The organism is Shewanella algidipiscicola (assembly GCF_003605125.1).
GTDB lineage: Bacteria > Pseudomonadota > Gammaproteobacteria > Enterobacterales > Shewanellaceae > Shewanella > Shewanella algidipiscicola.
In genome coordinates this window covers 57,672-115,342 of sequence record NZ_QPQT01000001.1, presented here as the reverse complement: position 1 = coordinate 115,342, position 57,671 = coordinate 57,672, and the positions used below count along the sequence as shown (strand labels likewise).

General features: G+C 46.8%; 47 protein-coding genes and 2 tRNA genes (2 of these 49 cut by a window edge). 23 read left to right on the top strand and 26 right to left on the bottom strand.

The window, feature by feature from the left end:
• On the bottom strand, positions 1-234 hold the 5' end (the start) of the coding sequence (locus tag DVO77_RS00500) for a DUF938 domain-containing protein (protein ID WP_110458002.1). It extends 381 nt beyond the left edge of the window; 234 of the gene's 615 nt are visible here — the first part of the coding sequence; its start codon is at positions 232-234; its stop codon lies beyond the left edge, outside the window.
• 110 nt (positions 235-344) lie between these two features.
• Positions 345-2,075 (bottom strand): gamma-glutamyltransferase, encoded by a 1,731-nt coding sequence (gene ggt / locus DVO77_RS00495; protein WP_110458001.1) that lies wholly within the window; start codon positions 2,073-2,075, stop codon positions 345-347.
• A gap of 221 nt (positions 2,076-2,296) precedes the next feature.
• Here ggt and DVO77_RS00490 point away from each other — a divergent pair, with 221 nt between their 5' ends.
• Positions 2,297-3,508, top strand: coding sequence for a GNAT family N-acetyltransferase (locus DVO77_RS00490; protein WP_373317394.1), 1,212 nt, complete (start codon positions 2,297-2,299; stop codon positions 3,506-3,508).
• Positions 3,509-3,533: 25 nt separating this feature from the next.
• Here the strand turns inward: DVO77_RS00490 and DVO77_RS00485 are convergent, their stop codons facing one another.
• The 3 genes from DVO77_RS00485 to DVO77_RS00475 all read right to left on the bottom strand — a co-directional run bounded on the left by DVO77_RS00485 (position 3,534) and on the right by DVO77_RS00475 (position 6,565).
• Complete coding sequence (locus tag DVO77_RS00485; RefSeq protein WP_119976895.1) at positions 3,534-4,148, bottom strand: LysE family translocator; 615 nt, start codon at positions 4,146-4,148, stop codon at positions 3,534-3,536.
• A 121-nt stretch (positions 4,149-4,269) separates the two neighbouring features.
• Entirely contained in the window at positions 4,270-5,310 is a 1,041-nt protein-coding gene (hppD, locus tag DVO77_RS00480; RefSeq protein ID WP_110457999.1) for a 4-hydroxyphenylpyruvate dioxygenase, read from the bottom strand.
• Positions 5,311-5,398: 88 nt separating this feature from the next.
• Positions 5,399-6,565 (bottom strand): homogentisate 1,2-dioxygenase, encoded by a 1,167-nt coding sequence (locus DVO77_RS00475; RefSeq protein ID WP_119976894.1) that lies wholly within the window; start codon positions 6,563-6,565, stop codon positions 5,399-5,401.
• A gap of 173 nt (positions 6,566-6,738) precedes the next feature.
• Between DVO77_RS00475 and DVO77_RS00470 the strand changes: the two genes are divergently transcribed.
• Together DVO77_RS00470 and DVO77_RS00465 are read left to right on the top strand one after the other, a co-directional pair.
• Complete coding sequence (locus DVO77_RS00470) at positions 6,739-7,650, top strand: LysR family transcriptional regulator (RefSeq protein WP_119976893.1); 912 nt, start codon at positions 6,739-6,741, stop codon at positions 7,648-7,650.
• Between the two features lie 260 nt (positions 7,651-7,910).
• Positions 7,911-8,258, top strand: coding sequence for a DUF6508 domain-containing protein (locus DVO77_RS00465; RefSeq protein ID WP_119976892.1), 348 nt, complete (start codon positions 7,911-7,913; stop codon positions 8,256-8,258).
• A 145-nt stretch (positions 8,259-8,403) separates the two neighbouring features.
• Here DVO77_RS00465 and DVO77_RS00460 read toward each other — a convergent pair whose 3' ends face one another.
• Together DVO77_RS00460 and DVO77_RS00455 are read right to left on the bottom strand one after the other, a co-directional pair.
• A complete protein-coding gene (locus tag DVO77_RS00460) occupies positions 8,404-8,634 on the bottom strand; it encodes a PGPGW domain-containing protein (protein ID WP_110457995.1) in 231 nt (76 codons plus the stop codon).
• Between the two features lie 37 nt (positions 8,635-8,671).
• Positions 8,672-9,082, bottom strand: coding sequence for a YccF domain-containing protein (locus DVO77_RS00455; RefSeq protein WP_110457994.1), 411 nt, complete (start codon positions 9,080-9,082; stop codon positions 8,672-8,674).
• A gap of 330 nt (positions 9,083-9,412) precedes the next feature.
• Between DVO77_RS00455 and DVO77_RS00450 the strand changes: the two genes are divergently transcribed.
• Positions 9,413-10,333 carry a pyridoxal-phosphate dependent enzyme gene (locus DVO77_RS00450; RefSeq protein WP_119977076.1) on the top strand — a complete coding sequence of 307 codons (921 nt, stop codon included), beginning with the start codon at positions 9,413-9,415 and terminating at the stop codon, positions 10,331-10,333.
• A 147-nt stretch (positions 10,334-10,480) separates the two neighbouring features.
• On the opposite strand, the gene DVO77_RS00445 is transcribed toward DVO77_RS00450, so the two are convergent.
• Positions 10,481-10,654, bottom strand: coding sequence for a hypothetical protein (locus DVO77_RS00445; protein WP_110457992.1), 174 nt, complete (start codon positions 10,652-10,654; stop codon positions 10,481-10,483).
• Positions 10,655-11,688: 1,034 nt separating this feature from the next.
• On the opposite strand from DVO77_RS00445, the gene DVO77_RS00440 reads away from it, so the two are divergent.
• Entirely contained in the window at positions 11,689-12,633 is a 945-nt protein-coding gene (locus DVO77_RS00440; RefSeq protein WP_110457991.1) for a chemotaxis protein CheV, read from the top strand.
• Here DVO77_RS00440 and DVO77_RS00435 read toward each other — a convergent pair.
• A complete protein-coding gene (locus DVO77_RS00435) occupies positions 12,630-13,277 on the bottom strand; it encodes a hypothetical protein (protein ID WP_119976891.1) in 648 nt (215 codons plus the stop codon). The genes DVO77_RS00440 and DVO77_RS00435 overlap by 4 nt on opposite strands.
• Positions 13,278-13,327: 50 nt before the next feature.
• Complete coding sequence (locus DVO77_RS00430) at positions 13,328-13,687, bottom strand: DUF2750 domain-containing protein (RefSeq protein ID WP_119976890.1); 360 nt, start codon at positions 13,685-13,687, stop codon at positions 13,328-13,330.
• 285 nt (positions 13,688-13,972) lie between these two features.
• On the opposite strand from DVO77_RS00430, the gene DVO77_RS00425 reads away from it, so the two are divergent.
• From DVO77_RS00425 to DVO77_RS00415, 3 genes are all read left to right on the top strand, one after another.
• A complete protein-coding gene (locus tag DVO77_RS00425) occupies positions 13,973-15,151 on the top strand; it encodes a lytic murein transglycosylase (protein ID WP_373317395.1) in 1,179 nt (392 codons plus the stop codon).
• 152 nt (positions 15,152-15,303) lie between these two features.
• The gene (locus DVO77_RS00420; RefSeq protein WP_119976888.1) at positions 15,304-15,786 is read left to right on the top strand and encodes an FKBP-type peptidyl-prolyl cis-trans isomerase; all 483 of its coding nucleotides are present in this window, start codon (positions 15,304-15,306) and stop codon (positions 15,784-15,786) included.
• Positions 15,787-15,918: 132 nt separating this feature from the next.
• Positions 15,919-16,143 carry a DUF3389 family protein gene (locus tag DVO77_RS00415; protein WP_110457986.1) on the top strand — a complete coding sequence of 75 codons (225 nt, stop codon included), beginning with the start codon at positions 15,919-15,921 and terminating at the stop codon, positions 16,141-16,143.
• Positions 16,144-16,228: 85 nt separating this feature from the next.
• Here DVO77_RS00415 and DVO77_RS00410 read toward each other — a convergent pair whose 3' ends face one another.
• A complete protein-coding gene (locus DVO77_RS00410) occupies positions 16,229-17,221 on the bottom strand; it encodes a glutathione S-transferase family protein (protein WP_119976887.1) in 993 nt (330 codons plus the stop codon).
• Positions 17,222-17,581: 360 nt separating this feature from the next.
• Here DVO77_RS00410 and DVO77_RS00405 point away from each other — a divergent pair, with 360 nt between their 5' ends.
• From DVO77_RS00405 to DVO77_RS00395, 3 genes are all read left to right on the top strand, one after another.
• Entirely contained in the window at positions 17,582-18,253 is a 672-nt protein-coding gene (locus DVO77_RS00405; RefSeq protein WP_110457984.1) for an alpha/beta hydrolase, read from the top strand.
• 585 nt (positions 18,254-18,838) lie between these two features.
• Entirely contained in the window at positions 18,839-20,554 is a 1,716-nt protein-coding gene (gene ushA / locus DVO77_RS00400) for a bifunctional UDP-sugar hydrolase/5'-nucleotidase UshA (protein ID WP_211328746.1), read from the top strand.
• A gap of 373 nt (positions 20,555-20,927) precedes the next feature.
• Positions 20,928-21,371: an Hsp20 family protein gene (locus tag DVO77_RS00395; RefSeq protein WP_119976885.1), complete on the top strand. Its 444-nt coding sequence runs from the start codon at positions 20,928-20,930 to the stop codon at positions 21,369-21,371.
• Positions 21,372-21,512: 141 nt separating this feature from the next.
• On the opposite strand, the gene DVO77_RS00390 is transcribed toward DVO77_RS00395, so the two are convergent.
• The 9 genes from DVO77_RS00390 to rmuC all read right to left on the bottom strand — a co-directional run bounded on the left by DVO77_RS00390 (position 21,513) and on the right by rmuC (position 39,656).
• A complete protein-coding gene (locus DVO77_RS00390; protein ID WP_119976884.1) occupies positions 21,513-22,523 on the bottom strand; it encodes a D-alanine--D-alanine ligase in 1,011 nt (336 codons plus the stop codon).
• Positions 22,524-22,654: 131 nt separating this feature from the next.
• Positions 22,655-24,571, bottom strand: coding sequence for an exodeoxyribonuclease V subunit alpha (gene recD / locus DVO77_RS00385; protein ID WP_119976883.1), 1,917 nt, complete (start codon positions 24,569-24,571; stop codon positions 22,655-22,657).
• Complete coding sequence (gene recB, locus DVO77_RS00380; protein WP_119976882.1) at positions 24,568-28,161, bottom strand: exodeoxyribonuclease V subunit beta; 3,594 nt, start codon at positions 28,159-28,161, stop codon at positions 24,568-24,570. Before recB ends, recD begins: the two co-directional genes overlap by 4 nt.
• A 1-nt stretch (position 28,162) precedes the next feature.
• Positions 28,163-31,639: an exodeoxyribonuclease V subunit gamma gene (gene recC / locus DVO77_RS00375; protein ID WP_119976881.1), complete on the bottom strand. Its 3,477-nt coding sequence runs from the start codon at positions 31,637-31,639 to the stop codon at positions 28,163-28,165.
• Between the two features lie 147 nt (positions 31,640-31,786).
• Complete coding sequence (locus DVO77_RS00370) at positions 31,787-33,820, bottom strand: transglutaminase TgpA family protein (protein WP_119976880.1); 2,034 nt, start codon at positions 33,818-33,820, stop codon at positions 31,787-31,789.
• Positions 33,813-34,904: a DUF58 domain-containing protein gene (locus DVO77_RS00365; protein WP_119976879.1), complete on the bottom strand. Its 1,092-nt coding sequence runs from the start codon at positions 34,902-34,904 to the stop codon at positions 33,813-33,815. The genes DVO77_RS00370 and DVO77_RS00365 overlap by 8 nt, the downstream gene beginning before the upstream one ends.
• A 4-nt stretch (positions 34,905-34,908) precedes the next feature.
• The gene (locus DVO77_RS00360) at positions 34,909-35,820 is read right to left on the bottom strand and encodes an AAA family ATPase (RefSeq protein ID WP_110457975.1); all 912 of its coding nucleotides are present in this window, start codon (positions 35,818-35,820) and stop codon (positions 34,909-34,911) included.
• 217 nt (positions 35,821-36,037) lie between these two features.
• The gene (locus DVO77_RS00350; RefSeq protein WP_119977075.1) at positions 36,038-37,969 is read right to left on the bottom strand and encodes a transglycosylase SLT domain-containing protein; all 1,932 of its coding nucleotides are present in this window, start codon (positions 37,967-37,969) and stop codon (positions 36,038-36,040) included.
• Between the two features lie 181 nt (positions 37,970-38,150).
• Positions 38,151-39,656 (bottom strand): DNA recombination protein RmuC, encoded by a 1,506-nt coding sequence (gene rmuC / locus DVO77_RS00345; protein WP_119976878.1) that lies wholly within the window; start codon positions 39,654-39,656, stop codon positions 38,151-38,153.
• Between the two features lie 169 nt (positions 39,657-39,825).
• Between rmuC and msrP the strand changes: the two genes are divergently transcribed.
• Positions 39,826-40,857, top strand: coding sequence for a protein-methionine-sulfoxide reductase catalytic subunit MsrP (gene msrP, locus DVO77_RS00340; RefSeq protein ID WP_373317407.1), 1,032 nt, complete (start codon positions 39,826-39,828; stop codon positions 40,855-40,857).
• Between the two features lie 139 nt (positions 40,858-40,996).
• The gene (msrQ, locus tag DVO77_RS00335) at positions 40,997-41,614 is read left to right on the top strand and encodes a protein-methionine-sulfoxide reductase heme-binding subunit MsrQ (RefSeq protein WP_110457971.1); all 618 of its coding nucleotides are present in this window, start codon (positions 40,997-40,999) and stop codon (positions 41,612-41,614) included.
• Between the two features lie 39 nt (positions 41,615-41,653).
• Here msrQ and DVO77_RS00330 read toward each other — a convergent pair whose 3' ends face one another.
• From DVO77_RS00330 to DVO77_RS00320, 3 genes are all read right to left on the bottom strand, one after another.
• The gene (locus DVO77_RS00330) at positions 41,654-43,003 is read right to left on the bottom strand and encodes a sensor domain-containing diguanylate cyclase (RefSeq protein ID WP_119976876.1); all 1,350 of its coding nucleotides are present in this window, start codon (positions 43,001-43,003) and stop codon (positions 41,654-41,656) included.
• Between the two features lie 16 nt (positions 43,004-43,019).
• A complete protein-coding gene (locus DVO77_RS00325) occupies positions 43,020-43,997 on the bottom strand; it encodes an ABC transporter substrate-binding protein (protein ID WP_119976875.1) in 978 nt (325 codons plus the stop codon).
• 908 nt (positions 43,998-44,905) lie between these two features.
• Entirely contained in the window at positions 44,906-45,220 is a 315-nt protein-coding gene (locus DVO77_RS00320; protein ID WP_110457968.1) for a hypothetical protein, read from the bottom strand.
• Positions 45,221-45,433: 213 nt separating this feature from the next.
• Between DVO77_RS00320 and DVO77_RS00315 the strand changes: the two genes are divergently transcribed.
• The 3 genes from DVO77_RS00315 to DVO77_RS00305 are packed head-to-tail and all read left to right on the top strand — an operon-like array spanning position 45,434 to position 48,393.
• Positions 45,434-45,928, top strand: coding sequence for a putative 4-hydroxy-4-methyl-2-oxoglutarate aldolase (locus DVO77_RS00315; protein WP_110457967.1), 495 nt, complete (start codon positions 45,434-45,436; stop codon positions 45,926-45,928).
• Positions 45,929-45,967: 39 nt separating this feature from the next.
• The gene (locus DVO77_RS00310) at positions 45,968-47,794 is read left to right on the top strand and encodes an AsmA family protein (protein ID WP_119976874.1); all 1,827 of its coding nucleotides are present in this window, start codon (positions 45,968-45,970) and stop codon (positions 47,792-47,794) included.
• Complete coding sequence (locus DVO77_RS00305) at positions 47,794-48,393, top strand: BsuPI-related putative proteinase inhibitor (RefSeq protein ID WP_119976873.1); 600 nt, start codon at positions 47,794-47,796, stop codon at positions 48,391-48,393. Before DVO77_RS00310 ends, DVO77_RS00305 begins: the two co-directional genes overlap by 1 nt.
• Positions 48,394-48,586: 193 nt before the next feature.
• Here the strand turns inward: DVO77_RS00305 and DVO77_RS00300 are convergent, their stop codons facing one another.
• Positions 48,587-50,122, bottom strand: coding sequence for a LysM peptidoglycan-binding domain-containing protein (locus DVO77_RS00300; RefSeq protein WP_119976872.1), 1,536 nt, complete (start codon positions 50,120-50,122; stop codon positions 48,587-48,589).
• A gap of 86 nt (positions 50,123-50,208) precedes the next feature.
• Entirely contained in the window at positions 50,209-50,988 is a 780-nt protein-coding gene (gene gloB, locus DVO77_RS00295) for a hydroxyacylglutathione hydrolase (protein ID WP_119976871.1), read from the bottom strand.
• Positions 50,989-51,160: 172 nt separating this feature from the next.
• Here gloB and DVO77_RS00290 point away from each other — a divergent pair, with 172 nt between their 5' ends.
• Together DVO77_RS00290 and DVO77_RS00285 are read left to right on the top strand one after the other, a co-directional pair.
• Positions 51,161-51,898 carry a methyltransferase domain-containing protein gene (locus tag DVO77_RS00290; RefSeq protein ID WP_119976870.1) on the top strand — a complete coding sequence of 246 codons (738 nt, stop codon included), beginning with the start codon at positions 51,161-51,163 and terminating at the stop codon, positions 51,896-51,898.
• A 4-nt stretch (positions 51,899-51,902) separates the two neighbouring features.
• Positions 51,903-52,799 (top strand): LysR substrate-binding domain-containing protein, encoded by an 897-nt coding sequence (locus DVO77_RS00285; protein ID WP_119976869.1) that lies wholly within the window; start codon positions 51,903-51,905, stop codon positions 52,797-52,799.
• Between the two features lie 13 nt (positions 52,800-52,812).
• On the opposite strand, the gene rnhA is transcribed toward DVO77_RS00285, so the two are convergent.
• The gene (gene rnhA, locus DVO77_RS00280) at positions 52,813-53,292 is read right to left on the bottom strand and encodes a ribonuclease HI (protein ID WP_110457960.1); all 480 of its coding nucleotides are present in this window, start codon (positions 53,290-53,292) and stop codon (positions 52,813-52,815) included.
• Positions 53,293-53,360: 68 nt separating this feature from the next.
• Between rnhA and dnaQ the strand changes: the two genes are divergently transcribed.
• The 5 genes from dnaQ to DVO77_RS00255 all read left to right on the top strand — a co-directional run.
• The gene (gene dnaQ, locus DVO77_RS00275; RefSeq protein ID WP_119976868.1) at positions 53,361-54,089 is read left to right on the top strand and encodes a DNA polymerase III subunit epsilon; all 729 of its coding nucleotides are present in this window, start codon (positions 53,361-53,363) and stop codon (positions 54,087-54,089) included.
• A gap of 46 nt (positions 54,090-54,135) precedes the next feature.
• Entirely contained in the window at positions 54,136-55,407 is a 1,272-nt protein-coding gene (locus DVO77_RS00270; protein WP_373317417.1) for a TIGR03503 family protein, read from the top strand.
• 110 nt (positions 55,408-55,517) lie between these two features.
• A tRNA-Asp gene (locus DVO77_RS00265) sits at positions 55,518-55,594 on the top strand.
• Positions 55,595-55,651: 57 nt separating this feature from the next.
• Positions 55,652-55,728: transfer RNA gene (locus tag DVO77_RS00260), tRNA-Asp, on the top strand.
• A gap of 287 nt (positions 55,729-56,015) precedes the next feature.
• A protein-coding gene (locus DVO77_RS00255; protein WP_119976866.1) for a cation:proton antiporter crosses the window boundary here: on the top strand, positions 56,016-57,671 show its 5' portion. Its footprint extends 174 nt past the window's final position; 1,656 of the gene's 1,830 nt are visible here — the first part of the coding sequence; its start codon is at positions 56,016-56,018; its stop codon lies off the right edge, out of view.

Sequence of the window (57,671 nt, the reverse complement as noted above, 5' to 3'; positions counted from 1 at the left end):
GTGGGTCGCTAGGCTCACTCTAAGGCACAGCGGCGCAAGATAGGCGCCTTGATCGCTTGGTTGCCAAGTGAGATGAGGCAACTGCTCGGCAAAATAGAGTGCATGTTGTCCCGTGCCACTGCCGATTTCCAATACCTGAGTGGCCTGAGCAAAGCCGTGGCGTAACACAGATAAAATGGCCTGTTTATTGTTTTCGCAGGCTTGGGAGTAGGGCAGTCCATCAGCTTGATTCATTGCGGCTCTTTTGTGGTGGTGTTGATGGCTCACTTTACCTTAATGGCTTTGGCTGACTCAATAAAAAAGCGCCTCGACGGCGCTTTTTTGACTCATACACAGTGGCTATGTTAATAACCCGCTGTTTCACTGCCAGCTCGGCGTGGATCCGATGCGCCATAGATCCCCTCGGGAGTGACCATAATCGATTGGGTCGAGCCAATGGCATTGCCTATCGTCACTTTGTGGCCTTTGGCCTCTAGTAGCTTAATAGTGTCGCGATTGAGGCTTTTCTCAACCCTCAGCTCATCTGGCAACCATTGATGATGGACTCGGCTGGCATAGCTTGCTTCGGCAATGTTGAGCTTATGGTCAATCACATTCATGATCACCTGTAAGGTGGTGTTGATGATCCGCGAGCCCCCGGGGCTGCCGGTGACAATAAAAGGTTTGCCGTTTTGCATCACTATGGTTGGGCTCATTGAGCTTAACGGGCGTTTATGCCCCTCGACCGCATTAGCATCACCGCCAACTAGCCCATACCCGTTAGGCACGCCGGGTTTTGCCGAGAAATCATCCATCTCATTATTGAGTAAAATCCCTGTGCCTTGAGCCACTAAACCAGAGCCGTAACTAAAGTTAAGGGTGTAAGTGTTCGCGACTGCGTTACCCCATTTATCGACCACAGAATAGTGGGTCGTTTGTGGACTTTCATAGCCTGAAACTTTACCTGGGTTGATAAGATGACTTGGGGTCAATGTTTCTAAGGTGATGGTTTTAGAACGCTGTTTGGCATAGGGCTTACTGATAAGCTCGGCCACCGGCACAGTAACAAAGTCGGGATCGCCTAAGTATTTGCTGCGATCGCTATAGGCGCGCTTCATCACCTCAGCCATCACATGCAGGGTATCGGCGGTGTTATGGCCCATTTTATCGATGGGGAAGGGCTCGAGCATGTTGAGCATCTCTATGATGTGCACGCCGCCCGATGATGGCGGTGGCATAGACACTACCCGATAACCGCGATATTCGCCACTCACAGGTTCGCGCTCAACCACATGATAGTCGGCCAGATCGGCCAGAGTCATGATACCGCCAGCGTCGGTTACCGCAGTCACGATTTTTTCAGCCGTACTGCCTTGATAGAAGCCTTTACTGCCTTGCTCGGCGATCAGTGTTAGCGAGTGAGCCAGATCCTGTTGTACTAAGGTGTCGCCAATCTCAAAGTTACTGCCATCGGGTCGATAAAAAATCGCTTTCGAACTGGGCCATTGGCTAATGCGACGCTTAAGCCCTGCAAGGGAGGTGGCTAAATCTGGGGTAACGACAATGCCTTGTTTGGCTAAAGAGATGGCCGGGGCAATGACTTGTGCTAGGGTCATGGTGCCATATTGCGTTAAGGCTAATTCCATGCCCATTACGGTGCCGGGCACGCCTACGGCGAGGCCATGTTCACGGCTGAGCTTAGCGACGGCGTCGCCTTGCGCGTTTAAAAACATATCCTTATCGGCTTTTTCGGGCGCGACCTCGCGATAATCGATGGCAATAGTTTTATTGTCTTTGGCGATATGGACCAGCATAAAACCTCCGCCGCCGAGGTTACCCGCGCGCGGTAGGGTAACTGCTAAGGCAAAGCCAACGGCCACGGCAGCATCGACGGCATTGCCTCCTTGCTGCAAAATATCCACCCCAATTCGGGTGGCGAGCGCTTCTTGGCTGGCGACCATGCCATGCTTTGCCCATACCGGTTGGACGGTAGCGCTATTACTGTATATTGATGATTCAGCCGCGTGGCTATACTGGCTTAAGGTGAAAGGCAGTGAAAGCGATAGGGCGATAATGAGGGTGTTCAGTGGGCGCACAATTGATCCTTTGTGTCTAAATTTGTCCCTCAATGTGCCGACTATTGCTGTTAAAATCAAGCCGCTGGCATTATTAATAGTAAGTCATTGCTGTCAAAAGAGTGCCGTTAAAGCTTTTTTGCTAAAGCGTACTGTCAACATGCGGTTATCAAATGAAACATAGCAAGTGATGCTTGCCACAGCGTGTTGCTGCACTTAAACCATCATCCTAAAGGAGTCTTGTGCCCTTGTTTACCTTCACGTGCGTCAGTCAGATAAGTCAAATAGGCCAGCGGCAGTGGGCGCAGTTAATGGGCAGTGATAACCCCTTCAGCCGCTATGAATTTTTACACGCATTAGAAAACAGTGGCTGCGTGAGTATCGAAACAGGATGGCAGCCGATGCATGTCATCGTCAAGGTGCTTGAGGGGGATGAGACTGTCAATAGCACTACTGGTGCTGAAACTAACCTAGTCGCTGTCATGCCCATGTATCTTAAGACCCACTCCTATGGCGAATATGTGTTTGATTGGGCATGGGCGCAGGCCTATGAGAGGCATCAACTCAACTACTATCCCAAACTCGTTAGTGCCGTGCCTTTCACGCCAGTGACCGGGCCGCGGCTGGCAATATCGACGCAGTTAAATGCCGCACAGGTGCAGGCGTTGTTAACGCAGCTCAGTCGTTACCTTGAACAGCAGGTTGCACGTGTTGCAGGCTCTGGCTGGCATCAACTGTTTCATCCTCACGCCGAGCATCAGCGTTTGGCCAGTACCGGGTGTTTAACCCGCTTGGGCACTCAGTTTCATTGGCATAATCGTGGTTATCATGATTTTAATGCATTTTTAGCGCAAATGAGCAGCCGCAAGCGTAAAAACATCCTCAAAGAGCGACGGCAGTTACAGGATAAATCACTGTATTTTCGGTTTGTTGAGGGGCCGCAGATCACCTGTGATGCATTGCAACATTTTGTGGCGTGTTATCAAGCGACCTATTTTAAACGCTCAGGTCATAGCGGTTATCTTAACTTGGCTTTTTTTACTCAGCTGGTGGCCACCATGGGCGATGCGATACGCCTGTTATTGGTGAGCCAGCAAGAGGAAGGTGATGAGTCTATGATTGCGGCGGCGCTCTATTTTGTCTCTGACAGCACCCTCTATGGGCGTTATTGGGGCACCTTAGTTGAGCTCGATGGGTTGCACTTTGAGGCCTGTTACTATCAGGGGATCGAGTATGCTATTGCTCATGGGTTTAAGGTGTTTGATGCGGGGGCTCAAGGCGAACATAAGGTGTTACGGGGTTTTGAACCGGTGGAAACCTATTCGGCCCATGAGATAGCCCATGGGCAATTTCGCGCCGCCATCGCCGACTTTACCCAGCAAGAGCGGGTACAGGTACAGCATTACATGACACAGCTTAAACAGGCTCTGCCGTACAAAAAAGGGCAAGAGTGAAGCAGTTTACGTTAGAGGCTAGCGTCTAGCCCAGCGCCAGCCAGCAACCCACACCCACCATTAAGCTTCCGGCGATGCGGTTGAGCCATTTAATATTGTCACCACGGCTTAAAAACAGTTTGAGGGATTTACCGCCGCTGGCATAAGCCAACATACTAACAAATTCGGTCAACATGATGACGGATAACAGCATGATCATTTGCGGCGCAATGGCGTTATCGACATTGATAAAAGGCGGTAGTAAGGAGATCATAAAGGCCCAGCCTTTAGGGTTGGCGATGGCGGTGACAAAACCTTGAGTAATAAGGGCGCGATTACTGATAGAGGTTGAGGTTTCTAAACGGGCGAGTTTGCCTTTGGCGCGCCACATCTGTACCCCGATAAAGCCGAGGTAGAGGCCACCGACCCATTTTAAGATCTCAAATATCTGGGGGTAATTGAGCATCATGCTGGCCACGCCCATCACGGCGGCAATGGCAACTAGTGCCACCCCCACCAATTCACCTATCATCATCCACAGGGTGCGGCGTACGCCAATGCTCATGCCTAAGGTCATGGCTAAGGTCATGCACATACCTGGGGTTATCGAGACAAAGAAAAAGGTCGGTAAAAATACCGCAATAAGAATGTGTTCAGACATGGCGATAAGGACTAATCAGTGAATATAAACAGGCCGCTAGTGTAGTGATTTATCGCTTGGGTGCCAATAAAAAAACCAGCCCTTGAGCTGGTTTTTAGTATCCTATGAGAGCCGGTGGACTTTAGAGCACACCGCGGCGCACTTGGTCGCGCTCAATGGACTCAAATAACGCCTTGAAGTTACCTTCACCGAAACCTAAGTTATTTTTGCGTTGAATAATCTCGATAAAAATGGGCCCAAATAGGTTTTTGGTGAAAATCTGCAATAGATAACCCTCTTCATCCCCATCGACCAGAATTTGGTGATGCTTAATACGTTCTCTGTCTTCGGTGACTTGTGGCAGCTTGTCAAAGATGGTGTCGTAGTACTCGGGAATGATGTCTAATGTTTCAATCGAGCTGCCTTCCATCGCATCGAGCGAGGCCACTATGTCGCGGCTGCGAAAAGCCAGGTGCTGTACACCCGGGCCATCATACTCTTTTAAATATTCATCTATTTGGTTTCTATCATCGCCTTTCCCCTCATTGATTGGGATACAGAAACTGCCATCGGGTGAGCGCAGTGCATAGGAGATCAATGCCGTTTGCGAGCCTTTGATATCGAAATAACGCACCTCGGTAAAGCCAAATATCTCTTTATAGAAATTAGACCAATGCTCCATGGTGCCTTTGTAGACATTATTGGTCAGGTGGTCGACTTCGATAAAACCTTTCTCTTGGGTGATAACAGGCTCATCTAAGTCAATAAAGTCATTGGCATAAATGTTGTTTTGCTCACCAAAGGTGTCGATAAAATAGATAAGACTGTCGCCAATACCGTAAATTGCAGGATAGGGCAGATCTTTCGCCGCTGCTGTAGCAGGTTTTGCGCCGCGTGCCACGGCACCGTCAAAGGCAAATTGAGCGTCTTCCACCCGCCAGCCCATAGAACTAATCGCAGGGCCATGCTTTTTGGCAAAGGCGCAGGAGAAGCCTTTTTTGTCATTATTCAACAGAAAGTTGATGTCATTTTGTTTGTAGTAAAAAATCTCTTTCTGCTGATGTTTTTTTAATTTAGAGAAACCAAAGTCGATAAATACCTGATGCATAAACTCGCTGTCAGGCGTGCAAAATTCAGTAAATTCGATACCTAAGAGTCCTAGGGGATTTTGTTCGCTTGCCATGTCAATGTCCTCGTTCAATATGTTATCTCGCCGCTGTGTGTTGAACCATCGGCTTGAGCTGTGTCGGCAGCTTGGCTACCATGAGTGATTATTGTTTTTCTTCTATCCACGAGCGGTTGTAATCTGGGCTCATACAAGTTTGTACGTGCAGGGTGAGTTGTAGTGGGGCGAACGTATCGACCATAACGGCATATTCATATGTTTCGGTTTTGCCAATGGAAGCTTCGGTTCGTCCCGGTTGGGGCCCATGTGGTACCCCTTTTTGATGCAAGGTGAGGTAACCGGCTTCAATGCCTGTTCGGCTCATGAAGTCGCCGTCGACGTAATAGAGCACCTCGTCACTGTCAATATTGTTGTGGTAGTAAGGTGCCGGGATCGACTGGGGATGAAAGTCATAAGGGCGCGGCACAAAGTTACAGATGACAAAGTTATGGCCACTAAAGACCAAATGCTCAGAGGGAGGCAGGTGAATTTGCCCCACTTTAGGTGCGTAATCTTGGATGTTAAATGCCCATGGGTAAACACAGCCGTCCCAGCCGACTAAGTCAAATGGGTGCCATTCCAGTTGGGTGAGCTGGTAGCGCTCGCCAAATTTAGACACCAAGGGAAATGTCCCTTGCTCTACTGTGGCGTCTTGTAAGGTTGGCACCCGAATATCGCGCTCGCAATAGGGCGCCGATTCAGTCAGTTGACCATATTCGTTACGAAAATGTTTGGGCACTTCCACCATGGAAAAGGACTCAATCACCAATAGGCGGACATGATCAACATCGGTAAATTTAAGTTGATAGGTGGTGCCTCGTGGGATCACCAGATAATCCCATTTTTTGACACTAATGGTGCCATATTCGCTGTAAAGCATGCCTTGCCCTTCATGAATAAATACCACTTCGTCGGCATAGGCGTTACGATAAAACTCGTCGGTATCTTGAGTGACTTTGGCGGTATAGATTGCCACATCATTATTGAAAAAAATCTTATTACGGGCGGAGAAAAAGTGGCCTTGGCGATCCACTTGCTTTGAGTCAAGTTTGTAGTTTTGGATCAGTGGATCTTGCCAAGTTTCGCCGTGGTTTAATTCATAAGGCGCCACAGTTAATGCTTTGGTGGGCATATTGTGATGATATTTATTAGAGTAAATATTGGCAAAGCCGTGGGTAGAAAACAGCTCTTCACGATAAAGTTCACCGTTGTCTTTCTGAAAGGTGATGTGACGCTTGTGTGGGATCTGCCCCTGCTTGACATAAAACGGCATACTGTTCTTCCTCGGTGCTTTAACAGCACACAGATCTTGTTATTGTGGTGAACGCATTTTTTGTGACCGAGTTATCAATTTAGTTGCTAGCAATAACAAAAAAAAGAATAATAAATAGCTTAACTTAATCTGATAATTAGATGGTTGTATTTGCTTTACGCTTTGGAGGGCTGATGAAAATTGATATTGAAGCATTTAAGGTACTCGAAGTACTGGTAGAAGAGGGCAGCTTTGCCAAGGCGGCAGAACGTTTACACAAGGCGCAATCGGCTGTGAGTTATCAGGTTAAAAAACTAGAGCAACACTTAGGTGTAAAGCTTTTTTGTCGGGATAAGTATCGGGCCGAATTAACTGCAGAAGGTAAGGTTATGTTGGCCGAGGGGCAAAGGCTGCTGCAGTATCTGGGGAATATTGAACATTTAGCCAGCCGATTTAGCCAAGGCTGGGAGCCTAAATTGGAATTGGTGGTCGACGGTTCTTTACCTATGGAGCCGATAATGCGGGCGCTTAAGCAAGTGGCCGAGCAGAATATCCCCACCAAGATCCAGCTTAATGTAGAATTTTTAGGGGGGGTACAACACAGGTTTGAGCGTGACGCCGCCGATCTTATGCTGGTGAAGGACTATCGTTCTGGTCCTAACTATTGTCCTCAACCTTTGCCCATCATTAACAGTGTGCTGGTGGTCAGTCGCGAACACCCACTTGCCGCGATGCAACAGGTGGCCTTATTTGAGTTATTGCAACATGTCGAGCTCACCATTCAAGATTCATCCCCCAGTGTGCACCACAGTGACCAACTACAGTTTGGCGGCGACAAGGTGTTTTATTTATCTGGTTTTATTATGAAGAAAAATGCGCTGCAGATGGGCTTGGGTTTTGGATGGATGCCTGAATTTTTGATTCAAACCGAACTGGCCTCGGGGGAATTAGTGGAAGTGGACTTTATCGGCGCCAGTCGTTACAGCTTTACTCCGCAACTTGTCTCCACCATGGAGCGGCCTTTAGGCCGGGCTGGTCGTCTATTTACCGATCTGATTTTACAGGAGTTTGCACTGTATCAACACTCGCAGTGTAAGGTGGTTTAATTCCTATTACCCTACCAGCGTACCTGTTTAGTCTGGCTTCATTTCTGATACTACAGCAGCTCTTGCACGCCGCAGCCCTCTCGAATTATGATCCGCCGCAGGCTTATGCTCAGCCGTTAAGCTATGGTTCAGCTGCATTGACTTAGCCTAATACCCCGTTAGTTGGTTAAGGTGACGTGCTTATCTCTTTTGTCGTTAGTTTAGTGCTACGCGCCACATTGTTGGTTGCGAGTCCTGATATTTCGCTTTAGGAGGTCGGTATGAGTGATATTATGTCATTACAAATCTCTGCATTATATGCGCAATATGCTCAGCATTTTACCCAAGGTGAACACCTTGTATGTAGCAGTAAACTGCATGCTTTTACTGAACAGTTGCACGAGAGTGGCCTGTTACTAGAGTGCTTGGACTGGAATGATTGGTATCAAAATAGCCATCTTATCGATAGGCCTGAATATATTGGTGATGCTAGCTTGCAAGAGTGTCAGTTATTATTGACCGCTATGACGCGTCTTGAGCGCTTTAGTGTAGGTTTGCTCGATAATATGCGTCGCCAAGGCGTGTTATTAGCCATTTTAGAGCGACTCAACCAAATGACCCATAACTAATCAAACGCTAACATAACAATTAATTGAATTATTATTTTACAAGGCATTTCTTAAATGCTTGTCGGAGTGATGCTCGCTTGGCAATGTGACTGTGCTAACAATGAATAACGCGCAGTAACGAATTACTGCGCGTTATTTACCTTACTTAGCCTTTCCTATTGGCCCAACGCTTATCTAACCAAAGTGCCGATTGTTTCATCTGGCGTTGACTGAGTTTGAGCCAACGCCTTGCCCATGGGTATTCAATACTCAATACTGCGAGCCCTACAGGCAGTAGTAACCATGCAGGGCCTGGCAGTATTATTAGCACAGCACCAAGCAATACTAAGCTGCCTCCTATCATGGCGATAACCATCTTACGCAATGGGTTACCCATTAATTAATACTCCATAAATAGTGAACAGCAGGTTGAGTTAAGCGGCTTTGGTTTTGATGGTTTGTCCTATTGGCGTTAGGCTGAGTAGGGCCAGTTTTAAATGCTGGAGCCCAAACGGAATGCCGATAATGCTGACAAATAAAGCCAGTGCATGGACAAGATGACCTATCGCTAACCAGAAACCAAATAATAGAAACCAGATGACATTGCCTATCATACCCAGTGGACCGGTGCCTAGATCCTCAACGCCAGTTAAAGCTTTACGGTTGTGGCTTTCTTGACCAAAGGGCCAAAAAGCCATTTCACCAATCACAAAACAGGCGCGGCCAAAGGGAATGCCAATAATACTGATAAAACAGAGTATGCCGGCTAACCACCAGGCTAACCCCATCACTAACCCACCTAAAATAAACCATGCAATATTGAGTAGTAAACGAATGACGGTCATTGAGCGCTCCAGTTATTGTTTTCACTTATGCTATCGATGTCGCCAGTAAGGGCGAATGTGTCTCACGCTATTTCAGTATTGTTAATCACCTATAAATGCAATCAAGCGATAATCATGCCAACATTTAACCTACTGTTTATTATTGCTTTTTAATTTTCATTACACGCATAGATGGGATTTTTCACTACTGCTTAGCATATCAGACTAACAAATAAGCGGGAGTATGCTATCAACAGTGCACCGCCATAGCGTCGCTAAGGTACTTTATACTGAAGTTAGCCAAGGCGTAACAGCCCGTGTAAAATGGAGTTCTTTATCTATGATCGGCTTATGATACAACTGACTGATACACCAGTACATGTGCTACATGTTGATGGGCATGATGTTTTTGTCAAACGAGATGACTTACTCCATCCGGCTTTTTCTGGCAATAAGGCGCGCAAGTTTGCCTATTTTCTCGAGCAGGACTTCCCCAGTATTGACACTTTGGTGGGATATGGCTCACCCCAAGCGAACTCACTCTATTCTATGTCCGCACTGGCTAAACTCAAGGGCTGGCAATTACAGTTTTATGTCGATCATATCGCCAGCCACCTCCTTAACAATCCGCTGGGTAATTACCGTGCAGCGTTGCAAAATGGCGCTAAGATTATTGACTTAAGTCAGTGCCTAGATAGGGGACAGCATGATTGCGCGGATTATATTGAGCAATGTGTATTACCGGGCCGTGACGAGCTGTTATTTATCCCAGAAGGTGGACGTTGTCATTATGCAGAACCTGGGGTGCGGCAATTAGCACGTGAGATCATAGCGTGGAAACAGGCCGAGCAGTTAAGTCAGCTTACGGTTTTTTTACCTTCGGGGACGGGAACCACAGCGCTATTTTTACAAAAGAGTTTTACCGAACTCGATGATAGCATTCAAGTAATGACATGCTCAGCCGTTGGCGGGGATGATTACCTTAAGCTGCAATGGCGAATGTTGGCTAGCGATGAGTCTATGTTTCCTCAAATTTTGAGCCCGAATAAACGTTACCATTTTGGTAAGCTTTATCCCGAATTTTTCCAAGTATGGCAAAAGCTTAAGCAAGCTGGAATGGAGTTTGAATTACTGTACGATCCACTCGGCTGGCTAGTATTACTGCACTTTCTTGCAAATAAGCCAATGGCTAAGGTGCTTTATGTACATCAAGGTGGAATACTGGGGAATGAGTCTATGTTGCCGAGATACAGGAGAAAATATGGGGGGTAATATCACTTGGCTAGGTCAGTATCTGTGAAAGTGATACAACCTAGGCCAAATGAAGTGTGCTGAGTCGTTGACGAATGATGTCAATCCTACTTGTTGCGTTAGCAACCTTCGATACGAAGAGAGGAGGTGTATCGAATAGCCTGAGATTTATTTATTGCTTGAAAGTAACCATTTCATAAACTGTAACGCTTCGGTACGTTTTGAAAAGGTTTGTCTATTTTTACCAACACTGTCAGTAAATGCGATAGACGTTTTGTTTGATGATATCGAGGCCACTGGAAAATTAACCGTGATCTCTTGACCGTTCATATTGTACGACATAGGCCATACTCCTTTAATAATGACTGCTTGGTTAGCAGTTGAAATTTAATAATAAAAATATCCTTAGCTTTAGCGAAAGATGAATTCTAAGTTACTGAGACTATCCATTTCTTTAGCGCTAATCAAGTCGACGTTGTGGCTTAATCTGATAATCGTTGTTAGACAGATCACAACATTGAATTGTTAGCCTATAGAGTTAACCATCGTTTGATGACAAATCTATGACAAAAGAGATGCTGCTGATTTTTGTTGGATGCGATGACTGAAGGGTCGAGCTATACAAGCAAATGGGGCAGGAAGTTCAATTGAGCGAGTATATCGACAAGTTAACCTTTGTCAACATATTGCTGTCATTATTGTTGTTTTATTTCATTCGTTAGCCTTATCGCTATCATTATGTGCATTTTACGCAACATACGTGAGTGGCTAAGTGAATGATTGAACCGTGCCTTTTTAGCGGTGTGCTGTTTAGGTATTGTTTTATTAAGGCTTGTTTGCTCAATGAGTGCTTTGAATATTATCTATTATGCTTGCCTAGGGCCTGTTGATCTTTCAAGCTTGTTGTTACAGCGAATTGTTGGGTATTTATACAAGGCAGAAGCTTTGTGGTGGAGTTATTCCACATAAAAAGCTAAGAACGCAGTAGAAATACTCAACAAACACTGCCCGAAAGGGTTGGCTAAAAACATTTGACTCTTTGTTAAGTGAATTTTGCTTAGATGGCTAGGCTGTAATCCACTCGCCTCGATTAACACGTTTTTGTTTCGAACAACATTCAACCAGCAAAGATCAATAGGCCCTAGGTTTTATGCTGGAGTTGGTTGAATAACCTTATGACAACTGGTCACTGGCAATATGATGGTGATGGCAGAGGTTAGCTTAATACTTTTGATTAGGTAAAGTAGCGGAAATGTCATTAAAAATATAGATAACATGTGATCTTCAATGGCTTAAGGTGATTCTAAATCCCGCTATACGAGTTATAATCAACGCAAAATAAGTACACACATTTAAAAGCAGTAACGGGATGATGTATGGCTAAGGTGTTAGATTCAGTTGATCAAAGAACAAAATTGGTGGGTGAAAATCGTTTAGAGCTCTTATTGTTCCGTATTAATGCCACCCAATTGTTCGCCATTAATGTCTTCAAAGTGAAAGAGGTCGTTAAACTGCCGGCGTTAAGTCATCTTCCTGGTAGCCATGACAGTATTAAAGGGGTGGCCAATATCCGCGGCGTATCGATTCCAGTGATCGATTTACGTCGTGCCATTGGCTATCAGCCGATGGCAGAGAACCTTGAGGCTAATTTAATCATCACTGAATATAACCGCAGCGTGCAAGGTTTTATGGTGGGTAAGGTTGAGCACATCATTAACATGACCTGGGGCGACATTATGCCGCCTCCGAAAACCGCTGGTAGTAACAGTTATTTAACCGCTATTACTAAAATTGAGGTCGATGGTGGAACACAATTAGTGTCAATTATCGATGTAGAAAAGGTGCTGGCTGAGATCATCCATTACGATATCACGCTATCTGATGGCGTGTTAGATGAGTCATTGGTTGAGAATATGGTGGGGCGCAAGATTTTAATTGCCGATGACTCCTCAACAGCTAGGCGGCAAATTAAAGAGACCTTAATGCCCTTGGGTATCGAAGTGATAGAGGTATCTGACGGTTTGCAAGCGCTGAAGTTGTTGCAAAGCTGGTGTGATGAAGGGATTAACGTTTACGATGAGATTTTGATGTTGATAACCGATGCAGAAATGCCTGAAATGGACGGTTACCGGCTCACCCATGAGATACGTAATGACAAACGTATGCAGGCATTATTCATCACCCTCAATACCTCACTCAGTGGTAGTTTTAATCATGCTATGGTCGAAAAGGTGGGCTGTAATAAATTTATCTCAAAGTTCCAGCCGGATTTATTGGTCGGTGTGGTGCAAGATCGTCTCAGGCAGTTAGTCGAGGCTTAAATGTGAGTTTCTTGGCTGGCGATGTCAGCCAAGATTTGCCGTTTGACGGCTTGAGTACTAACGATATTAAGGCGGCAGACTCTGACCGCGTAGGCAAAACGCTCTCGCCCGACGAGCGTTACAATATCATGTAAAAAGTGGCGGTCTAACCCCAGCATCTGGCTGTAATGCTCTACAGCATTAGCAATACTGCGATATTGAACCCCATCAAATTCAAACGCCAGTTGATAATCTTGATTGTCAATCAGCACTCCATCGATGCTCAGTGGCCAAGGCGCAACACTTACGCGGGTTTTAGCCACTTGATACATAAACCAAGCACTCTTTTTAAACCCCTCAAACACCTTACACGAAAACTCAGACTCGGCGAGTTCTTGCTCTGTCCAGTTTTCACCAATGGCTAAATGTTTAGCATAAATGCGCATTAATTCATCTTTAACTGCCATATGGCAATCCCAAATAGAGGTTAATGGCGAGCGTTTGGCAATGTTGAGGCACTCTTTACAGCAGGGGACGGCTAATGAGGGATGGGGAGTGTAAGGCTGTGCTTCATAATGCAGCACGCAATCGCAAGGTTCACTGCAAAACCAACAGGTGTGACGTTGCTCAAATGGGATATCGATTAACGGGATATCAGCAGACAAGGGAAGTTCCCTCGGCTGCTGACATCACTACAATAAGACTTGCCAAGGAATTATTCTTGCTCGATATCGACTAAGTTTTTAGCTAGGCCGATAGGATCTAACTCTAAGCACTCTTGCTCAGCTATCCAGTCAACGCCCACTAAGACGCCATCATCATGTAGATCTTTAACCCAGTATTCTAAAAACTCTTCTAGGCTAATAGCCGCGGGTTGATAATCTTGCCATTCGTCGGTGCAATGCACTTTTGCCTGTGCTTCACTTGACCACAGCGGCATCACATCCGTTTCTTCATATTCTGAAGAGTCACATACCACCCAGCCTTCGCCAGTTTCGTCTTGAAGACCCCAAACGGCTTGGTGTTCTTTTACGTTGTCGATAAAACTTGCTAACACGGGATTGCTATCAGTCATGTTGCTCTCTTAGAAGTCGATTAAAAACGGCTCTATTATACGCCAACTGAGTGCTCGACCAAGTGATTGTTTTATGAAAAAGTGCACTATTTAAACGCTCACTCTTAAAAGCGGCAATTCCAACAATAATTAATCATAAAATACTTAGTATTAATAGTTTCTATCGCTATGATGTCAGTACGCTATCATCTTTTTTTAGGCTGTCAGTTATTGGGTAGCGTGTATATTCAGCCCTAATATTTTGGAGTCCCTATTTTGACTAAAATGTTCACACTTGCCTCATTCATGTTTGCCTCGAGTCTCAGTGCTTTTTCAGCCTTGGCTGTTGACCCCATTAACGCGGAACAAGATTTCAATGTTTGCGTCGATAATCTAAAACAGCAAGCCATAGCCGCGGGCATTTCGACCAAAACCATTGATGAAACCTTGGGTCAGGTTAAGTATGTGACACGCGTTATTGAGCTGGATAAAAAGCAGCCTGAGTTTAGTCAAACATTTGAAAATTATTTTACTAAACGCGTGACCGATTGGCGTGTACAAGAAGGGCGCCGTTTATTAAAGCAACACGGTCCATTACTGAGTCAATTACAACAGACCTACGGCATTCCTCCTCAGTATTTGATGGCTTTTTGGGGGCTGGAAACTAATTTTGGCTCTTATAAAGGTAAGATGCCAGTGATTGATTCGCTAACTACATTGGCCTGCGATCAACGTCGCAGCCGTTATTTTAGTGGCGAATTACTTCAGGCATTGAAACTCAAGGAAGCCTATCAGTTTGATACCAGTGACATGGTTGGCTCGTGGGCGGGCGCCATGGGACACACTCAGTTTATGCCGTCGGCTTATGCACAATATGCGGTCGATGGCGATGGCGATGGTAAAGCCGATTTATGGAACAGTACTGCCGATGCGCTTAGCTCAGCGGCCAACTTTTTAAAACAATTAGGCTGGGCACGTAATGAGCGCTGGGGCCGTGAAGTCTTGGTGCCTAACGCCTATGATTATCGTTATTTGGGTAGCAAAGCCACCTTACCACTGACCCAGTGGGCGACACTTGGGTTAACGAAAGCTAATGGGCAGCCGTTGTCGACCCCAGATATGCAGGCGGCCTTATATTTACCGGCAGGTCATACAGGCCCTGCATTTTTAGGCTATGACAATTTTAATGTGATCATGCGTTGGAACCGCTCTGAATTTTATGCCATCGCGGTAGGGCACTTAGCCGACCGTATTAATGGCGCGGCGCCATTACGTGTAGCGCCGCCGCAACAAGCGAATATCAGTCGTGACAAACTCAAAGCGTTACAGACTAAGCTCAATGAAAAAGGGTTTGATGTTGGCACTCCAGATGGCGTACTTGGCCGTAATTCGCGCTCCGGTTTACAGGACTATCAGCGCAGCGTGGGATTAATTGCCGATGGTTTTCCAAGTGATGAAACCTTCAAGCTGCTGGGGTTGGAATAATTATCGAGCGCTGCATGATGCGTCCATGGCGGTGGTCATGGTTGCCTTAGCCTAATTAAATCGTGCCAAGGTAGTGATAGCGCTAGAGCAATGAAACAAGTTTTGTTAAGCTCTGGCGAATTTTATTTTTGAACAGAGACAAAGGATCCTTGATGAGCATTAAAGATGATATGGTGGTGCAGTTTAACTACACGTTACGTGACGAAGCGGGCGACGTGCTTGAGACCAACGAAGGGTTAGATCCCATCGCCTATCTTCATGGTCATGACAATATGATGCCCGGTGTCGAAAATGCCATTACCGGTCGTGAAGTGGGTGACAGTTTCTCAGTGACATTGCCACCAGAGTTGACTTACGGTATTCGTAATGAGGATGCAGAGCAGCGGGTTTCAGTTAAGCATCTTCAGGGTGCTAAAGTGTGGAAACCCGGCATGCGCGCCATTATCAACACTGATCAAGGTCAGCGCCAAGTGACCGTAGTTAAAGTGGGTAAGTTTATGGCGACCGTGGATGTTAATCATCCTTTAGCCGGTCGCGAGTTAACCTTTGACTTAACGATTGTCGATGCGCGCGAAGCCAGTGCCGAAGAGATTGCTCATGGTCACGCCCACGGGGTTGGCGGCCATCACCACTAAATCTTTAATGCCTTAGCCTCAGTGATTCATCACTGAGGCTAAGGTGAAAATTAAGTGCCATATCGCTAAAAACCCAGACAAGCGTTTGGGTTTTTTTATGTTCATACTCAACGCTAGAAGACGGGTCCAATAATGGTGATTAATTTCGCTCAAGGTAAGATTGTGGTGTCGATGCAGGAGATCCAAATATTGCTTTCGGCAACAGGCGTGTCGTTATATGCCATGGCAGAAGACATTAAGCTGATGCGCAGCGCGCTCACCTTAGTGGCCGATGCAGGCGCGGTACGTTGGAGCATTAAACTCGACTCTATCGAACAGTTCGATGACGTGGCAAGCGAGCTTGGCATTGACGGCTAAGCTCGCTGGCAACTTAAGCTACTAGATCAATATTTTATAATGGTGGCTCTCACTAAGCATATTCTCATGGCGCATTGCAACGACCTTAATCACGACCATGGGGACTGAGTAGATCCAGCCTTGGCCCTACAGGCACAATGCGGGTGGGATTAATTTGCCCATGGCTGAAATAGTAGTGCTGCTTAATGTGTTCAAAATTAACCGTTTCTGCAATCCCAGGGTATTGATACAGTGCCTTCATATAAGCGTGAATGGCAGGCATATCGGCCAGCCTGTTGCGGTTGGTCTTAAAGTGGCCCACGTACACAGCATCGAAACGGATAAGCGTGGTAAACAGGCGCCAATCGGCTTCGGTGATGGTGTCACCAGTGAGATATCGCTGGGTCCTCAGGCGTTGCTCTAAAGTATCGAGCGCACTAAATAGGGTATCAAATGCCTGCGCATAGGCGTGTTGAGTGGTCGCAAACCCGACTCGATAGACACCATTATTAATGGTTTGGTATATCCAATCATTTAGCGTATCGATTTCAGTTCGAAGTTTACTGGGGTAAAAGTCGCTGGTATTACCAGTAATATCGTCAAACGTATCGTTAAACATACGGATGATCTCCGCCGACTCGTTACTGACAATGGTGTTGTGGTGCTTATCCCACAAAACAGGGACGGTAACTCGGCCACTATGATCCGCTTTTGCTTGTTGATACAGTTGATACAGATAATCATGGCCATTAAGGCTATCTGGCTCAGCCCCGTCAATATGTATGGCATCACTACTCTGGTTTGGCCCACTAAACTCCCAGCCATTAGCCAACATATGCGGCTCCACTACGGTCACATCGATATGTGATTGCAGTGACTTTAATGACCGAAAAATTAAGGTGCGGTGTGCCCACGGGCAGGCCAGCGAAACATAAAGATGGTAACGGCCCGATTGAGGTTCAAATTTAGGGTGAGGGTTGTCAGGGGTTGGCTTTGTTATCCAATGACGAAAGGCGGCATCTTCTCTTACAAATTGCCCCGCGGTTTTTTCTGTGTCGTACCATTGGTCGACCCACTTACCACCTTGTAGTAATCCCATTAGTTTGCCTCATTATTTGCTGGTCTATTGAGTGTATAAGTCCACCAACGAAATAAAAAGGCCAGAAAACGGCCTTAAAATATCGAATTTTTCGAATAGTTGGGTGTGTTGAGCCTTCCTGTTATGATTGCGCACCAGCGGATTGGCTTAATTTTTGTTGGCCATTCCTTTTAAGTGTGCTCAATGGCGAGGTGAGAGCCATTGATGAGTAGGCTATCGTTTCGGTGGCGCTTCAGATAACAACCTAAACCGTGACACTCATTTTTCGACTGCGCGTGTGTGAATCGAACAACATTGGCATCATCGCTGCAGTCATCACTACCATAAACAATCCCCAATCTCTTGTTAAAGGATATAAAAATGTCGAATCAGCCATTAGAGCAGATCACCATAGAACCCAAATTTCCCGCTAAAGCCTGTGTGATCTGGTTACATGGATTGGGAGATTCTGGGGCCGGTTTTGCCCCAGTCGTCCCCATGTTAGGCATGCCAGATGCGCTAGCTGTGCGGTTTATTTTCCCCCATGCGCCAAGTATGGCCGTGACCATTAATCAAGGTTATGTCATGCCTGCTTGGTATGATATCAAGGGGATGGAGATGGATAATCGCGCCGATATGCCAGGCGTGCTGCATTCTGAGAAAGCCATCGCCGCTTTAATCGATCGACAGGTAGCGGCGGGGATCCCAGCAGAGAACATTGTCTTAGCTGGCTTCAGTCAAGGTGGGGTGATGAGCCTATTTACCGGATTGCGATACCCTAAAAAATTAGCTGGGATCATGGCGCTCTCTTGTTATCTGCCAACAGGTAATGCATTACCAACGCAGCTAAGTGAAGCAAATTTAACGACGCCTATTTTACAGCAGCACGGTGAGCAAGATGAGGTGGTGCCGTTATCTTTAGGATTGGCGGCGTTTGAGCTTATTCGCGCCGCAGGTTACCCAACCCAGTGGCAAACCTACCCTATGGGGCATAGCGTGCTGCCAAATCAGTTACAAGATATTGGCCGCTGGTTGACTGACTGTTTAAGCTAAGCACAAATTAACTCCCTATAATCAGCCATGATGCGACATAAACGGCTCAAGTTCCGTGCGGCGTTAGGCCGTCTTCTTCGAGTCAATCGCTAATGCTATATCGCGCTATCCAGTCACCTAAGTTACACGCGCCGCAATTTATTGTTGTGGCGCGCAGTTAAGCATCCACAAATCGGCATCGCTCCTATTGACGCTTTACCAGCATTAATGACCTTGAGTTAACCAATAAAATGCATAAAAGTTTCATCTCTGGAGCAATCACGGGAGGATTGTTACTGTTTTGTTGTTTTGAGTAGAGGATGCTGGGTTATAGATACTTGACTGATGTAAGTGATTTAAATGTAGCGATTTTATTTCAAAGTGAAGTGCCAATGATCGTGTTTGTTTTCACTTTTAAACGCCCTTGTTTTTGTTAACGAACAATGATTTTAATAAAATTGTTTTAAAATAATGAGTTAGCTCAAGCTTGTTCATAAAAATGCCACAATTTAGGTGTAATGTTTGTTATTATATTGGCTGGCGATAACTCCGATTCGCCGGCACAAGAATAATGGTTATTAAAAACTAAAATTAGGGGTTGATGTAATAATGAATAAGCTTATTAAAGGATTAGTTGCGACAGCAGTGCTCGCTGCACTTGCTGGTTGTAATAGCGATGATGATCAAGTTAAAACAGCATGTGAACTTGCAGGTGATGCTTGTAAAACATTTACTGTGATCCACACCAACGATAACCACGGTCGTTTTTGGCAAAACAGCAAAGGCGAATATGGTATGGCCGCTCGTATGACGGTCATCGAACAGATTAAAGACGAAGTTGAAAGCCGTGGTGGCCAAGCCATCGTTTTGTCTGGTGGTGATATCAATACCGGTGTTCCAGAGTCTGATATGCAACAGGCTATTCCCGATTTTGTCGGTATGAACCTACTGGAATACGATGCAATGGCTGTGGGTAATCATGAGTTTGATAACTCATTAGATGTGCTCGATATGCAGCAAACGCTGGCTAGATTCCCCATGTTAGCGGCTAACATTTACCATAAAAATAGTGATGAGCGCTATTTTGAACCCTACCGTGTGTTTGAACTTGATGGGGTTAAAGTGGCCATTGTCGGTTTCACAACCGTTGATACACCAAAGATCGTTAACCCGGAAAATGTTGAGCCACTAAGCTTTACGGATCCACAGGTCGAGCTTAAAAAAGTATTAGCTGAAATTGAACAAAATGAAACTGTGGATATGGTATTTGCACTAACCCACATGGGCCATTACGCCAACGGTAATCATGGTACAGAGGCCCCAGGTGATGTGTTGTTAGCCCGCTCAGTGGAGGCTGGCCAATTACAAGCCATTATTGGTGGTCATTCGCAAAATCCAGTGTGTATGGAAGGCAGCGAATATGCCGACTTCAAACCTGGTGATGAGTGTAAACCTGATATGCAAAATGGCACCTATATCATGCAAGCTCACGAGTGGGGCAAGTATGTGGGCCGCGCCGATTTTGAATACCTTGACGGTGAGTTAACGCTGGCAAGTTATCAGTTGATCCCAATTAACTTAAAGACCAAAGATGACGCTGGTGAATTGGTCTACGTGACCGAAGAGATTGAGCAAGACCAAGATGTGTATGCCATGCTCAAGCCTTACCAAGAGCGCGGTCAAGAGTTGCTTGATGTGGTGATCTCGTACACCGATGGGGTATTTGAAGGGGAGCGAAATATAGTACGTGGTCAGCAAACTAACCTAGGTCAATTGCTGACAACTGCATATTCTGAATTTGTGACCAATAACTTTAATGTGACGGCCGATTTTGGCGTAATGAACTCAGGCGGTATTCGCGCATCGATTGCACAAGGTGATATTTCTTATCGTGATGTACTGACCGTGCAGCCATTTGGTAACTTTGTGTCATACGTCACCATGACCGGCGCTGAAGTGCAAGATTACCTGGCCGCTGTTGCTGTTAAAACCGGTGGAGGTTACCCACAATTTAACAAAGTCGCAATGGACGTTAATTGTGATGCAGGGACTGTCGATATTGCTCAATTAGGTGGCCGCGCCTTTGACCTAGAGCAAAATTACACCTTTGCACTGATCCACTTTAGTGCAGCGGGTGGTGATGATTACCCTATCGTTAACCAACACCCAAATTATATTGACACCCAGTTGACCGATGCCGCGGTATTCCGTGATTACTTCGTTAAAAACCCAAGCCTATCGATAGCCGATTATGCGCCGGTAGATGGCGAGCTCACGTTCACTAAAGCGGGTAAAGTCGTTGCAAGTTGTGCAGCAGAGTAATGACATGATTTAACTAGCACCTGGCTATGCCAGAGGCGTTAGGGTTATTACCTTACACTTTACAGTGTAAAAGCAGCCGCAAGGCTGCTTTTTTATTGGCGGTTAATAGATAAGTTAGACGCGATAAAATTTTTTGCAGTGATGACTTGAAAACAATTTTGCCTATCCCTATATAGTCTGTAGGAAGCGCTCGACGAGGCTTTCGGGTTGACTGAAGTACAGTGCCTTTGGGGCTGTGCAATCGACCATTAACAGGGCTGTCACCCTCATTGAATTAACGTAACTAGAGAGACAGTCAAACGGTGCGACTCAAGCCCACTATATGGGTGGTCGGCCAAATTTTCACTATATTGCTTAATACAAGGATATAAAAATGCGTAATTATGATCTATCTCCACTTTATCGCAGTGCCATTGGTTATGACCGTTTAGCTCAGCTTGCAGAGCATGCAGCAGCGAACAAAGGTAACTCAGGTTACCCACCTTATAACATCGAGCTACTCAGCGAAAATCGTTACCGTATTACCATGGCTGTAGCCGGCTTTTCGATGCCAGAATTAGAGATCACCAGCGAAGGTGATAAATTGATTGTGAAGGGCACAAAGGCGGAACAAGCCAATGAACAACGCAAATACTTATACCAAGGTATTGCTGAGCGTGGTTTTGAGCGTACATTCCAGTTAGCTGATTATGTCACCGTGATTGGTGCCGATTTAGAAAACGGCTTACTCAATATCGATCTCAAACGTGAGATCCCTGAGATGCTCAAACCTCGTAAAATTGAGATCAACCACTCAGGTTTACTCAATAAAGAGTAATACCGCCTTAGCCAATGCGGCTTAGACAGCATTGCTCACACAAACAAAAAAGGGAGCCTTGGCTCCCTTTTTTGTACTCAATCGATGCTAATGACGCATAACACCTTACAATCTACGCCTCTGGATAAGCTCATGAGGCGGTTATTTTTCCGCCGATAACCCCGCCATAATGGTTTCGTGTAAAAACGCACTAAAATCGTCGCCATGGTTGGCTAGCATCTTAGGAAACATAGAGATTGGAGTTAAGCCCGGAAAGGTATTGATCTCATTGAGTAAGATCTCACCTTGCTCGGTTAAGAAAAAGTCGATACGTGACAAATGACGCAGTTTCATGCCATCAAATACTTTGATGGCATACTGCTGTATTTGTTGGGCGATAGCCGGCGAAACATCGGCAACCACTTGTGTAGTAGCCTTACTGTTAGCTGCATATTTTTCATTGAAGGTATAAAAAGTGTCGCCAGCACAGATCACTTCACCGGGCAGGGTCGCCACTGTCTGCCCTTTATATTGATAGACAGCCACCTCTAATTCCCGAGCCTTGATGGTTTTTTCAACTACCACATAGGGGGAATATTGAAAGGCATCGGTCAGCGTAGTTTGGATAAGCGCTGCATCATCAACTCGGTAGCAGCCAACAGATGAGCCTTGTGAGGCGGCTTTAATGAAAATGGAGCCCCAGTCCGCCAAGGCTTGCTGCGTTTGTTCAATGGCGTCGTCATCGAGTTGATTTAAAAACAGGTAGGGGGTATTGGGGATCCCCAGTGCGCTAAACCACATTTTTGCGGTGACCTTGTTAAAACAGTTACTCGAACCTTCTGAGTTACAGCCAAAATAGGGCAGTTTTATTAGTTCAAAATAGGATTGAATATCACCCGTTTCACCCGGATAGCCATGTATACAAGGAATGACGTAATCCACAGGCCAAGGCGCTATGCTGTCATCTTCGAAACGGATCTCTTTACGATTAGTGAGCTCACAGCGGTGGCCGTCTTTGGTGGTGTACTGACCATGGCCGTCCAGTTCGACACGCAGCACATTCACCTGGTCTAATTTTGCCAGCGAAGTTTCAAAATAGTTAGCTGACAACAGTGAGATAGCGTGTTCATCACCGCCACCACCACATAACAATAATAGATTGGTCGGACTCATCGGGTCTCCGTTTACAACTGAATGTAGATGTTATGATGCACTATGACGCGCTAATAATTTTATGCAAGTTTTGCTATCAAGCGCCGTTATCGTTTGACGATTTTATAGGCTTGCCAGCCTATTTTATGTTGTTACTGCCATAAGCGTTTCGCCAGTCCTGATGCGCGCAGTGTGGCTTGGCTGCATGCTTGTTCAAACACGCGCTGGCTACCTAAACAGGTAAAATGGTGTTTAGCGCGAGTGATCGCCGTATACACCAACTCTTTGGTGAGCAGTTGCCGCTGGGCGACACTTGGGCGAGGTGGCATGACTAACGCCACGTGGCTAAATTCGCTGCCTTGGCTTTTATGCACTGTCATCGCATAACAGGTGTCGTGGCTTGGCAGGCGCGCCGGTAACACTTTGAGTAAGGTGCCATCGGCTTGAACAAAATGGGCCATTAAGCGATGTTGGTTATGGGCATCGGGCAAAATAATGCCGATATCACCATTAAACAGACCAAGGTTATAATCGTTACTTTGGATGATCACCGGCCGCCCTGCATAAAATTCAGTGGCCGGGTTGACCAATTTTTCCTTGGCGAGGGCTTGGGTGATACTGGCATTAATGCCATCGACGCCATATTCACCAGCGCGCATGGCGCACAGCACGCGGTAACGATTGAAGCTGTCGATAATACTCATGGCATCTTGCGCTTGAGTGATCGCCTCAAGGTAGTGACGATATTGCGCCACGCTGCGCTCGAGCAAGGCGTTTAAGCCCAAATTGGCTTGCTGATTAATCTGATGCTCAATCCACAGCAGTTCCTCATAACCGCGCTGCCAGACCTGTATTATGGCCGCTAAATCACTGATGTTAACGGCGCTGGCCAGTTGACCAATACCGGCATCCCCCTTAAAGCGGTGGCTGTGCATCAGCATCGCCAAACTGTCACCGAGCTGGGGTGATTCGCTGACAAAGCCATTAAGATCTGTCCCCGTGAGCTGGCTGAGTAATGCTGCCTTATCTTGCGAGTAGCGCATTGACCATTGACCATTTCTGTCTTTTAACCCAGCGCAAATATCGGCCAGCACAGCGCCGGCTTCTACCGACGCCAGCTGATCCTGATCGCCAAGTAAAATAAGCCGAGCATGACTAGGCAAGGCATTAAGCAGTTTATACATCATAGGCAGATCCACCATTGAGGCTTCATCGACCACCAAGAGATCCAGTCGCAGTGGGTTGTCGCTATCGTGGCGGAAACGGTGCGAGTTGGGAATAACCCCCAGTAAACGATGTAGCGTCGAGGCTTCCTCCGGCACCTGTTGTAATGCGTTAAGATCGATAATGTCACTAAAGGGAGCCAGTTCAGTGGCTAGGCGCGCTTTAGAGGCTTTAATCGACTCACTTAATCGCGCTGCGGCCTTACCCGTGGGCGCAACGAGGCGGATAGTCATGGTTTCTTGCTGACACAATAACAAGAGTAGCTTAGTCACTGTGGTGGTTTTACCCGTCCCCGGGCCGCCCGTGATCACCGCCAGCTTTTGAGTGAGCGCTGTGGCCGTGGCGATTTTTTGCCAGTCATATTGCCTCTCGGTAGGGGCGAATAAGCTGGCGAGCATATTGGTGCTTGCGCCGATATCACTCACGCGAATGGGCTGGGCTAAGGCGTTGAGTTGCTGTCCCACGCGAGATTCAAACTGGTAATAACGTTGCAAGTAGAGGTTGAAGCCATCAAGGATCAGCGGTTTATCGAGTTGCTCAGGCGCTAAGCCGACCGCATCGCAGCGACTCAGCTCAGCGATGATCTCCTGTGGACTTAAGGTGATACGGCATTGAGCTTGCTGCTCACTCATGGGGTTATCGACATCTATCTGCTCAATGGGCAGGCAGCTATGCTGCAGTGACAGTTGGCGGCTGAGCAGGGCGCAGATCAAGATAAACAGTTCATTGCTGCCAGGATGCAGCGCACTCATCTGCAGTGCAAAATGGCGATCGAGTGGGGTTAATAGTCGTTCTTGTTCCCACTGTTTTAACAGTGCAGTTAAGGGTTGCTCTAAGGTTATCATAGTGCGAGCTCCGCAGATGTCCCACTGCCCAAAGGCTGATAGGGAGCTTGGAATAGATGGTCGAGTCGCTCTATCAGGGCTTGGCTGGGTTTATCATAAAACACCCCAGCACCAGGTGCTTGCTGTGACATACCGCGTAAAAATAGGTAGTAACACCCGCCGATATGCTGATCGTAACAATAGTTGGCTAAGCGCAGCTTAAGGTAGCGGTGCAGTGCCAAGGTGTAGAGGATGTATTGCAAGTCATACCGGTGGCTACTAATGGCCTGTTGCATCTGGCTTTGATGATACTGACTCACATCGTTACCCAAATGATTGGACTTATAATCGGCAATGTAAAATTGGCCCTGATGTTCGAAGGTTAAATCGATAAAGCCTTTTAGCATGCCCTGTAGTGCATCGAAGCTGAGTTCGGCGCTATAACCAAACTCGCTAAGTAGCTGATTCAATGCGCTGGCCTGTAAGTGCGATATCGGTAGGTAAAATTCCATTTCGACTAAGGTTTGGCTTGCTGGAAGTTGCGCCAAGCACAGCCCACTGTCATTGAGCGGCGCACCGAGCAGGTCCATATACCACTGGTGCAGCACGGGTTGCCAGACGCTATCGATGCCAAATTTTTCCATCGCTATGGGCAGTTGCTCCTGTAGCGTGACATCGGCGCGGGTAAAATCAATCAGCTCTAATACTAAGTGCATAAAGCTACCTGCATTGGCGCCGCGCTCGAAGGTGAAACGTGACATCTGGTTATCGAGATCATCTTCAATCACCTTGAGCTCAGGAAAGGCCTCATCGTCACCGCCGGGCATGACACGTTCATGGGCTTGGTTTTTTACCAGCCCCGAATAACTGCCGACCCGCCATGGGGTGGTTTGAAGGCGTCGCAGTGCCTTAGGCGCTAGGCTTAGGGTATCGACACTCGTTGGCGCCAGCACTGTGGCGCTGGCTATCTCCTCGATGCTGGTGACACTTAACGCATCACTTGCCAAGGCTTGGGCACGCGCTTGTATATCGCTAAATTCACATTTGGCCTCTTCGATGCCAAGCAGATAGCCAATGGCGGTTTCGTGTAGTTGGCTGCTAATGCCCGCTTTTTTGGTGTAGCGCGAGTGGTTTGCCACATACAGATAACAGGCGAGCACGGGGCGAGTCAACGCCACGTAGAGTAAGCGCAAATCTTCGGCCAGCGTTTCCCGTTTATGCCGCGCCCAGCCCTCATCACTCTGCTCTATGTCCCACAGCAGTTGGTTATCTTGGTGGTACAACATGGGGGCTGGCTTACGGCGGTTGTCGCGGGCAAGGCTGACAAAGGGCACAAAGCAAACTGGGTATTCTAGCCCCTTACTCTTATGGATAGTGACTATCTGCACAAGGTTTTGCTCGCTTTCGAGCCTGAGCTGCGCTTCTTCTGTGCTGTGGCTGTCGAGCAGCGCCTGCTGATACCAATTGAGCAGGGCGCTGATCCCGTCAAGCTCGCTGGCTTTTTGCTGTAACAGTTCGCCTAAATGCCTAAAGTCGGTTAAGCGGCGCTGGCCGTCAGCGGTACTTAACAGCCGCTGAATAAGCGCGGTATCGCTGGCCATGGCCAATAAACAGGGCATAATGCCGCGTTTTTGCCAGATCTGCTGCAAGCCGTTAAATTGTTCCAGCAGTTGCTGTCGGCTGTCTTCATCGAGGTTAAATTGATGAATAGCTTCGGCATTGTAGCCCAGAAGCTGGGTGGCCAGCGCGCTTCTTAGCGCGCGCTCATCCTTTGGATTAGCAATCGCGACCAACACCAGTGCCAGCTCTTTAGCTTCGAGGGTGGCAAATACACTGTCACGGCTGAGAAACACAGCGCCTATCTGGCGCTCGCTGAGGGCGGCTTTAATGTAGGCGGCTTCGTTACGGTCTCGAACCAGCACCGCAATGTCTTTGGCCCTAAGGGGTTTATCGTCCAGCAGGCATAAACCTTGCTGCGCCTCGGTTAATAGTCTGGCTATCTCATTACAGGCATCTTCGGCGAGCAAACTTCTCGCGGTGGCTTTATTGAGCCCTTTGTCGGGATCTTCACCGAGCAGTTTGAGCCGCAGTGCACTGTTATCGCTATTGGCCTCGATTAAACGTTTGTTATCGGCAAAGGGTGAGGGCGCCACGATCTCAAACGGAATCGCTTCGCTAATAAAGGGATCGTGATGTTGGCCAAATAACTGATTCACGCCGGCTATCATATTGCGACTCGAGCGGAAGTTAGTGTCTAAGCTGTAGTGGGCTTGAGCCTGCTGGCGAGCGTCAATATAGGTGTGAATATCGGCGCCCCTAAAGGCGTAAATGGCCTGCTTGGGATCGCCAATCATCAATAAGCTTTGCGCCGGATGCGCTAGGTTCTCGCCCTGCTGATAGATGTGGCTAAAAATTTGATACTGCAGTGGGTCGGTATCTTGAAACTCATCGATAAGTGCAATAGGAAAACGCTGGGCGATGCTGTGAGCCAGATTCCGCGCTGCGTCGCTGTTATCTTGACTGGGCGCACTCAGTGCACCCGCAAGGGTGAGCAGCAGATCGTCGGGTGTCAGCAGATTACGCTCCTGTTTTTGCTTTGCAAAACGGCTCGAGATCCCTTGGCGCGCCGCAAACAGAAAGCTGGGCACAAACTGCGTTATCAATTGATTCAGATTGTCGATATGGGCCAACAGTGGCGCTTGCTCAGCCGTTGGGATCTCGCCGCCTTTATTGAGTTTAAGCTGGCTTAACGCGAGCGCATCGAGCACTTTGCTATCGGGCAGTGATTGGCCATGATGAGCCCAATTGTCCATCGCCGCTAACATGGCTGCGAGTTTGGGAAAACCTAGATCTTTTTTACCAAACCGCACCCCATTGAGTGGCAGCTGTAGCAAGAGTTGCTCGAGTGCATCGCGCTCACGCGGCCAGATGAGTCTTAAGCGACTCAGGCTTTGGCTCAGCGCCTGGGCTATCTGTTTAAAGGGCTGCGGCGTGGGAGTCGCTTTGGCTTGACTGGCGCCGAGCAGCGGCCTGAGTTGCTGGGCCAAGCCATCGGGATCGCTAAACTTACCTTGCACAATTTGGGCAAGATAGCCGGGCAGCGGATAGCAGGTTTCTCGCCAGAAATCGCGCACCGCATGGTGTAAAAACTCACTATCATCGAGGGTAAATTCAGACTCAAACAGCAAACCCGATTCAAACGCCATGTCGGCTAATATGCGCTGACAGAAACCATGAATAGTAAAAATGGCCGCCTCATCGAGGGATTTAAGCGCCAAATCGAGTCGTTTACGCGCCAGCGGTAGCTGCTCTGCTGGGGTCTGTGCGTAGAGCTGCTCAATCAGGGGATCGCTCACGGGCAGGCCAATAAAACAGCGATAAGCCAGCTGGATTTTTTTACGAATGCGATCCCTCAGTTCACCTGTGGCGGCATTGGTAAAGGTCACCACTAATATTTGCTCGCAGCGCAGCGGCTGCGGGCAACCATGACCCAGCAATAGGCGCACATATAGGCCCGCGATAGTATAGGTTTTACCTGTGCCGGCGCTGGCTTCAATAAGACGGGTGCCGTCAAAAGGCAGGGTAAGGGTGTTGAGTATGGTGGTGCTCATGTTAGCGTCCCTCCACAAAGGTGGCCAGCTCACTTAATGGCGCCTTATAAAGCAGGCTAATTAAGGGCGATAATAGTGTTGTGGCAGGCTCGCCAAATTGGGCCTCAGTGAAATCTTCTGGAAAACGAAATAGGCGCTGGTAATGGGGTTCGAGCCCTTCACCCATGGCACCTTGATCATCGAGCCACTGTTTTTGCGCCTCGGCAAGTTTGTCTGTGTGGTCGCCTTCGGCTTCGACATAGCTCATGGCCGTGCGCGGAATAAACATCAAGGGCTGATGTTGGCCACGGTGAAAGTAGTCGACCCACACACTGAGCTGATTGATGGCTTGCTCGCTCGTAATTGGGGCAAACCCATAAAAATGGCCAATATCGAGCAGATAACTGTCGCCAATGGCTTGGGTGCCCATGGCGTTAAGGCAAAGGTGGCGCAAATAAACCCGAATAAGATCGCGGGCGTTGGCCGTGCCTGGACGATAATTGACGAGCCCTTTGGCCGATAGTGAGTCTATCCGCCCCACTAGGTGGCTTTGGCGGCTATCGTTGAGGGCGATAGCTATCTCTAGCGCGTGGGATTGTTCGCCTTTGAGGTAGTTAGCTCTGCCGATAATGGGTTTAATATCGTGTAGATATTGATTAAGCAGCAGATCGTCAAACGGCGCTAGGGGCAGTTGGCCCGCCAGTTTGAGTTTATGCAGCAGTTGCTCGTCGGGCAGCTCTTGCTGCCGCTTAATGGCATCATCAATCAAGTGGGCTTGCAACTTGTAGCGAGATAATGGATTCAGGTTAAAAGGCTCATCATTGTCATCGGCTTGAATATCTAAGCCTAAATCCAGTTTCAGCGAGCGGTTAAAGAAATACTGCGCGGGATTACGATAAAACCGGATCAGCGCCGAGAGCTCGATTTCACGGCTGTCATCATCACTGCTAACCTTGAGCGCTTGCTCAATAAAGCGGCTCTGTTGGCTTTGCGCGTCGCTGCTGTGACTGGCAACGGGGCACCATTGCTGGCTATAACTGTGCTGTAAGCCTTGGCCGGCTTGATACAGACGCTCATCGAAGGGCTGTAGCGGCTGCTGTTTTATCAACTGCGCGGCAATGGTTTTTTCAATGGCATCAATATCGACAGCGCCAGAGTCTGGCTCATTAACTGTAGCTTCGAGCGATGCAGGCAGGTAACACAGCTGGCAATATTCTATCAGCTCTGAGACCAGCATCGAGGGGATGCGCTCACTGTTATCGCGCTCACTATGACCTATGTAGCTGATATACAGTTGCTGCCTTGCCGATAACATGGCTTCTAAAAACAGGTATCTGTCGTCGAGTCGGCGTGAACGATCGCCTTTGCGCGCACCAAACTGTGCGACTAAATCAAAGCCTACCGGATGTTGTACCCTAGGGTAGACACCATCGTTCATCCCCAGTAAACACACCACCTTAAAGGGAATAGAGCGCATCGGCATTAAGGTACAAAAATTGACACTACCGGCTAAATAACGTTGACCAACGCGGGATTCTGACAGTTGGCTAACAAACCAATGTTGCAGTACGCTAATATCCAGTTCGCTGCTGTATTGGCTCTGGTTTAGCTCTTCACTTAGGCGGCTAATGGCGCCGCGAATGGCTTGTTCTTGATTAAGCTCCTCCTCATCGCAATCATAAAACTCATCGACTAACTGCTGCAGCTGGCCGATACGCTCATTGAGCGAGCAAGGTTGATTGAGCGCCAGGGTAAATTCATCGAGCGCTTCGATAAAATTGAGTAACTTGCCTAAGGCCTGAGCCGATTGACCTTCAATGCCCTCTAACGCCAAGTTGTCTTGGTAGATAGGGGCGTGATCGCTAAAGCTGTAACCTAAAATCAATCGCTTAATACCAAAGGCCCAAGAATTTTGCTCAAAGGCGGGCAGTTGTTGTGCCTGACGCGCCTTGGCATCACGGCCCCAACGCACGCCAGCTTGCTCTAACCAACGACGAATAATACCCAGTTCATCATCACTGATATCGAAGCGGCGCAGTACCGCTGGCACTTCGACAATGCCTAAAATATCGGTGAGGGCGAAGCGGCTCTGATTTAGGGTTAACAGGTGTAAAAAGCTGCTGATCAAGGGCGACTCTTGGGCGGCGCCGCGATCGGCAATGGCGTAAGGGATATAGTGCGCGCCACTTTTAGCCGCAAATACGGCGTCGATATAGGGCGCGTAGGCCGCAACATCAGGCATCATCACCACTATGTCTTTCGGGCTGATGGGCGTTTCGCTGCCCTCTTGCTGTGCCAGTAGCGCCAATAAATGATCATGCAGGGTTTCAATTTCGCGCAGCGCACTGTGGCAGCTTCGAAGGGTGATAGAGTCATCATTGGCGTGTAACCGTCGCCGCCCTTCGAGGCTTAAATAGAGCTCGCCATCGGGGCCAAGGTTCTTACCGCGGGTGGTAAGCTCCAAAATATCTTGCTGCACGCCGTGTAATAGGGTGTTATTGCCGGGATCTTGATAGCATTCGAAGTTAAAATTGGTATCTTCTTCAGGCAGTTCGAGGATCAAATCCAGCAGTTCACGGCCCATCTTGCCATTATTGGCAAGCAAAGGGTTACCCACTTCCAGTTTATCTTCCCAGTCCATACACAGTTGCTGCTTATCTGCATATTGCAGCGCCATACGGGCGCGCAGACGAGGGTCGACAATGTCGCCCCAATAATGCTGACAAGGGCTGAGGTTGAGCATCACCACATCGATGCGTTTGGCTAAGAAATAGAGCACCTCTAGGGTTTGCGGTGCCATGGATGAGATACCAAATACAAACAGTCGTCGAGGTAAGCCACTTAAGTCGCAGTTTGGATCATCTAAGGTATCAAACAGTGCCTGATGCAGGTTGGCCCTGTGGTAGGTGCTTTGGCCTAACTCTTGATTGTTGTATTGGATAAGCGCGCGCCAGAGTACAGGTTGCCACTCTTGTGCTGGGCTAAGGCGCTCATTTTTGGGTGGCAGCAAAGGCTCATTGGCCTCCCAAGCTAAAATCCAATCGGGGCGATAGACCAAGTATTGGTCAAAAATATCGGCGATTTGACCGCATAACTGATACAGCTTAAGCGAGTGAGTCGCGTTGAGATCATCTGTGATGGCATCATCATCTAGATAGTGTCTTAGGGGCGCAAACACAGGTTGTGCCAGCAACTGCGGCAACAGCTCCATTAATTTCCAGGTCATCGCCGCTTTGGTGTAGGCATTTTCTTTGGGCACGTTAGGCAGTAGGGTGTGACACAATTGCCAGATAAAGCTGGAAGGCAGGGGGAATTCGAGCGCCGCAGCAATGTGGTTGTGCTGCGCAATCGCCAGACGCAGCCAAGTGGACATGCCCGGGCTTTGCACCAAAATTTGCTCGCACGATAACAGCGAGTCCATGGCCTGAGGCGATTTCAGCTCATCAGCCAATAATTGGGCTAACGATTCCATTCGATTTGACTGAACCAAGTAAAGCATAGTGGGCCTTTATCTTTATGATGCTGCGCGCGAAGGTGTGCGCCAAGAGTGACAAACTTATAGGGGTTATTCTATGGTGTTAATGCTTGATAGCCAATCATCAAGGTCAATTTTATTGGGTGAAACAAACATTTGCCTGAAAAAACATCAGCGCGTAGCTTGGCGGCCATCAAGGCTTAATATCGCCAAGCGTAACTGCCTGCGATACCTCGTTATCTGCTGTTGTAACGCTTGGCGTTCACTAGAGCTGTGAGGCTGGTATTTTAATGCCATGTAACAGTCGATATACCGCTGCAAGGGGACGGCGAGTGTCGGCAAGTGTGTCGCGACGCGCTGAGCATAACGCTGCGGCGGTTCGTCGGTTTCACGGGGCAGGCCTTTTTTTGCCAGCAAGGCGGTGATGGCATCGAAGCCTGCTTTAAGTCGGTCTGGCTGGCGTTGAAACTGCAATAATCCAACACTGTAGGCAATAGCGACGCCAATAAGGGCCATGGTACAGATAATCAATATGGCCAGTTTAGTGCTGTCAACATCGCCCAGCAGGCGTTTGAGCAGTTGCTGCTGACGCTGGTTGTCAAAGCCTAATACCCACTTGCTCCAGTAGTAGTCGATGCTGGCAATGGATAACCTGAACTGGTTAAGCAAGGGGTATTGTCTGAGCCGTAAACTACTAAAAGGACGCTCTTGTAGATAGCTATCTGCGGGATTAAAAAAGGCATCAAATCCCTGTTCGACGCGCTCTGGCGCTATCATAGCGGTGGGATCAAATCGGGTCCAGCCGTGGTTAGGAAGCCATGCTTCGACCCACGCATGGGCCATATATTGATACACGCTGAGATATTGTGCGCTTTGGTTCCACTCTCCGCCTTGGTATCCGGTCACTAAGCGGGCTGGAATGCCAGTTTGACGCGCCATAAAGGCGAGGGCGCTGGCATAATGCACGCAAAAGCCCGCTTGGTTTTCAAACAGGAAATCATCTATCTGCTGTGGTCCAACAGGTGGTGGTTGCAAAGTATAGTAATAGGGCGACTCATTGAAATAGCGCATCATGGCAGCCATACGCTGCTGAGGATCCGGATAGCTTTGCTTAAATCGCTCGGCTAACGCTAGCGTTTTAGGATTACTGCGTGCGGGTAACTGTAAATTACCTTGGATTTGCGCCTCGCTAAGCTGGCTGTCTAAACTTGCCTCAGTGTAGGAGGCGACGCTGTATTGATATTGCTGCTCCACCGAGCTTATGGCGTATAGCCGACCGTCGGGTAGGTTAATCACCCCATCGCTTGGGCTATAGGCGAGGTCTAGGCCAAATAACCAGTGCTGATGACTGGGCTCGGCGATCACATGATATTGCAATGCTTGACCTACAGGGCGTTGCCTTTGCGCCGCTTTAGCTTGGCTGGGGTTGGCTTCAAGCTGCTTTATTGCCGCAGATGGGGTCCAGCTTTTACCGTCATAATGCTCCATCACTAAGGCGCGCCAATAGCGTTGTTGGTGCTGTGGCGGTTCGTTGTCGAAGCTGACCCGAAATGCCAGCGCAGGCGAACGGGTTAATTGGTTGATATCACCCAAGGAAACCGTATCTGCCAGTCCTGTAGTGACATTATTGGCGTTAGGCACCAACCACAGAGGGGGAAATCTAGGTAGCACAATAAATAACAAGAGCGCCAGTGGCACGCTTTGCAACAGTAGCTGAGTCGCCCGCTTGGCGGTATGTACCATCGCCTCATTTTCGCGGTATAAGCTGAGTAACACCGCTAAATTAAGGGTGGCGACTAGGGTCAGTTGTAGGGTAAACCACAGACTGTATTTTTCGATAAAGGTGATGGCGATTAAGAAAAAGCCAACCATGACGACCGCACGCACATCGCGGCGGTCTCGCATCTCGATATACTTAAGTGCGTAACCTAAAATAAGTAAGTTAATCAAACCATTGAGTATGCCTATTTGGCTAGTGACTAACGCTACAGTGGCGGCCGATGCAAGCGCGAGCAGGGTGACTAGATAGCGCGGTGGACGAGCGACTTTGGCACTAAAAATGCCCACACGCCAGACGAAACAGATGGAGCAGATGGCGAGAGTCCAATGGGTCATTTTATCGTGCAGCGGTGCCAACACGGCGATATTAACCAGAAGTAGCCAAGCGAGAGTGTGGCGCGTGATGATCTCTTGCCGATCAGCCATTATGTTGCTCCTGCGAGCTTGTCGGCTTCTCTGGTGTAGCAGCATTTGCTTGTGTCTGGCTCGGCTCCTTGGTGTGGAACATGACGGGTGGGGAACCTGAGCTGACAGCGTTGGGAACCTCCGGGTAGACGGCTAGCGCGGTGAGACATTGCAGCCGATGTGCTGCGCCGCTATTGGGAGCAATGGTGAGCATCGGGAGCTGTAAACCAAATACTTGCTGGGTTTGCCATAAGGTGTCTACCGTCCATGTCAATTCACTGAGGTGCTGCTCAATGTCAGGATGCTGGGCGTTGAGTATTAACCAAGTGGGCGCGCTCACGGGCTCACCAAATGATTTGGTGAGCATACCTCGGCCTTGCGCCAACTGTTTCCATGCGATTTGGTTGGGCGATTCGCCGCTGACATAGGGCTTTAAGGTATTAAATTCTTCCACCCCCGCCACCAAACTTCCCTTTAGATGAGCTTGCTCATGGGCGTGAGCAGCTTGTTGGCTAAGTGGTGTCATTACCGCTTTAGGGGCCGCAAACACCAGTTGGCGGTTAGCCAAATCGACAACCGACCAAGCGCGGCATAATCCTAACGGGTAGTGAGTCTCAACAGTTAATCGACCTGGATGGATCCAGCCACGACCTTGATTGGTAAAGGGCAATAATAAGCGCTGTTTTTTATCATCGGCGCGCGCCGCGCTAAGCGGCGCATTATTGCCATAACGCAATTGGATTTGGTGTTGGGCTTGCTTAGCCGTTAACTCAACAGGATAGAGCACATCTTCCCCCGCATAGACCGCGGGGCCTTGTGCAGCGTTAAGGGTAAGGCCTGCGAGATTGCGGTAACTGTAGATAATACAAGTATTAAAGATACTCAGTAGTAAGAGGGCAAGGCCTATCACTAAATTGTTTTGGTAGTTGGTACCAAACAGAAATAACAGTATCACCACCCCAAGCCAAAATAATCCAAATGCGCTCGGCAAAATGAAAATACTCTTATGCGCTAAGGTTATGGGGGATTGCGCAGGTAAGCGGCGCGACAACCAGTGTTGCCACCAGCCTTGATAAGGTTTGAGTCCAGCCTTAGCCTGTTGCATCGGATTAGCGTATGGGGTTCGTGCTGCTAAGCAATTTTTGCGATAGTGCCTCACCTTGTTGCTGGCTGGTGTGACGCAGGCGATGCTCTGCCACTGAGGCAAATACCGCTTGTACATCTTCAGGGACGATATAGCGTCGCCCGGCAATAAAGGCCCATGCTTTGGCGGCGCTCAATAGGGCTTTACTGGCTCGCGGCGACAGCCCGTAACCTTCATGTAACTGACGTGACCCATCGACCAGCGCCAAAATATACTGTAATAACGCATCCGAGGCGCTGACCGTACTGACCTCTTGTTGCAAGGCGCTTAAGGTGACAGGATCGATGCATTGCGGCAATGGTGCGCTTTGCGGTGATAAATCCTCTCCCTTAAGCATGGCCAGTTCTGCCACCGCGCTCGGGTAGCCAATGGTGAGGCGCATCATGAAGCGATCGAGTTGTGATTCTGGTAAGGGAAAGGTGCCCGATTGCTCGCTGGGGTTTTGCGTGGCGATCACAAAAAATGGCTTGGGTAGTGGGTGAGTCATGCCATCGACTGTCACCTGATGTTCGGCCATGGCTTCGAGCAGGGCACTTTGGGTTTTAGGGCTGGCGCGATTGATTTCATCGGCGAGGATCATCTGTTTGAAAATCGGCCCGGGATGGAATACAAATTGTGACTGTTCTTTATCGAAAATCGATACGCCAATAATGTCGGCTGGCAACATGTCACTGGTAAATTGTACCCGCTGATGACTCAAGCCCAAACTTTGAGCGAGTCCCTGAGATAGGCTGGTCTTACCCATGCCAGGCAGATCTTCTATCAATAGATGGCCTTTGGCCAAAATGCAGGCTAATGCCAATTTGATCTGTTGTGGTTTACCCAGCAACACCCGTTCCAGTTGGGTTAATAATGATGCAATTATGGGATTAGCCATATCAGTCCTTTTTAGCCGAAATAGTAACGTAACCTTGGTGAGTTAAGTGGCAAAATATCGATACTGGCAAGTGAAGCTTGGTAAATAAAGCGTCACCCGGGGGCACTGTTGTATATTGCACTTTGCCCCGAGGCTTGATGGTACCTAGCAACACATGCAGCTTAGATGATAATGCGATGATTGATGCCATTGCATCGCCTTAGGCTCTAGTGATGACTTAATATTTGAACTGCCATTCTTGCGCCGAAAACAGGTCGACAGGCTTGTTCTGTTTGACTTGGTATATCACTCGATAGCTCAGCACCGCTTGCACGTATTCGCGGGTTTCGCGAAAGGGAATAGACTCTATGAAGGCGATAACATCCAATTGGCCATTACTCTCGTCGAGCCAGCGCGTGACTCTATGGGGGCCAGCGTTATACGCGGCGGTCGCCAGCACGCGGTTGTTATCGAAGCGCTCAAGTAGGCTGGCATAATATCGACTTCCCAGCTGGGTGTTAAAGTGGACGTCATAGAGGCTTTTTCTACCTAGGTATTTGAGGCCACTTTTATTGGCGGTTTCTTTAGCGGTTGCAGGCATGAGTTGCATCAAGCCTCTGGCCCCAACACCCGAGGTGGCATAAGGGTAAAAAGCAGATTCTCGCCGTGCAATGGCTCTTAAGTCGTCAATGTCAACTTTCGCTTGTTGGCTAGCGGTTTCAAAAGCGCGGTTTGCCGCAAACGGAAAACGCAGCGTCATGTCGTTCCATAGTTTGCCTTGAATGGTCGCTTGGACCGCTAAATCATCCCACTGGTTTTGCTCTGCCAGCAATGCGTATTGCGCCTGTAAGGGTTTATCGTGCCTGCCAAGCAGTAACACCCATTCGGCACGGGCATCGATAGTTTTATCTAAGGCTAATAACTCGGTCACGCGTGCAAGCCCAGGATCATTGGCTAATGTGGTGGCTAAAGTGGCATCAAAAACGGTCGCCTGATGTTGCAACTGCACTTGAGTGTTGAGTAGATAAGCCGCGCTGAAACCATAAAAGTTTCGCTCCTGACTCAAGGTCGATAATAGAGTGTTAGCCACTGTTTCATCTTGGCTAAGTGCGCGTTTAGCTGCCCAAAATTGCCAACGGGATTTGGCTTGTTTTGCGCGACTTAAATGAGGTAAATAATGGTCGATATTTTGCTGATCCTTATCTCGTATCGCCCAGCGTAAACGCAGCTCTTTAAGGTCGTCACTGTCAATTAAGGGCAGCAGGTTATCGACAAAAGGTTGCAGCTCAAGGTCTTGAGTTATCAGGGCGCGTCTGACCAAATAGTGACTGAGTTTACGTCCTTGATGCTCACTGAAACGACCCGCTTGCTGGTAAGTAACGTATAACTTGACGCTTTGCTGTAGATCTTGTTTGGCTAAGCGGCGTAATCCTGCATCGACAATGTCAGCATTTATCGGCGCCGATGCCATAAATTTTTGAGTGTGGCGCAGACGCTGCGGATCTTTATACACCGCCAAGAGTTGTTTCGCTTGGGTTTGATTATTGACCTTAGAGGCTAAGTAGCGCAGCAAGCTATATTGACCACTATTGAAGGCGAGTAACATACGTGACCAGACTAATGCTTGGGTGCGATAGCCGGCTTTTTCCCACGCATGAAACAGTGGGTCGCAGGCTTTAGGGCGGGACCGACCATAGAGCCACAATTGCTGCGCGCCTTGATAAGCCGTTTCAGGTTGTTGAGCCAAGTTAGCCCGATAAAAATAGCATTGCAGAGCCACATCACGTGGTGTTGTGGGTGAGATTTTCAGAAAATCTTGCCAGCGTTTATCTTGACCTGCAGCCAGTAAATAACGGTAACGGGCTGTCGCGTACAGTGGTGTACCTTGAAATCGCTTGAGTTGCCCCAGTGCTTGCTCTGCTGGTAACTTGAGCATATCCTCCAGCTTGGCGTGAAAGTCTAAATAAGGGGTTAAGGGATAACCTTCTAACCCTTGCCTTAGGGCGAGGTAGCGCCCAGTATCACCTTTTGCCAGTGCCGCTCTAGCATCGAGGTATTGCTGCTGTTGTGGGGTAAATGTGGTGCTATGAGCCGCCGCGCTGAGCAGCGCGGCGACAAGGGTAAGAGAGTAACAGTGACGTGGACCGTGTCGGCGTAACCTCTTAAACATGTTAATGACCTCTATCACAATTAAATTATCCATTTTGGTCAAGCAAGCCGCTATGTTTAACAATCTCTATGTAACACTCACTGCTCTCTCACTTTGCTATCATGTCACTGTTAATTAAGGTTAACTGCTTTCATTAAACAGTGTCCCGCTGTTGCTTGTTGATGACAGCGAGGAGCTTAGATTAATTGAGCTTCATTTCAGCATTAGGGACACTTAAATGTTCGTCAAGCGCCTTATCGAGTAGCTGGCTATCTAGCTGTTTTGAGGTGGTTACGCCAAGCTGCTGCATCTGGTGTGCTTGCCTAATCAGGTTGCCTTTACCCGTACTGAGTTTACCCATGGCGTTATTATAGCTCTTGTCTAATGATTCGATGCTACGACCAATACGTTCCATATCTTCAAGGTAACCACATAATTTGTCGTATATTTTGCCCGCTTGTTTAGCAATACGTTGTGCATTTTGATTTTGATACTCATAGCGCCAAATATTATTAATGGTACGTAGGGCAACTAGTAAGTTGGTTGGGCTGACCAGCATAATATTATTGTCTAAAGCATAGTTGATAAGCGCGGGTTCATGCTCTAACGCGAGTAAAAATGCAGGCTCTAGTGGAATAAACATTAGCACATAATCTAGGCTTGTTAATCCGTGTAGCTGTTGATAATCCTTTTGACTTAATCCCTTGATGTGATTTCGAATCGAGTTGCAATGTTCTTTAATGGCGGCAGCTTTAGTTAGCTCATCGTCGCTATTGAAGTAGCGCTCATATGCCACAAGAGACATCTTTGCATCGATCACCACATCCTTATTTTCCGGTAGGTGTACGATCACATCGGGTTTAAAACGCTGGCCTCGATCGTTTTTAAGATCTTGTTGAGTCTCATATTCGTGTCCTTCGCGGAGGCCGCTTTCTTGCAACACTCGTTCAAGGATCACTTCGCCCCAATTACCCTGTTGTTTATTATCGCCTTTTAAGGCTTTAGTCAGATTGATTGCATCTTGACTCATTTGTAGATTGAGGGCTTTTAACGATTCCAGTTGATGATTAAAAGCACTACGCTCTGCCTGTTCGACCGTATAGGATTCTTGAACTTGCTTTCTAAATCCTTCAAGCTGCTGTTTAAATGGGGAGAGTACATTTGAAAGCTGTTGTTCGCTTTGATTTTGCAAGTTGAGTGATTTAGCATCAAAAATTTTGTTGGCTAGGTTTTCAAACTGTTGCGTTAATCGTGCTTCTGACTTATCTAGGTGAGCTATCTTGTCTTCCAGTGCCTGTTGCTCGGTTTCAAATTTAACCGTGAGAGTCTGCTGCATCGCATTGGCTTTTGATAATGCCAGCTGGGTTTCAAGTTGTTTACGTTGAGCTTGTTGCAGCTGCACTTCCAGTTCGCTGGCGCGCTGAGCCTGAGCTTGACTCATACCCAGTAAGCTGAGTTGATGGTCTAACTTTTGCTGTAGCGTATTGTGTTGATCTTGTTTGTCGTCGAGACAGGCTTGCATATAGTCGAGCTCATGCTGACGATGTTGCATCTCTTGGGTATGCTCATCGATTAATTGTTGTTTTACTGCCTGCCATTTATTGCGGGTTAATTTTTGATTGAGTAATGCACCAATCAATAGGGATAAGAATGCTACTGCTGCTAAAACAATGAGTTCGGGTAGAGTGAATGGGATGGTTGTTGGCATAAGGGAGACCTGTCTTTATCGATGCCATAAGCCTCTCACGAGCTGCAGTGCTGTTCAAGTATGTTGCGGTTAAATGATTAACAAATAGTGGTTAAATATGTTTAATTGAAATTTTTTTGCGCATATCTCTTTCTAATGGATAACAACGCACATATTGATGAGGTTTCTGGTGGCCATAAATAAAACAACTAAAGGTGCAGCTAGCCCAAGCTGGAATGAAAAAGCGGCTCATGTGACACCCGAGGCGGTGTTTAACGACAGACGTAACATTATTAAAGCACTCGGCCTTGGCGCGATAGGCGCCAGTATCCCTGGACAGGTGCAGGCGGGGATTTTTGACTTGTTCGGTAAGACAAGATCCTCGACCCCCTTTGTGACGCGTCCGTTGAGTTTTAGCCCAAATACAGCCTTTGGCCAAGGGGAAGTATTAACCCCTGAGCAGAAGGTGATCTCACATAATAATTTTTATGAATTTGGTACCAGTAAAACCGATCCTATTGATAATGCACAGGGGTTTAAAGTTGACCCTTGGGTGTTGAAAATTGAGGGGTTAGTCGATACACCATTAACGCTCGATCTCGATGATTTGACACGCTTGTTGCCGTTAGAGGAGCGTATTTATCGGCTTCGTTGTGTTGAAGCTTGGTCTATGGTGATCCCTTGGGTTGGATTTTCGCTTGGGGCATTGCTGAAAAAGGCAGGGGTTAAGGCGGGCGCGACCCATGTGGCGTTTGAAACCTTGTTCGATCCTGATCAAATGCCGGGACAACGCAGCCGCTTAATGGGCGGCGGCATTCATTACCCTTACGTCGAAGGATTACGCTTAGATGAAGCGATGAACGAGCTCACCTTTATGGCGGTTGGTCTTTACGGCAAAACATTACCAGCGCAAAATGGAGCGCCCATTCGTTTGGTGGTGCCGTGGAAATACGGCTTTAAAAGCATTAAGTCTGTGGTGCGTATTCGGGTGATGGATAAACAACCGCCAACCAGTTGGAACCAGCTGGCATCCCATGAATATGGGTTCTTTGCCAATGTGAATCCCGCGGTCGATCATCCAAGGTGGTCTCAAGCGACTGAGCGGCGTATTGGGGAAGGCGGGCTCTTCTCGGCGACGCGTATCGCCACATTACCCTTTAATGGATATGGTGAGCAGGTCGCCCACCTCTATAAGAATATGGATTTAAAACAGTACTATTAACTTTGTAGCTTACGACTTTGTGACTTAGTAATGCAATAGCTTAGCCTTTCGGTGGTTGTTTGTCATGGCACAGCACAGTGAGGGCTTGGCAAGCATATTAAACATCAAATGTTAGCCGTGATATATCCTGGAGGGTTGTTTGTTGAGATTAAAAGCCAGCCATGTGATGGCAATTAAGTCGTTATTTCATCTACTGGCTCTGCTGCCTATAGGGTATTTGGTGTGGACGGTATTGGCTGGGCGAGCGGGTGGCGATCCAGTACAGTACATTATTCATTTTACCGGGATGGGGGCATTAAACGCACTGGTGGCGGTGTTATTAGTCAGCCCCGTTGCCAAACGCTTTAAGCTCGGAGTATTAATTCAAACTCGCCGTTTATTGGGGCTGTATGTATTTGCCTATGCAACGCTGCATATCTGTGCATTTATCAGTTTAGACTTACTGTTTGAGTGGTCATTACTTGCCAGTGAAGTGGTTAAGCGCCCCTATATTCTTGTGGGAGCCAGTGGGTATGTATTGCTGTTGTTATTGGCCATTACCTCGGTCAATCGCGTGAAACGCAAAATGGGTCGCCGCTGGCAAACCTTACATAATGGGGTTTATCTAATTGCGATATTAGCGCCGATTCATTTTTATTGGTCGGTGAAGTCAGAGGTTATTGAGCCGAGTATCTATCTCATCCTGTTTGGAGCTTTACTTTTCGTTAGGCTAAATTGGCGTCAATTAAAAAAACGTTTTCAGGTGCGAGCCAGTTAGGCTTAGCTGTTTCGCGTGGTGCAGATAAAAAAAGGGGGATTAAGGTTGAAGCCGATCGGATGATTCTAGGTGAAGATTAATTAATTTTTTACTGACAAACTGACTAAAACAAAAGCTATTGCCTGCGACTTTTTTGGCCGAATACATATTTTCATCAGCCACTCTAATTAAGCGTAGTCGGCCAATGTCATCGTTTGGATATACGGCAATGCCGATACTTACAGTCAGGTTGACCTCTGTTTCTTCATAGAGGATAGTAGGTGATAAGTGGTCAATTATTTTCTCTGTGACCATCTGTATCTCGTCTATCCCATTGATAGGTTCAAGCCAGACCACAAATTCATCTCCACCTAAGCGACCACATATATCTGAACTCCTTAAGGTATGTTGTAAACGGTTAGCAACTGTCACTAATACCCTGTCGCCGACATCATGGCCAAGGGTATCATTAACCTGCTTAAACTTATCTAAGTCAATAAACAGCATTGCTGCTAAAGAGTGAGTTCGCTGACATCTTGCTAAGGCAGTATCAATTTGGCGCTCAAACGCACTGCGCGAGTAAAGCCCTGTTAAGTCATCATGTTCTGCGACATATTTTAATCGTTCTGTCTGCAATGTAAGTTGCTTTGTTTGTTCATAAACCTCTTGTTGAAGCGCATCTTTCTTTACCGTCGTTTCAAAGAGCCGTTTGCTCATGGTGTTAAATTGTTGGATAACGGTTGCTAACTCGTTTTTACTGTTAATTTTAATCTCGTTACCTAAGTCTCCTTGGGTCAAGCGAACAATGCCAGCGGTTAAGCCTTGTAAACTTTGATTAAAACTGTTCAAGGTTGAGATGGTTAATAATACTAAAACCACTGAGCCTATGAGTAATACGATCACCGCGATGAGCAAAATGAAAGCTTGTTGCTTGGCTGATTGGTCGAGTACTTGTCGTTGCAGTTTAGTCAGCTCTTCACTCATGGTTTGTATGGTGATATTAAAGCGGGCAGTGAGCATGCCATTGGCTGAGGTGATGCCTTGATGAGGTTGCGAAACAATATCAGCGCTAGCAATGGCCAATAGCGAGCTTAAGTTATTGACCATTCTGCGTAGGTTGAGTACGTAGATATTGTTGCTTGGCTGCATAGGTTCAGCGATAGTCAATTGTTTTTTGAGTTGTAATAGAGTCGCTTCGGTTTGCATTAAAGCATCACTATCTCGAAACTCTTGCAATACCCACAAGCGGCTGCGTAAAACTTCAACTGATTCATCGAGTTCAGTGATGTAGGTTAATTTATCTAGGCTTTGTTGTTGTAAAAATTTTAAGCCAGCAAATACGATAATAATCAGGGTCGTTAAGCACAAACTTAAGACTAACATAGACTTTAATCGTGTCGTGATCATCATTTTGCGACAAGCTCCGCTAGTGATTGATGGCCTTTACCAGCGCTGCATCGTTTAGGTATAACCTAAAGTCTGGTAAGGGTTGTTTTGATACAGCTTCACTGGCAACAGCCCAGCGCGCTTGGGTTTGCAGCATTGATAATAAAGAGTTATTTAGCGATAACCTAAAGATATAGTCGTTCCATGACCACTCAACAGCGGCCATGGACATATTGAGATAGTCACTAACAATTTGTTTGGCGAGTTCTGGTGACTGGATAATAAATGCTTGTGCTTCATTGAGTGCTTTAAGAATATTCACATGTTGCTCAAAGTGCAGTGAGCTGTTGATCTCGTTACTGACTAAATTAAACGACAAATTATAGGTGCCTTTACTAGGATATTGATAAATATCCTCTCCAGCCTGTTCAAATAGTCGATAGCCATAGGGTTCCCATACGGCAATAGCATCAACCTCTTTGGCTAACAGAGCTGGACCTAACGCTTGGGCTGACATGTAGATTTTTTTGAACTCTATATCCTCTTGTCCTGTGACGATGAATAATGAATCGGTAAAAAACTCGCTGGCACTGGCTTTTACGATGCCGACTTTTTTATGTTTAAGTTGAGCAATATTACGATTTTTATCAGTATGAAGTGTGAGCAGTTTAAGGTCGTTATCGGATTCGGCAAAGCTAGCCAGTAAACGAAAATCCTGACGCGTAAAGCTATTAAACATCACCACAGACTCAGAGCTGGTGGCTAAATCTACATCGCCATTTATCATGGCATCAAAACACAGGTGCCCCCCAGGCAAGGGCTGCAACTCGACATTCACATTATGGCGATTAAATAGTCCTTGTTGCTTGGCAATAATTAGAGGAGCACTGAGGGGCGTGGTTGATATCGCGATTCGAATCGTTCTTATTTGAGGTGATGGGGCGGTGTTGGATAAGAACAAAGGTAGGGTAATGCCCACGAAAAGTGCTAACGCTATAATTATTCCTGTTGGCTTCATATTGCAGTCTCAACCTTTATATTATCGAATATTATTATGGCGATGTTTTTATTATTTAAGCGCTCAGTGGTAATGTTGCGTCGCCGTATCACAACGGATCGATATCACCGTTAATCCAAGTAAGTGTAGTTAGGTTTAACTAAAGGGGTAAAAAATATCTCACTGGTGTTTAACGCTTGAGTCGAGGCGGGCGATAAACAGCCCTGGCGATAGACCTTTGTATGAAGTAGTCGATGCACTGATGATCAGTCATGGCCTTGCAAAATTGATTAGCCATTAACCTTAATTAAGCAGATAACACAACACAACATAATGGGTGGCATCAATGGATGGGGAAATGCCGCAGTGCCCTGTGCCACAAACATAACGATTTACCAAATGTAATAGGCATATTGTCTAGTGTGAATAGGACTTAATCGATACGTACTTTATGTGCTGGCAATAGGGCGTTTTATTATGGTTTTAAGCGGGCTTACTATCATGGTGACAGACTTATTGATATGCGATTCTCATAGCATTTCATGTATGGGGTAAGGAAGAAGCGACTCAGATGAGATCGAGAGCTGGACATAATAGTAATAACTGGGATGAATGGTGAATAATCGTAGGTAACCATAATGAGCATTAACATAATAACAATTATTAATTAGGTTATTAGCAGAATTGCAGAATTGCAGAATTGCAGTTTGGCAATTTGGTAAGCTAATTTTTAGTACTCTTATTTAGTACTCTTATTTAGTACTCTTATTTAGTACACTTATTCAGTGCTCTTAATGTCACGACTCTGAGTAATTTAGTCCTCTTAGGTTTTAGTCATTTTTACCTCAGCAAGGCATCAGTTAGTATGTTGCATGCATTCGCATCACGGTTATGTTAATTACCGTGATGATTGCGGATTGAGAGCATAGTTAACTCTTCTGCTGGCGCATAATCTCTATAACATCATCAAATGAGAGGTCGTATTGACGTGATAGATTAATGATTTTGGATTTATAAGTTTGGATGTTTTCTGTTTGTGCCTGCTTATATTCTTCTTCATCGACCAATTTATTGACCACTGTTTGTAACGTGGTTAACCGGCGTAAATTATAATTAAGCGATTTAAGGTACGTTTCCATTTGGTTAGCATTACGAGCGTTCTCCAATCCGCTAGTTTGCTTCTTTTCGTAGCCGTATTCGTCGAGAGCCGAGATGGCATCTTGTAAATCAAAATTATCAGTCATGTTATCTCAAGTAGGTCGATAGGAAAGTAAAATCAATTTCTCTACAATCCTATAACTGAATATGGCACAGAGATAGGATCTGCTAGGAGTTGCGACTAATTATAGATTGAGAATAGGTTTTCTAAAACCACTTATTGTAAATTTATCTCATGTTCATTTTAATCTTGCCTTGCTATAGTAACTTATTCATTTTATTGATGCACGGAGGCGTATATGCTTGACCTACTGCCCGATCTCTTCGACCTTTATGAGTCGGATTTATCATTACTTTCACCTCATTATCGACAATTTGGTCAAAAATCCATATTTTGGGGTGAGGTGGTGACCGTTAAATGTTTTGAGGATAACTCAAAAGTTAAACAGATATTAGCCCAAGGCGGTGAGGGGAAAATATTAGTAGTTGATGGTGGTGCATCCACAAGACGTGCGTTATTGGGGGATATGATAGCCCAAAGTGCAGTCGATAACGGCTGGAGTGGCATTGTCATTAATGGATATGTTCGTGATGTGGCGGCATTGAAACAGATGCCGATAGGGATCCAGGCATTAGGAGCTAATCCGATAAAAACGGATAAACGCGACATAGGGGATGTTAATGTCCCATTAGAGATAGACCGCGTTATAATTAAACCTGGCATGATGCTATACGCCGATGATAATGGTATTGCGGTGTCGTTAAAACGACTCGAATTACCTCTAGAGTGTTAAGCGTATCGCTGTCTATTCATTCACCAGATGGAACCTGTTATGAAATTTATTAAATGGTTGCTACTTGCTGTCGTTACATTATTTATTGCACTGGCCCTATATTTAACCGTGATATTTGACCCTAATGATTTTAAGCCGCAAATTGTCGATGCGGTAAAAAAACAAACGGGGCGGGATTTACTCATCAATCAAGATTTAAGCTGGACCTTTTTCCCTGCCATAGGTATTTCTTTGGGTGATATTACGCTATCTAATCCGCAAGGGTTTGAACACTCAACCATGGTCAGTGTTGATGGCATTGTGGCTGAGGTTGCACTATTGCCCTTGCTCAGTAAAGAGGTGGATATCGCGCAGCTGAATTTAGACGGTTTAACCGTTAACCTTGATACCTACAAAGATGGTCGTAGCAGTTTTGATGGTTTAACTTCGACTAAGAATAAGCAAGCCGATGATGCGGTCAACGAACAGGCTCCAGCCAATGTGCAACTGAGTCGTCTTAATATTGGTGGCATCGCGATTACCAATACTCAAATTAATTTATATGATGAGGCAAGTGGTAAGGTTCAGGTCTTCAGCCTTGATGAGCTTAATTTAGGTGTGTTTTCATTAGGGCAGTTAGCCGATTTGTCCTATAAGTTTAGTGCCAGTATGCCTGATGTGAAACTCGTTAGCGAAGGGATTGGTCAATTAACAGTGTCTGAGGATCTTAAGCAGATTAGCTTAAGTGATTTTGCCATCAGCAATACCATCAAAGGCGAAGGTATCCCCAATCAAGCAATGACCGTTGATTTAAGGACTCAAGTGACGGTCAATACCCAAGATCAACGAGTCGCGCTTATGCTTGAGCGCTTAGCAATCGACTCAATTACCGCAAGCGGTAAATTCGATATTCATTATGGTGCAGCGGTGCCTAATGTCATTGCGTCACTGGCATTTGATGATATTAACCTAGATAACTTGCTACCTAAGAGTGAAACGGCTGAAGCTACTGAGGCGACTCAAGCAACAGAGACTAAGCAAGAGGAGCCCGATCTTACTGGCCTAAAAGCGGTTAACTTAGCCTTAGATTTGAGTATCAAATCGATTGTGGTTAATAATTTGACCACCAATAATTGGCTAATGAAGCTGGTATTAAAAGAGGGGGTATTAGATGTTAAGCAGCTATCGGCTGAGCTTTATCAAGGTACCTTAACCTCATCGGCACGTCTAGATGGACGTCAAGCGGTGGCCAACTATCGTTTTGACAGTAAGATCTCTGGCGTGAAAGTACTGCCGTTATTGACCGACGCTGCCGAGGTTGATTTATTAGCGGGTACCGCCAACTTTAATATCACGGGTAACGGACAAAGTTTAATTAGTGACAATATTAAACGTAATCTAATGGCTAAAGGTCAATTTAGTGTGACCGACGGTGCGCTCTATGGAGTGAATATTCCGCAGATGCTGCGTGATGCTAAAGCAAAGTTGAGCGGCGATCTCAATGCCACATCGACAGGTGAGAAAAAAACCGACTTCACCAGCCTAACGGGGAGTTTCTCCTTGGCAAAAGGGGTGTTCAATAACCCTGATCTAGCGATGGCCTCACCCCTTATTCGTCTCGGTGGTCAAGGTGATGCCAATATTATTACCCAAGCGCTAGATTATAAGTTGACAACATCTGTGGTCGGCTCTCTTGAAGGTCAAGGTGGGAATGAACGTGATGCCTTATATGGTGTCGAAATTCCTTTTGCGATTACCGGAACCATGAGCGAGCCGGAATTTAAACTTGATACGGCGGCCTTGTTTGATGCCAAATTAAAACAAGAAACCGATAAAGCGAAAGACAAGCTCAAAGATGAACTGCTTAAAAAGCTAGGAGGATTCTAATGCTGAAGACTTCGGTCACATCTTTGTCCTTGTTACTCTTTATTACGGGTTGCGCTTATGCTGAACAGCCCGTTAAACCAGCTGCCGTTTCTGCAGAGGTACGTGCAATCGAGCAGGCAAACAGTGACAGTGTAAACGTAGTGAAAGGCCAGTCTCCGTTTGCCGATCGCAAGGCGATTGACCACCCCACAACTGAGCGACCAATGGATCCTCAAATGCCGCAAAAGAGTTTATTTAAAGGTGAATTGACGTCATCGTTAGTCGATAAAGGCCTTCAAGTGACCCTAATGGTGAGTAACCCCAATGATTATGGCGTGCCAATTCAATATCGTTCAGGGATGACGGCGGATCTATGGGTTGTCGATGCCGATGGTAAACGCTTGTGGGCATGGTCTGATGAGATGATGTTTACTCAAGCGTTAAGAGATGTCGTTATTGCGCCACATCAGCAGGTTAAGGTTAATTTTATGATCCCAGAGTCGCAGTTAGTGGCATTTCCAGCAGATGCGATGCTTCTAGCACGTTATGATGGTGTCGCCACCGAATCGAGCGAACAACAGGTGGCATTGGTGGATATTAGCGCACCATTAACTCGATAGGGTTTAAGCCTTAGTTGATTCATGCTCAGATGTGAAGCATTAGATGTAGTGCACTTAGGTTATTCGTGATGCTAATTTAAGAATAGTGAGTCAAGACTCACGGTAGCCAGATAATCAAGTGGTTCATTAAGCTTGATAAAGTAAAAAAGCGATGCCTTAGGCATCGCTTTTTTGTATGCATTATTTTGTTTAATTAGGCTCTGGAGCGGGTGACATCAACATGCACAGTTAACTTTTGCCCTGGCTGTAAATACTTTTTCCCAGAGAGATTATTCCATTGCACTAATTGATTAACTTGTACTTTAAATTTAGCGGCAATTTTGGCCAGTGAATCGCCACTGCGAACGATATAGTTGACGGTACGAGTAACAGTGCTTTTATTACTTTGTTGCCAAATGACTAAGGTTTTACCCAATTTTAATGGATCTTTTGGTGTCATCGCATTCCACTTGGCGAGGCTTGATACCTTAACTTTGTGGGCTTTGGCAATTTTCCAAAAAGAGTCACCAGGTTTAACGGTATAGTTAAGCTTGATCCCTTTACCACTGCGAGATTGTTGTTGCAAGCGCTGATCTGCCGACAATAAGTATTGTGAGGGATCTTTCGCCGCGACGGGGATCAACAGATGTTTACCAGCAATGATCGTATTGTTTTGCATATCGTTAACGGCACGCAATGCCGCTGGTGTGGTGTTGTAGCGCTCGGCTATCTTGCCTAAGCTGTCTCCTGATTTTATCTTATAGCGTTGCCATGAAAGCCGATCTGCGGCTTCACTTTGGGAAAGCACTATTTCAAAGGCTTCGGCTTTATCGATTGGCAACACTAATTTGTGTGGCCCTTGTGGCGCAGTGGCCCATTGGTTAAAACCTGGGTTAAGCGAATGCAGTTCATTAAGTGTCATATCTGCCATTTTCGCCGCCAGTGCCAAGTCGATTTGGCTACCTATTTCAACCACTTTAAGTTGTGGTTGGTTGGGGATTGGGTGTAGTTCAATGCCGTATGCTTCGGCGTTGTTAATGACATCGGCTAAGGCGATTAACTGTGGCACATAACGTTCGGTTTCACGCGGTAAATCAAGCGACCAGAAGTCACTGGATATTCCTTTACGTTGATTGCGCTTAATGGCATTAAGCACTCGACCCTCGCCAGTGTTATAGGCCGCGATGGCGTATAACCAATTTTGATGAGTTTTTTGGTACAGGTATTCCATCATATCGAGTGCCGCAGTAGTCGCTGCTGGCACATCACGTCGGCCGTCGTACCACCAGTTCATCTCTAAGCCAAAATATTTAGCCATTGGCGAGGTAAATTGCCATAGGCCAGATGCGGCGCCATGGGAATAGGCAAAGGGGTCAAACGCACTTTCCACTATTGGCAATAAGGCGAGCTCAATAGGCAAGTTACGCTTTTCGATTTCTTCAACAATCAAGTACATAAAGGGTTCAGCACGCTCAGAGACGCGAGCTAGGTGTTGTGGATGCTTGATATACCAATCGCGATATTGATTAACCAGTTTTTGATCTGGCACCGGCATGGTGAGCCCTAAGCGGATCCGTTGCCAGACATCGGTGACCACGACAGGCTCAGGTTGCTCTTCGGCGAGATTCACCAGCGGGGTTGCAGGCGTTTCGACCTGTGATGGTAGCGGTGTTACGGGTTGTACGGTTAAGTGCTGACAACCAGCAAGCAGGGAGAACCCTGCCGCCATCAGGACAAGTGGTAAGCGCATTAAACATTATTCCTTACAGATATGTCCCAGTATCGTACCTCGGATGAGTAGGGGGACTTAATTAGCGCGCTATTGTAAATGATTTCCTAGAAGTTGTCTTTCCATTGCCTAAGAAGCGTGAAACTGATGGTTTTATCCTGGATAGGTTGTTGAAATTGCTTGTTGAGAGATTGCTGTATCTTGGGGTCGTCGGTACGTAAAAAGGGGTTTATAGCCTTTTCATGGGCGATAGTGGTGGGTAATGTGGGGCGATTTACTGCTCGATATTGTTGTGCTTGTTGAACATAGGTTTGTAACGCACTATTGCTTGGGTCAACCGTCAAGGCAAAGCGTAAATTAGCCAATGTATATTCATGGGCCGGATAGACAAGGGTGTCGCCATCGAGCTGAGCGAGTAAGGTTAACGAACTGAGCATCTGCTCAGGTGTGCCTTCAAATAACCGACCACACCCGCCGCTGAATAAGGTGTCACCGCAGAACAGGTGCGAACCTATATGGTAGGCGATGTGCCCTAAAGTGTGTCCCGGTAAGTGAAAAATTGCCACCGGTGTATTAACGCCCTCTAAGGTGATCGCGCTAGTGGCTTGAGTGATGTTGTCAGTTATGCCCGCGATGTTTTCGCTTGCAGGACCATAAACCTTCAACATCTGGTTAAAGTGTTGCTGTAATTGAGCAATACCGCCAGTATGATCATGGTGATGATGAGTGATCAAAATACCTGTTAATTCAAGTTGATGTTCGGTCAAATACGCGATAACAGGCTGGGCATCACCAGGATCGACCACATAGCAATGGCGTGAGTCTGGCGATTTGATCAGCCATATATAGTTGTCGTCAAAGGCTAAAATAGGAGTAACAGAGATCATAATAATGGGTGCCTCAAAAAAGTGTGTCAGCTTGAGTAGTTTAATGAGCGAGGCTATTGCGTGTATAGCCCTTTAACGATTTAATACAAAATATTGATTTTTAAACATCGCATTTAATAAAACGGCAAGACTTACCCTATCGATACCACTTGTTGCAAAATGGGAGCGCATTGTGTTTATAACGGCCAGTAAACCACAGCGATGGCAAGATCTGCCAAATGGTCAATGGTTGCAAGAAGCCATTGAAGAGAAGCTGGCGCCATGGTGGCCTAAAGTGTTTGGCTATCATCTGCTCAACCTAGGTCCACTTAGCGCCGGGATAGATAAACCCAATTTACCCGTTGGCAAAACATTTTCTATCGCGCCCGAGGGCAAGGCATCGCTGACTGGTCATTACAGCCAATTACCGATCCAAAATGGGGTTATTGATGCAGCGGTGTGCAGTTTATTACTCGACTTTGAAACTAACCCTTACAGCGTGCTGCGCGAAACCGATCGTGTATTAATTTCAGGTGGCTATCTGTTTATTGTCGGTTTTAACCCGTTAAGTCCGGCTATTTTGGGGAAAATACTGCCCCGTTATCAAGAGTGGCTGCCTTGGTCTGGCCGATTTTTTACTCCAGCGCGGGTAAAAGACTGGCTGGGATTGCTGGGTTACCAAGTGGTCGGTGATGAGCGCCTAGCCTATCACCATTTGATGACAGATATCACAGATGAAAGCATTTGGCAGCACGCTCTGCAAGCCTGGTTGCCTGGTAGCGGCGCCGTGTACATTCTAGTGGCGCGTAAATTAGAAACGCCTTTGACTCCCATCGCCGATCGTCAGCGAGTGCGCCAACCCAATTGGTCGGCAGCACCAACCGCTGGCCGTAATGGGCCTTTGCGGGTTTATGATAATGATAAAGAGTGAATAAATGAGAATCACCTTAAAGCAGCTGATGATTTTTGAGGCAGTTGCACGCAGTGGTCAAGTTGCAAGAGCCGCTGAGCTCGTTAATTTGTCGGCCCCAGCGACCTCAATGGCACTGGCCGAACTGGAAAAGCAGCTCGATACACGCCTGTTTGAACGGGTCGGAAATCGATTACGCCTTAATGCTCAAGGCAGTTTGTTATTACCCTTAGCGACTGAAGCCTTACAAAAAGTTGAACAAATTGAACAACTTTTTTCGTCGCCAGAAGCCACTTTGAGCGGAACCTTAAACGTGGCTGCCAGCTCGACCATAGGTAATTATTTGTTGGCGAAAAGTGCCGTGGCGTTTTGCCAGCAATTTACCTCATCGATGGTGGATCTCAATATCACCAATACTCAAGCAGTAATCAAAGCGGTATTGGAGTTTAGCGTTGAAGTGGGTTTTATCGAAGGGCAATGTTTAGACAGCCGTATTAAGGTCGAGGCATGGCATAAAGATAAACTCTTGGTATTTTGTCATCCAGCGCACCCACTGGCTGGGCAGCAGGTCGAGCCTGAGCAGGTGCGTGGACAGCATTGGGTGATGCGTGAATCTGGCTCGGGGACGCGCGATTATTTTATCAATGCGGCGAATATGCTCGATCTGCAGCCGATTGAAAAATTTAGTTTTTCTACCCCAGATGCGATTAAACAAGCGGTCAGACAAGGTGCAGGCCTCGCGGTATTGTCAGAGCTGACATTAGAGAAAGAGCTAAATCGTAAAGAGCTGGCGGTGATTGAAGTCAATGGGTTGACCCTAGCACGGCAGTTTTATCGCATTAGGCACAAGAGCCGTAACCCGAGTGCCCTTTGTGATGCATTTGATCATTTTAGTCAGCGGTTTTTAAACATCGCCCCTTGATGCAGGTTGCTGATCACTGGGCGTTTTCGATATATCCCTTATCTATTTGCGTGGGTTTGGCTTCGGCGGCAAGACGTGCCAAAGAGTCGCAGCGCTCGTTTTCTAGGTGCCCAGCGTGGCCTTTAACCCAGCGCCACTCAATCTGGTGAGCTTGAGTGGCAGTATCTAGGCGTTGCCACAAATCGATATTTTTTACCGGCTGTTTACTGGCGGTGAGCCAGCCGCGTTTTTTCCAGCCGTGGATCCATTGTGTGATGCCTTGACGCATGTACTGGCTGTCGCTGGTTAGGATAATATTGCATGGCTCATGCAGTGCTTCTAGAGCGATGATCGGCGCCAGTAGCTCCATGCGATTATTGGTGGTGAGGGCAAAACCATCGGCAAGTTCTTTCACATGGGCCTTATATTTCATTACCACGCCATACCCACCGGGGCCGGGATTTCCTAAGCAAGATCCATCGGTGAAGATTAACAGTTGTTTCAGTCCAGTCATCAAGTTGCTACCATAGCGAATAATCTGGGCAGTATACCCAAAAATGTTAGATAAAAGCGGTCTTAAACATGAATCTTATCTCTAGCGCAAAGCGCCAAGTTATTCTCGATACCGAAACTACCGGTATGAACCAAGGTGCAGGTGCCATTTATTTTGGTCATCGTATTATTGAAATTGGTTGTGTTGAGGTGATTAACCGCAAGCTCACGGGGCGTCATTACCATGAATATATCAATCCGATGCAGGCGATTGATGAAGAGGCGATAGCCGTTCACGGCATCACCAATGAATTTGTCGCCAATAAACCAGTATTTGCACAAATCTCACAATCCTTTATCGATTTTATTGCTGGCGCTGAAATCGTGGCACATAACGCTAACTTCGACGTTAGCTTTATGGATCATGAGTTTTCGTTATTACAGCCAAAAGGGCCCAAGACTAGCGATATTTGTCAGATCCTCGATTCGCTCGAACTGGCCAAGTTTTTACATCCAGGGCAAAAAAATAACCTAGATGCATTATGTAAACGTTATGGCATAGATAACTCTCGCCGTGATCTCCATGGCGCATTACTCGATGCCGAGATTTTGGCCGACGTTTATCTCATCATGACGGGTGGTCAGACTAAGTTTGAGTTGTCCAATGAAAAACTGGGCCAAGAAGGTGGCGGGATCCAACGTTTAGCGCCTGATCGCGCAAAACTTAAAGTGATCGCCGCTGCGGCCGATGAACTAAATATGCATGAACAAAGGTTAGATTTAGTTGAAAAATCAGGGCAATGTATTTGGCGAGGATAAGCGTCATCCTATGAAAAATTGGTTAATATCCATCAGTGTGACATTGATGCTGGGGTTCGCTAGCATCAATGTTGGCGCTCAAGTGGTCGATTCGACTTATGCTAAAGCATTAAAAAATCGCTTTCGAATTGATCATATGGTCGATGAGGTAACCTTATTTATACAACGTGAGTACGGCAGCTCACCTGTGATTGTGGTGCTACCCGATGGGTCTAAATGGTATCAGTCGCGTCATCCTGAGTCTGTTAAATGGGCCGATGGTTTAAGTGGTGACATCATCAGCATCAAAGACCCCATGCCCGGCCCATGGCAACTCTTAGGGCAGGTGGCGCAGGGGTCTACAGTTGAACAAGTCTCCAAGCTGAATATCGATGTACAGCCATTACCACAGCCGGTTTATCAAGGAGAGCGCCTTAAAATTGTCGCCAAATTAATGGGCGATGAGCAGCGCATGCGCATGCCTGGGCTTGATTATCTCGTCAATTGGACGGTACGTTTTGTCAGTGAACATCGCCCTGGCGACGCAAATTTTGCCGAAGGCACCTTAATCGTGGGCAGTTATAGAGATAATGGCGAACAATTTGATGAGCAACCCGATGATGGGGTGTTTACCAGCGAGATCAATTTAACCCACCCTTGGGGCCATTACAGCTTTCAAGTAACGGCAGAAAATAATATTTTCAACCGCGAGTTTCGTCGTAACTTTGTGTTGTCACCTATGCCCATCACCTTGCAGATAATGGAGCCAGATGATCATCTCAATGGGCGTTGGCAGTTGCAATTGGCTGTGGATGATAGCCAGTTGGCGTTAGAGACGACCCATTTTGAGTTTGAACTGGTCGGCCCCGCCGGGATGAGGGTAAACTTACCGCTGCAGAGTATCACGCAAAAAACGCTTGAGCTGCAACTGCCTAAAGTCACCGAATTTGGTAGTTATCGTATTAAGGGCTCGGCGGTATCCACCACGTTAAGTGGACGTGAAGTGGTACTTAAACTGCCTGAACAATTTTTTAATTTAGTGCCGCCGCCAGCACCTACGCCAACGGCAGAAGAGTTAGCCGCCATCGCCGCCCAAAAAGCCGCCATTGCCGAAGCAAAAGCGAAAGAGGATGCCTTATTTTGGATCATGACCATTAACGGAACCTTGTTGATACTTGGCCTCATTGGTTTAGCCGTGTGGCGCAAACGGCAAAATTTGCACCGTGCTTTGGCCGTAACTGAAGCGCGTTTAGCCCAGCAGCGGACTCAAGATATAGGGCCAACACTGGACGAAATTGACTTATCAATGCCAGAAGATCTTCCTGCGAATAAGCCATAAAGTAATCGATTTAACATGAGTTGGTGGTTTTTTAACTAATCAAATCGCTTTTTTAAAATAATGATTGACGAGGGTTTATCGCCTCAGTAATATGCATCGCAACTTGATGTGGAGCGGTAGTTCAGTTGGTTAGAATACCGGCCTGTCACGCCGGGGGTCGCGGGTTCGAGTCCCGTCCGCTCCGCCAATCAAGTGCCTAATTTAAAATGTAGTATTAGTTGTTTTAAGATTACATGACCTTTTTGGAGCGGTAGTTCAGTTGGTTAGAATACCGGCCTGTCACGCCGGGGGTCGCGGGTTCGAGTCCCGTCCGCTCCGCCAAATTAAAAAAGCCCTAGCATCACTGCTAGGGCTTTTTTAATTTACATTTTTTATACTCATGCATGTCATTACCACTTCGGCCGAGTTCACAGCGCCCACATTCCCCTATGGCTTTATTGTTGCTTACCATCGCACATTGATTCTCTTGATGTCATTGTGGGATATGGCTGATGTTTGCCATGGTTATGCACCGAACAATTGATGGAATTAGAAAAAAATCGACAAGTATGCATGGGTCACGCATGCTGTAGAGTGTATATTTTTGATTAAAACGAAAGGACATATCAATGGTTGAACAGATCACTGCCATGTTAGGACTGGTCGGTATTTTATCCATTCTTTGCCAATGGCTAGGCTGGAAGCTTCGTTTACCAGCCATTTTACCGCTATTGATATGTGGTCTGCTCGTCGGGCCAGGCTTTGGGATTCTCAACCCCGATGCTGTATTTGGTGACCTACTGTTTCCGATCATCTCTCTTGGTGTGGCGGTGATTTTATTTGAAGGGGCGCTGACACTTAACTTTTCTGAGATCCGCGAACACGGCCGGATGGTGACCAACCTTGTCAGTATAGGTACTTTAATTACTTGGGCCATCATAGGTTGTGCGACCCACTTTATCATGGGATTCAGCTGGGATTTGTCGATGTTATTTGGTGCCTTAGTGGTGGTTACAGGCCCAACTGTGATTGTGCCCATGCTGCGCAGTATCAAGCCTAAAGCACAATTAGCCAGCATTTTGCGTTGGGAAGGCATAGTCATCGATCCCATTGGCGCTTTGCTGGCGGTGTTGGTGTTTGAATATATTGCCGTGGCTGCCGATCCAACGACCCATGTGCTTCACTCTTTAGTCTATATGTTAGGTATTGGTATCGGCTTAGGTGCGAGTGCAGGCTACGCCATTGGCATTGTGATCCGTCGTGCGCTCGTACCGCATTACCTGAAAAATACTGCCGTATTAACCATCATGCTGGGCGTGTTTGTGTTGTCAAATTTAGTGCAAGAAGAGTCAGGCTTGCTGACTGTTACTGTGATGGGTATTTGGCTGGCGAATATGCGCGGCGTCGATATTGACGATATTATCGAATTTAAAGAAACCCTCACGGTATTGTTTATTTCGGGCCTGTTTATCTTACTTGCGGCGCGCTTAGACTCACAAGCATTGCTGAATTTAGGCTGGCAAGGTATTGCATTACTGTGTGTGGTGATGTTTATCGCACGGCCCGTTAGTGTGTGGTGTTGCGGCATTGGTAGCTCTTTAGCCAGAGCAGATAAATGGTTTTTAAGTTGGGTGGCTCCACGAGGCATTGTAGCCGCTGCGGTATCATCATTGTTTGCCATTAAACTGGAAAGCCAAGGTTTACCCGGCGCCGAACAGATAGTGCCCTTAGTGTTTCTTATTATTATTGGCACAGTGGTGGCACAGAGCCTTACAGCCAGCCGCTGGGCTCGTTTTTTGGGAGTAAAATCAGGCTCATCACAAGGTTTACTTATTTTTGGGGCCTCAAAGTTTGCCAGAGCACTTGCCAAAGTCTTATTGAGTAAAAATGTGCCGGTGATCCTTGCCGATAATAACTGGGATAACATTCGATTATCGCGTATGGATAATATTCCGGTGTATTTCGGTAATCCTGCTTCAGAGCATGCTGAAAACGCAATCGATATGAGTGGAGTTGGCCGCTTATTAGTACTATCACCTTATCGACAGCTAAATCCATTAGTGACCTTTCATTACCAAGATGTACTGGGCAAAGATAAAGTATTTGGGTTAAATAATAATGAAGGCAACAGCGCCCGCCATAAGCTGTCAGAATCTTATCAGCAACGGTTATGTTTATTTGGTGAGTCAGTTTCCTATACCCGTTTAGCCACAACCATGGCGAAAGGTGGCGTGATAAAGGTAACCAGCATTACCGATAACTTCACGTTTACCGATTTTAAACGT

Coding starts and splice junctions, on each gene's coding strand:
- DVO77_RS00485 (WP_119976895.1), bottom strand. CDS start 4,148: ATGTCTGAACACATTCTTATTGCGGTATTTTTACCGACCTTTTTCTTT.
- hppD (WP_110457999.1), bottom strand. CDS start 5,310: ATGGCAAGCGAACAAAATCCCCTAGGACTCTTAGGTATCGAATTTACT.
- DVO77_RS00475 (WP_119976894.1), bottom strand. CDS start 6,565: ATGCCGTTTTATGTCAAGCAGGGGCAGATCCCACACAAGCGTCACATC.
- DVO77_RS00470 (WP_119976893.1), top strand. CDS start 6,739: ATGAAAATTGATATTGAAGCATTTAAGGTACTCGAAGTACTGGTAGAA.
- DVO77_RS00465 (WP_119976892.1), top strand. CDS start 7,911: ATGAGTGATATTATGTCATTACAAATCTCTGCATTATATGCGCAATAT.
- DVO77_RS00460 (WP_110457995.1), bottom strand. CDS start 8,634: ATGGGTAACCCATTGCGTAAGATGGTTATCGCCATGATAGGAGGCAGC.
- DVO77_RS00455 (WP_110457994.1), bottom strand. CDS start 9,082: ATGACCGTCATTCGTTTACTACTCAATATTGCATGGTTTATTTTAGGT.
- DVO77_RS00450 (WP_119977076.1), top strand. CDS start 9,413: ATGATACAACTGACTGATACACCAGTACATGTGCTACATGTTGATGGG.
- DVO77_RS00445 (WP_110457992.1), bottom strand. CDS start 10,654: ATGTCGTACAATATGAACGGTCAAGAGATCACGGTTAATTTTCCAGTG.
- DVO77_RS00440 (WP_110457991.1), top strand. CDS start 11,689: ATGGCTAAGGTGTTAGATTCAGTTGATCAAAGAACAAAATTGGTGGGT.
- DVO77_RS00430 (WP_119976890.1), bottom strand. CDS start 13,687: ATGACTGATAGCAATCCCGTGTTAGCAAGTTTTATCGACAACGTAAAA.
- DVO77_RS00425 (WP_373317395.1), top strand. CDS start 13,973: ATGTTTGCCTCGAGTCTCAGTGCTTTTTCAGCCTTGGCTGTTGACCCC.
- DVO77_RS00420 (WP_119976888.1), top strand. CDS start 15,304: ATGAGCATTAAAGATGATATGGTGGTGCAGTTTAACTACACGTTACGT.
- DVO77_RS00415 (WP_110457986.1), top strand. CDS start 15,919: ATGGTGATTAATTTCGCTCAAGGTAAGATTGTGGTGTCGATGCAGGAG.
- DVO77_RS00410 (WP_119976887.1), bottom strand. CDS start 17,221: ATGGGATTACTACAAGGTGGTAAGTGGGTCGACCAATGGTACGACACA.
- DVO77_RS00405 (WP_110457984.1), top strand. CDS start 17,582: ATGTCGAATCAGCCATTAGAGCAGATCACCATAGAACCCAAATTTCCC.
- DVO77_RS00395 (WP_119976885.1), top strand. CDS start 20,928: ATGCGTAATTATGATCTATCTCCACTTTATCGCAGTGCCATTGGTTAT.
- DVO77_RS00390 (WP_119976884.1), bottom strand. CDS start 22,523: ATGAGTCCGACCAATCTATTATTGTTATGTGGTGGTGGCGGTGATGAA.
- recD (WP_119976883.1), bottom strand. CDS start 24,571: ATGATAACCTTAGAGCAACCCTTAACTGCACTGTTAAAACAGTGGGAA.
- recB (WP_119976882.1), bottom strand. CDS start 28,161: ATGAGCACCACCATACTCAACACCCTTACCCTGCCTTTTGACGGCACC.
- recC (WP_119976881.1), bottom strand. CDS start 31,639: ATGCTTTACTTGGTTCAGTCAAATCGAATGGAATCGTTAGCCCAATTA.
- DVO77_RS00370 (WP_119976880.1), bottom strand. CDS start 33,820: ATGGCTGATCGGCAAGAGATCATCACGCGCCACACTCTCGCTTGGCTA.
- DVO77_RS00365 (WP_119976879.1), bottom strand. CDS start 34,904: ATGCAACAGGCTAAGGCTGGACTCAAACCTTATCAAGGCTGGTGGCAA.
- DVO77_RS00360 (WP_110457975.1), bottom strand. CDS start 35,820: ATGGCTAATCCCATAATTGCATCATTATTAACCCAACTGGAACGGGTG.
- DVO77_RS00350 (WP_119977075.1), bottom strand. CDS start 37,969: ATGTTTAAGAGGTTACGCCGACACGGTCCACGTCACTGTTACTCTCTT.
- rmuC (WP_119976878.1), bottom strand. CDS start 39,656: ATGCCAACAACCATCCCATTCACTCTACCCGAACTCATTGTTTTAGCA.
- DVO77_RS00330 (WP_119976876.1), bottom strand. CDS start 43,003: ATGATGATCACGACACGATTAAAGTCTATGTTAGTCTTAAGTTTGTGC.
- DVO77_RS00325 (WP_119976875.1), bottom strand. CDS start 43,997: ATGAAGCCAACAGGAATAATTATAGCGTTAGCACTTTTCGTGGGCATT.
- DVO77_RS00320 (WP_110457968.1), bottom strand. CDS start 45,220: ATGACTGATAATTTTGATTTACAAGATGCCATCTCGGCTCTCGACGAA.
- DVO77_RS00315 (WP_110457967.1), top strand. CDS start 45,434: ATGCTTGACCTACTGCCCGATCTCTTCGACCTTTATGAGTCGGATTTA.
- DVO77_RS00310 (WP_119976874.1), top strand. CDS start 45,968: ATGAAATTTATTAAATGGTTGCTACTTGCTGTCGTTACATTATTTATT.
- DVO77_RS00305 (WP_119976873.1), top strand. CDS start 47,794: ATGCTGAAGACTTCGGTCACATCTTTGTCCTTGTTACTCTTTATTACG.
- DVO77_RS00300 (WP_119976872.1), bottom strand. CDS start 50,122: ATGCGCTTACCACTTGTCCTGATGGCGGCAGGGTTCTCCCTGCTTGCT.
- gloB (WP_119976871.1), bottom strand. CDS start 50,988: ATGATCTCTGTTACTCCTATTTTAGCCTTTGACGACAACTATATATGG.
- DVO77_RS00285 (WP_119976869.1), top strand. CDS start 51,903: ATGAGAATCACCTTAAAGCAGCTGATGATTTTTGAGGCAGTTGCACGC.
- rnhA (WP_110457960.1), bottom strand. CDS start 53,292: ATGACTGGACTGAAACAACTGTTAATCTTCACCGATGGATCTTGCTTA.
- dnaQ (WP_119976868.1), top strand. CDS start 53,361: ATGAATCTTATCTCTAGCGCAAAGCGCCAAGTTATTCTCGATACCGAA.
- DVO77_RS00270 (WP_373317417.1), top strand. CDS start 54,136: ATGCTGGGGTTCGCTAGCATCAATGTTGGCGCTCAAGTGGTCGATTCG.